Below are 55,297 nucleotides of genomic sequence, written 5' to 3'. Positions count from 1 at the left end.
GCTTTGGCGACCAGGGACGACAGGCTCGGGCCGGTCAGCTTGTTGCCGTCGACGCGGGTGTACTCGCCCAGGTAGACGTTGCGGATGCCTTTGGCGTCATAGAAGTGCGAGTAGTGGGTGTTGTCGCTGAAGCAGTCCTGCTCGTCTTCCGGCGAGTTGGCCTCCAGGGAGACCTTCATGCGTTCGCCGGCCAGCTCGCCAAGCGACAGGCTGCCCATGCCGAACAACATCTTGCGCAGGCCGTCGGTAGCCGGTTCCGACTCCAGGGTGGCGCGGTAGTTGTCTTCGACGTTGGGCTTCCAGTTGCCGACCATTTCCTGCAGGTCGCTGACCAGCAGTTGGGTCACGGCACGCAGGTAGGTGCGACGACGCTCGTTATGGCCGCCGGTTGCACCGTCACCGGTCATGTAGTCCGAGGCTGGACGGTTGCCCGCGCCTGGGCCGGTGCCGTTGAGGTCCTGGCCCCAGAGCAGGAATTCGATGGCGTGATAGCCGGTGGCGACGTTCGCTTCGGAGCCGCCCAGCTCATTGAGGCTGGCGAGTTTTTCCGGGGTGATCTCCTTGACGTCGACCTTGTCTTCGCCGACCTGGATTTCGTTGTTGGCGATGATATTGGCGCTGGCGCCCGGGTTACCCAGTGCGTGCTCGTAGGACTTGTCGACGTAGTCGATCAGCCCCTCGTCCAGGGGCCAGGCGTTCACCTGGCCTTCCCAGTCGTCGATGATGGTGTTGCCGAAGCGGAACACTTCACTCTGCAGGTAAGGCACGCGCGCGGCGATCCAGGCGGTACGGGCTGCCTTGAGCGTGTCGTCGTTGGGGTTGGCCAGGAAGGTGTCGATGGCGGTCTGCAGGGTTTTCGCGGTGGACTCGGCGTCGCTGTACACCGCAAACACCATGTCGGCGTAATGCGCGACCACGGCCTTGGCGGCCGCTTCGTCGACCTGGCCTGCAGGCGTGGCAGCCGCTGGAGCGGTAGTGCTGGCAGCGGCAGGCGCCTGAGGCGCGGCGGCCTTGTCTTTACCTTCGCCGCAACCGGCGAGAGAAATAGCAATGGCCAGCAGACTGGCGGTGGCCAGGGGCATACGAATCATGGCGAACATCCTGCTTCGGTTGTTGATAGGGCGCGCGGGGGCGCAAAAGCTGCGACATAATGCGAAAGATTTGCATTTTGTGTAAAGGCTTATACGCGGGAAATATTTGGTATCGTTCTGCCCGCTCAAAGAATCGCCGCGTTATCGCGTTCCGATTGCTTCAGGAAAGCCGCCAACTCCCGGGCCTGCAGCGGTTTGCTGTAGTGGTAGCCCTGGCCTTCATGGCAACCCTCGGAGATGATGTAGGCCTCTTGCTCGGCGGTCTCTACGCCCTCGGCAATCACCTGCATGCCCAGGCTTTTGCCCAGTTGGATGATCGCTCGCACGATGGTCGCGTCGTCGTCATCGTCCAGCAGATCCTGGACGAAGCTCTTGTCGATCTTGATCTTGTCCAGCGGCAGGCTTTTGAGGTAGCTCAGGGATGAGTAACCGGTGCCGAAGTCATCGATGGCGATCAGCGCCCCCGAACGGCGCAGGCTCAACAGGTGCTGGGCGGCGGTGCTGATGTCTTCCATCAGTCCGGTTTCGGTGACTTCCAGCTCCAGGCTGCGCGGCGGCAGGCGGTAAATCTGCATCAGGTTGTTGACCACGCGCGGCAACTCGGTGTGGTGCAGTTGCACCGTGGACAGGTTGACCGCCATGCGCAGTTCGGTGAAGCCCAGGTCATGCCATTCGCGCAGTTGGCGGCACGCCTGATCCAGCACCCATTCACCGATGGGAATGATGGTGCCGTTCTGTTCCGCCAACGGGATGAACAGGTCCGGTGGAACCAGGCCGTGTTCCGGGTGCTGCCAGCGAATCAGCGCTTCGACACCGACCACGCGGTGATCGCGGTAACTGATCTGCGGTTGATACACCAGGTGAAACTGGTCACGGCTCAGGGCATCGCGCAGGTCTTTCTCCAGCTCGCGGCGCCGACGCATTTCGCTGTCGACGCTGGCGATGTAGAACTGGTAGCGATTGCGCGAGCGGCTTTTGGCCAGGGTCATGGTCTGTTCGGCTTTTTGCAGCAGTTTCTCCGTGCTGTCGCCATCTTCCGGGAACAGGGTGATGCCGATGGTGGCGCGCAGGCGAATCTGGTCCTGATCCAGGGCAAACTCCGCTTCCAGGTCATCCAGGATACTTTGCGCCAGTTCCGCCGCTTCGTAGGGCTGGTCGATATCGGCTTGCACCAGGGCGAACTGGTCGCCCCCCAGGCGGGCGAGCGCGCCCAGGCGCCCACTGTGGGCGCGCAAACGATCGGCCAGGGCCAGCAGCAACTTATCGCCATTCTGATAGGTGAACTGCTCGTTGACGCTCTTGAAGTCATCCAGCCCCACGCACAACACCGCTACGCGACGCTGGCGCCGGCCGGCATCGGTGAGGATCCGGTCCAATTGCTCCTGCAACTTCTGGCGGTTCGGCAGGCCGGTGAGAAAATCATACTGGGCCATGCGCAACAGGCTGGACTCGGCCTCGTGGCGCAGGTGGGTATTGCGTTCGATGGATTCGAGCAACTGGTTGGCGGTGTTTATCCACAGCCCCAACTCGTCGCGCTCGTGGCCCTTGATCTGCGGGATCTTGTGCTCGCTGGGCCGGTCCGGGTTGATCGACGTCAAGTGCCCGATAATCCGCGAAAGCGGTTTGGTCAGCAGCCAGTGATACACCAGGTACAGCACCAGCCCCATGGCCAGGGCGCGCAGCACCCCGGAAATAAAGATGATCACCGAACTGACCAGGAAGCCTTCGCCGTAGGTGGCGGTGTCGAGGGTAATGCTCAGGTCGCCGTAATACTCGCTGTAGGGGCCCTTGCCTACCAGTGGAGTGGTAAAGGTGCGTTCCTGCCCAAGAATCAGGTCGGTCAACCAGCGGCTGGAAGAAGGCTGCAAGGTGCGGCTTTTTTCCGCGAGCATGGTCTCGTTGGGGTGGCCGATGGATGCGACGCGTACGGCGTCATCCTGAAACAGGCCTTCGATCACCTGCATGCCCATTTCGCGGTCCAGGCTGTAGACGGCCTGGGTCGAGGGGTCGCGAAACATGTCGAGGATACGTTGGGCATCGCCCGCTACGGCCTGGCGCGTCTTATAGGCATCGAAAACGATCTGCGCCACGCTCAGCGCCACGCCCACGATCAGTGCCGAGAGCAAGACAACCCGTAGCAACTTCACCGACAAGCTGTTTTTGAGTTCCAGCTTCAAAGGGGCATTCCTTGTCTCATGCGGGTGGCCTTCAATATGCCATGAGTATTGGCAATCTGGGGAGGGCAGTCAAAGGAACATTGGAGCAGCAGGCACCTTCAAGGCTGGAGGGGAGAAAAAACCAAAAAAAACGGCGGATGTGCTCCGCCGTCTGACTGTTCGACCAGGATGCCGCATGCCAACGTGGCTGGCATCGCGGGCGCAGTTGTCAACTCACTGAAAAGTCGATCTTTGGCGGCGCCGGTGGCATGTTGTCCTCGCCGGGGCGTTCTGGTGCTTTCGCGCCACCGTCATCACCGCCGCCGCCTGCACCACCGGCAAGACCTTTCATGAGGCCGCTGATGAGTTGCATCGCCATCTGCCCGCCTGCTTTTCCGATTTCTTCCATCTTTTTTCTCCAGAAGAGCGCGAGAGGGTTATTCCTCTCACTCACTGCGTGGCATATTCCCTTCTGCGAGTTCCACCACTGCCGGTAGCTGGCTGCTGGTGAGCGCCCATGAAAAAGCCCGGCAATGGCCGGGCTTTTTCTACTGCAAGCGTTGCTTAGGCAGTGAAGGTCTTGCCTTCGAACTGCTCAGCCACGAACTTCCAGTTGACCAGGTTCCAGAACGCTTCCACATACTTTGGACGCACGTTGCGGTAGTCGATGTAGTAGGCGTGTTCCCATACATCGCAGGTCAACAGCGGGGTGTCGCCGTTGGTCAGCGGGTTGCCGGCGCCGATGGTGCTGGCCAGGGCCAGGGAACCGTCAGCCTTTTTCACCAGCCAGCCCCAGCCGGAACCGAAGGTGCCGACCGACGTCTTGGTGAACTCTTCCTTGAACTTGTCGAACGAACCGAACGCAGCGTTGATGGCTTCAGCCAGAGCGCCGGTAGGTTGGCCGCCGGCGTTTGGCGCCAGGCAGTTCCAGTAGAAGGTGTGGTTCCAGACCTGAGCGGCGTTGTTGAAGATACCGCCTGAAGAAGACTTGACGATTTCTTCCAGGGTCTTGCCTTCGAACTCGGTGCCTGGCACCAGGTTGTTCAGGTTCACGACATAGGTGTTGTGGTGCTTGTCGTGGTGATACTCCAGGGTTTCCTTGGAGATGTGCGGCTGCAGGGCATCGTGTGCGTAGGGCAGCGGCGGCAATTCGAAAGCCATGATGATTCTCCTAATCAGGTCAGTTGCGGTGAGCGCAAGGCCGATCACGGGCGGCCAAACAAGCGCCGGCGAGTCTGTACTCTTTGCGGCGCAAGTCCGGGATCATAGCACCGGGGGTGCGGCAAAACCACGCAACAACTGTGTGGGATAGAGGTTCCAGAGCCTTTTGGAATAAGTTCATGGCGCGCTGATTAATTGGTAGGCCACGCTGAACATCATCACGGCCACCAGCAGGTCGAGCAGACGCCAGGTAGCCGGGCGCGCCAGCCACGGCGCCAACCACGCTGCGCCAAGGGCGAGGGTGGTAAACCACAGGAACGACGCACTGGCCGCGCCGGCCACGTAGGCCCCGGGCTCCGTCTGTTGTGCGCCCAGTGAGCCGATCAGCAGCACGGTGTCCAGATAGACATGGGGATTGAGCAGGGTCACCGCCAGCGCGCTCAACAGCACGGCGCGCAATGAGCGGGTCTTGAGGCTGGCGTCCTGATCCAGACGTTGCGTCGAACAGGCCCTGCGCAGCGCGCACGCGCCGTACCACAGCAGAAACGCCGCGCCGCCCCAGCGCGCCACCCCAAGCAGTATCGGGCTCTGCGCCAGCACGGTGGCCAAGCCGAATACCCCGGCCGCCACCAGCAGCGCATCGCAGATCACACACAGGGCGGCGACCGGCAAGTGATGTTCGCGGCGCAGGCTTTGCGCCAGGACGAACGCATTCTGCGTGCCGATTGCCATGATCAGTCCCAGGGCCACCAGCAACCCGTTCATATAGCTTTGCCACATAGCGCCAATCCTCAAGTCATGCTCAAACGATGCTGGCTAGGGTGGCGGTCGAGCCTGTATAAGAAAAACCAATATTGCTGATCGCTCATTAGGAAAACTGATGTTCGACTATAAATTGCTTTCCGCTTTGGCGGCCGTGGTGGAGCAGGCCGGCTTCGAGCGCGGCGCACAGGTACTGGGGCTGTCGCAGTCGGCCGTGTCCCAGCGCATCAAGTTGCTGGAGGCGCGCGTCGGCCAGCCGGTACTGGTGCGGGCGACCCCGCCGACCCCCACCGATATTGGCCGGCGCCTGCTCAACCATGTGCAGCAGGTGCGCCTGCTGGAGCGCGACCTGCAAAGCCAGGTGCCGGCGTTGGACGAAGAAGGCATGCCCGAGCGCCTGCGCATTGCGCTGAATGCCGACAGCCTCGCCACCTGGTGGGCGCTGGCGGTCAGCGATTTCTGCAGCGAACAGCACCTGCTGCTGGACCTGGTGGTGGAAGACCAGACCGTGGGCCTCAAACGCATGCGTGCCGGTGAAGTGGCGGCCTGTATCTGCGCCAGCGAGCGCCCGGTTGCCGGCGCCCGCAGCCTGGCCCTTGGCGCCATGCGTTACCGCGCATTGGCCAGCCCCGCGTTTATAACGCGGCACTTCCCGGCCGGGGTACAGGCCGACCAACTGGCCGGTACGCCGGCGCTGGTGTTCGGCCCGGATGATTTCCTGCAACACCGTTACCTGGCTTCGCTGGGAGTGACCGGCGGTTTCGAGCACCATTTATGCCCGTCATCCGAAGGCTTTATCCGCCTGATGGAAGCCGGCCTCGGCTGGGGCCTGGTGCCTGAATTGCAGGTGCGCGACGCGCTGGAAAAAGGCCTGCTGGTCGAATTACTGCCAGATAAGCCCATCGATGTGCCGCTGTACTGGCATCATTGGCGCAGTGGCGGGCACCTGTTGGGCCTGTTGACCGAGCATCTGGCCCGGGTCTGTGGGCAATGGTTGGTGCCGTTGAAGTGATGGCGTGCGTCAAGGCAACAGCGATGAAAAACGAAAGAACATGGGGTAGTGCATGAAAATTCTGGTCACCGGCGCAAGCGGCTTCATCGGCGGGCGCTTTGCGCGTTTCGCCCTGGAGCAGGGCCTGGACGTGCGGGTCAACGGGCGACGGGCCGAGGGTGTCGAGCACCTGGTACGACGCGGTGCCGAGTTTATCCAGGGTGATCTGAACGATGCCGACCTGGTGCGCACCTTGTGCCGTGACGTCGAAGCTGTGGTGCACTGTGCCGGTGCGGTCGGGCTGTGGGGCAAGTATCAGGATTTCCATCAAGGCAATGTGCTGGTCACCGAGAACGTCGTCGAAGCGTGCCTCAAGCAGCGGGTCGGGCGGTTGGTGCATCTGTCCTCGCCCTCCATCTACTTCGATGGGCGCGACCACCTGGGGCTGACCGAAGAGCAAGTCCCCAAGCGCTTCAGGCATCCCTATGCCGCGACCAAATACCTGGCGGAGCAGAAGGTGTTCGGCGCCCAGGAATTCGGCCTCGAGGTGCTGGCCCTGCGCCCGCGTTTCGTCACCGGCGCCGGTGACATGAGCATCTTCCCGCGCCTGTTGAAGATGCAGCGCAAGAACCGCCTGGCCATCGTCGGTGACGGCCTGAACAAGGTCGACTTCACCAGCGTGCACAACCTCAACGAGGCGCTGCTCAGCAGCTTGCTGGCTCCCGGTTCGGCACTGGGCAGGGCCTACAACATCAGCAACGGCACGCCGGTACCGGTGTGGGACGTGGTCAACTATGTGATGCGACAAATGGACATGCCTCAGGTCACGCGCTACCGCTCCTATGGCTTGTCCTACAGTGTGGCGGCCTTGAACGAGGCGTTCTGTGCGCTGTGGCCGGGGCGGCCGGAACCGTCGTTGACGCGCCTGGGCATGCAGGTCATGAACAAGGATTTCACCCTCGACATCAGCCGGGCGCGGCATTATCTCGATTACGAGCCCAAGGTCAGTCTGTGGAGCGCCCTCGACGAGTTCTGCCTGTGGTGGAAAGCCCAGGCTCCGGGCCACTCATAAGCCACAACCTGCAACATATCGGGAACCGAGTGGCGCAGCGCTTGTTGACCCATGCACCGGGAGCACGGTTTATACTCCCGCCGCTCGGCCCCTCGGTCGGCCATCTTATTGATTCAGGATAGATTCATGCGTAACGATGCTAAAGACGATTTCGACAACGTTCCCAGCCTGCGGGCCGATACCGGGGACGATGATGATTTCGTGCCGACAGCCGCCACCTCGGTGCGCTCGCGCACGACGCCTGTGGTCAAGGTGAAAAGGGCCAGCAACGGTCCGTTGTGGGCGTTGGTCGGCGCGTTGCTGATCGCCTTTGCGGGCCTCGCCTGGTGGAGCTTCCAGCAGATTTCCCTGATGGGCCAGCAACTGGTCGCCACCCAGGAAAGCTTTGCGCGTATCAGCGAAGAAGCGGCGGGGCGCCTGCAGGATATTTCCGGCAAGGTCGTGGCCAGCGAGGCCAATGTGAACAACGGCAGCGAAGCCCTGAAAGTGCAGATCAAACAGCTGGAAACCCAGTTGCTTGAGCAGGGCAGACAACAAGTGGGTGTGGCCGGCCAGGCCACCGAGCTGGACCAGCGCCTGGCGCAGATGAGCGCCAGCACCGCCGAACTGACGAGCGCCAATGCCAAGTTGCAGGGCCAGGTTCAGGCGCTGACCGATGCCGTTGCCACGCTCAAGGCGGCCCAAGGCGAGATCAAGGATCTGGCCAATGAGGTAGCGACCTTGAAGAAACAAGGCAATCCGGCTGCCGCCATCGCCCGACTCGAGCAGGACGTGCTGGTGCTCAAGAGTGCACAGGAAAACCAGCCCGCCAACACCGATGCGCCGACCAATAAAGAGTTCGACGTATTCCGCATCCAGACCACGCGCAATATCACCACATTGCAGAGCCAGGTGCAGAATTTGAACCAGCGCCTCAACGCGCCGGCGGCGGCCACGCCACTGGGTCAATGACTCGTTCTGTGGACTGTGAATGCAATCAAACTGTGGGAGGGGGCAAGCCCCCTCCCACATTTGAACCCGTATTAGTCAGGTAAGTCGCTGTTGCTCGAAGCTTTGTCACCGCCTGGTGACATTTCTTGTCCCCTTCGTTACTTGCCACTCCCGCGCCCTTGTTTAGACTCCGGTCACCCCACAAAAAACAATAAGGGCCCCCCATGACCATGCAACCACTGCCTCCCAGCAGTTGGCTGAACGCGCCTGCCCATCACGCCTGGCTCGCGGCCGAAGGCCAGCGCCTGTTGACCTTTGCCAAGGCGTCGCGCCTGCCGGACGGCTTCGGCAATCTGGATGACACTGGCCAACTGCCGGCCGGCGCCCGCGCCGAAACCATGAACACCGCCCGCATGACCCACAGCTTCGCCATGGCCCACGCTATGGGGTTGCCCGGCTACGCCGATTTGGTGGCGCACGGCGTGGCGGCCCTGAGCGGCCCGTTGCACGATAGCGAACACGGTGGCTGGTTTGCCGCGGCCGATGCCCTGGATGGCAATACCGGCAAGGCCGCTTACCTGCATGCCTTCGTGGCCCTGGCCGCCAGCTCTGCCGTAGTGGCCGGTGCACCCGGCGCGCAGACCCTGTTGAACGATGCGGTGCATATCATCGACCAGTTCTTCTGGAGCGAAGAGGAGGGCGCCATGCTCGAATCCTTCGCCCGGGACTGGAGCGGCGTCGAAGCCTATCGCGGTGCCAACAGCAACATGCACGCTACCGAAGCCTTTCTGGCCCTCGCCGATGTCACGGGCGACACGCGCTGGCTGGACCGCGCGTTGCGGATCGTCGAACGTGTCATCCATGCCCACGCCGCCGGTAACCGCTTCATGGTGATCGAGCACTTCGATACCCAGTGGAACCCGCTGCTCGGTTACAACGAAGACAACCCCGCCGACGGTTTCCGTCCCTACGGCATCACCCCCGGCCACGGCTTCGAATGGGCGCGGCTGGTGTTGCACCTGGAAGCGGCGCGGCTGGCCGCCGGGTTGGTCACGCCGCAGTGGTTGCTGACCGATGCCCAAGGGCTGTTTGCCAGTGCCTGCGAGTATGCCTGGGCGGTGGATGGCGCGCCGGGCATTGTCTACACCCTGGACTGGAACCAGCGCCCGGTCGTTCGCGAACGCCTGCACTGGACCCATGCCGAAGCCAGCGCGGCTGCCCAGGCGCTGCTCAAGCGCACTGGCCAATTGCATTACGAGACCTGGTACCGGCGGTTCTGGGAGTTTTGCGAAACCCACTTCATCGACCGGCTCCAGGGCAGCTGGCACCACGAACTCAACCCACACAACCAACCCAGCAGCAAAATCTGGGGCGGCAAGCCGGACCTGTACCATGCCTGGCAAGCGGTTGTGCTACCGGCATTACCCTTGGCACCCAGCCTGGCCAGTGCATTGGGCAGCGGATGCTATGTCACCAGCTGGTGACATTTGTGCGTCCCTTTGTTACCTGCGCCGGGAAAATCCCTGTTTAAACTCCGTGCAGCGCAAGCTCTAGACTTGCATGCATAACAACAAGAAAAGGTACTCAGATGAATGCGATTAATCGCCTCGCCGTTGCTATTTCCATGTCCTCGTTGTTTCCCCTCAGTGCATTTGCCGCCGACTCCAAAGGCACGATTGAAGTAGTGCATTGGTGGACGTCGGGCGGTGAAAAGGCGGCAGTGGATGTCCTGAAGGCCCAAGTTGAGAAAGACGGCTTCACCTGGAAAGACGGTGCAGTCGCAGGTGGCGGTGGCGCCACGGCCATGACCGTGCTGAAAAGCCGCGCGGTAGCCGGCAACCCGCCAGGCGTTGCCCAGATCAAGGGCCCCGACATCCAGGAATGGGCGTCCACCGGCCTGCTCGACACCGACGCGCTCAAAGACGTCGCCAAAGAAGAAAAGTGGGACTCCCTGCTCGACAAGAAAGTCTCCGACACCGTCAAGTACGAAGGTGACTACGTGGCCGTTCCGGTCAACATCCACCGCGTGAACTGGCTGTGGATCAACCCGGAAGTCTTCAAGAAAGCCGGCATCACCAAGAACCCGACCACCCTCGAAGAATTCTATGCCGCCGGCGACAAGCTGAAAGCAGCGGGTTTCATCGCGCTTGCTCACGGCGGCCAGCCTTGGCAGGACAGCACCGTGTTCGAAGCGGTGGTGCTCTCGGTCATGGGCGCCGATGGCTACAAGAAAGCCCTGGTCGACCTGGATAACGCTGCGCTGACCGGCCCGGAAATGGTCAAGTCGCTGACTGAGCTGAAAAAGGTCGCGACCTATATGGACGTCGACGGCAAAGGTCAGGACTGGAACCTGGAGGCCGGTAAAGTCATCAACGGCAAGGCCGGCATGCAGATCATGGGTGACTGGGCCAAGTCCGAATGGACCGCCGCCAAGAAAGTCGCCGGCAAGGACTACGAGTGCGTAGCCTTCCCGGGCACCGACAAGGCCTTCACCTACAACATCGACTCCCTGGCTGTGTTCAAGCAGAAAGACAAAGGCACCGCTGCCGGTCAGCAGGACATTGCCAAAGTCGCGCTGGGTGAAAACTTCCAGAAAATCTTCAGCATCAACAAGGGCTCGATCCCGGTGCGCACTGACATGCTCACTCAAATGGACAAACTGGGCTTCGACTCCTGCGCCCAGGCCGCCGCCAAGGACTTCCTGGCCGACGCCAAGACCGGCGGACTGCAGCCAAGCATGGCGCACAGCATGGCCACCAACCTGGCGGTGCAAGGCGCGTTCTTTGACGTGGTGACCAACTACATCAACGACCCGAAAGCCGACCCGGCCGACACCGCCAAGAAGCTGGGCGCTGCGATCAAGTCGGCCAAGTAACGCTGCTGCTATCTGTAGGAGCGAGCTCGCTCGCGAAAAACTCAAGGTCAACGCGTTCATCCTGTATGCACGCGCTATCGTTGAAGTCCTTCGCGAACACGCTCGCTCCTGCAGGGTTCGGTTCACCTGTCAGTCCTTTTTCCCTGTACTGGATTTTCCCATGAGTTCTGTTGCTGTGTTCAGCAAGGCCTCGCCGTTCGATGCATTGCAGCGCTGGCTCCCCAAACTGGTGCTGGCGCCGAGCATGTTCATCGTGCTGGTGGGCTTCTACGGCTACATCCTGTGGACGTTCGTGTTGTCGTTCACCACCTCCACGTTTCTGCCCAACTACAAGTGGGCGGGCCTGGCGCAATACGAGCGCTTGTTCGACAACGACCGTTGGTGGGTGGCGAGCAAGAACCTGGCCGTGTTCGGCGGGATGTTCATCGGCATCACCCTGGTGATCGGTGTGACGCTGGCGATTTTCCTCGACCAGAAAATCCGCCGCGAAGGTTTCATTCGCACGATCTACCTGTACCCGATGGCGCTCTCGATGATCGTCACCGGTACGGCGTGGAAATGGCTGCTCAACCCGGGCATGGGCCTGGACAAATTATTGCGCGACTGGGGCTGGGAAGGCTTCCGTCTCGACTGGCTGATCGACCCCGACCGCGTGGTCTACTGCCTGGTGATCGCCGCTGTGTGGCAAGCCTCGGGCTTTATCATGGCGATGTTTCTGGCGGGCCTGCGTGGCGTTGATCAGTCAATCATCCGCGCCGCGCAGATCGACGGCGCGAGCCTGCCGCGCATCTACTGGAGCGTGGTGCTGCCAAGCCTGCGTCCGGTGTTCTTCAGTGCGGTGATGATCCTGGCGCACATTGCGATCAAGAGCTTCGACCTGGTGGCGGCGATGACGGCCGGCGGCCCGGGCTATTCCTCCGACCTGCCTGCCATGTTCATGTACTCGTTTACCTTCAGCCGCGGCCAGATGGGCATGGGCTCGGCCAGTGCAATCCTGATGCTCGGTGCGATCCTCGCGATCATTGTGCCGTACCTGTATTCCGAGCTGAGGACCAAGCGTAATGACTAGTCTCGCCGCTAAACCTGCCATCAGCCTGAGTCGTATCGCGATCTACGCGGTGCTGATCCTCGCGGTGCTGCTGTACCTGGTGCCGCTGGTGGTGATGCTGCTCACCAGCTTCAAGACCCCGGAAGACATCAGCACCGGTAACCTGCTGAGCTGGCCCACCGTGGTCAGTGGCATCGGCTGGGTCAAGGCCTGGGGCACCGTGGATGGCTACTTCTGGAACTCGATCAAGATCACCGTGCCGGCTGTGCTGATCTCCACGGCCATCGGCGCGTTGAACGGCTACGTACTGTCGTTCTGGCGCTTCCGGGGTTCGCAGTTGTTCTTCGGCCTGTTGCTGTTCGGCTGCTTCCTGCCGTTCCAGACGGTGCTGCTGCCGGCCTCGTTCACCCTCGGCAAGATGGGCATGGCCAATACCACCACCGGCCTGGTGTTTGTGCATGTGGTCTACGGCCTGGCGTTTACCACGCTGTTCTTTCGTAACTACTACGTGAGCATTCCGGATGCGCTGATCAAGGCGGCCCGCCTGGACGGTGCCGGTTTCTTCACCATCTTCCGTCAGATCATTCTGCCGATGTCGACGCCGATCATCATGGTCTGCCTGATCTGGCAGTTCACCCAGATCTGGAACGACTTCCTGTTCGGCGTGGTGTTTTCCAGCGGCGACTCCCAGCCCATCACGGTGGCGCTGAACAACCTGGTCAACACCAGCACCGGGGCCAAGGAATATAACGTGGATATGGCGGCGGCGATGATCGCCGGGCTGCCGACCCTGCTGGTCTATGTGATCGCAGGCAAGTATTTCGTGCGCGGCCTCACAGCCGGCGCGGTCAAGGGGTAATCATGGCTACGCTTGAACTTCGCAATGTAAACAAGACCTATGGTGCCGGCCTGCCCGACACCTTGAAGAACATCGAACTGTCGATCAAGGAAGGCGAATTCCTGATCCTGGTCGGCCCTTCGGGTTGCGGCAAGTCCACCTTGATGAACTGCATCGCGGGCCTTGAGACCATCTCCGGCGGCGCGATCATGATCGGTGATCAGGATGTGAGCGGCATGAGCCCCAAGGACCGTGACATCGCCATGGTGTTCCAGTCCTACGCGCTGTACCCGACCATGAGCGTGCGCGAGAACATCGAGTTCGGCCTGAAGATTCGCAAGATGCCCCAGGCCGACATCGACACCGAAGTGGCGCGCGTGGCCAAGCTGCTGCAGATCGAGCACCTGCTCAACCGCAAGCCGGGCCAACTCTCCGGTGGTCAGCAACAGCGCGTGGCCATGGGCCGGGCGTTGGCGCGCCGGCCGAAGATCTACCTGTTCGACGAGCCGCTGTCGAACCTCGACGCCAAGCTGCGCGTCGAGATGCGTACCGAAATGAAGCTGATGCACCAGCGCCTGAAAACCACCACTGTCTACGTGACCCACGACCAGATCGAAGCGATGACCCTGGGCGACAAAGTGGCGGTGATGAAGGACGGAATCATCCAGCAATTCGGTACGCCGAAGGAAATTTACAACGACCCTGCTAACCTGTTTGTGGCAAGCTTTATCGGTTCACCACCAATGAACTTCGTTCCCATGCGCCTAAAACGCCAGGACGGTGTTCTGGTGGCGGTGCTCGACAGCGGCCAGGCCCGTTGCGAGTTGGCGTTGAACATGAATGACGCAGGTCTGGAAGATCGCGATGTGATCCTGGGCCTGCGCCCGGAGCAGATCGTGCTGGCGGCGGGCGAGGGCAATGGCGCGTCGAGCATTCGCGCCGAAGTCCAGGTAACCGAGCCGACCGGCCCGGACACCCTGGTGTTCGTGCAGCTCAACGACACCAAAGTCTGCTGCCGTCTGGCGCCGGACGTGGCACCGCAGGTAGGCGAGACCCTGACCCTGCAGTTCGACCCGGCCAAGGTGTTGCTGTTCGACGCCAAGACCGGGGAGCGATTGGACACTGCTGCTTCATTGCCGGCACAGGGGCATGCCGGCAACGTGACCCAGTTCAAGGGCCGTTGAAGCATTTGTAGGCGCGAGCTTGCTCGCGAAGGTCGTTAACGATGACGCAGCGCTCCTGGTTTAGCGTGGCGCTCTCGGGTTTTTCGCGAGCAAGCTCGCTCCTACAGTACTGTGGTTAATGGTTAACTTGTTGTTTTAGCTAAAAAAAGTAAACCGCGTTAGATAAAAACAGTTTAATAACAATAAAGACGAGGATGTAGGGATGAAAAAGCAACACAACAACACTCGGCTGTTCTGCCAACTGTCAGCAGCAGCAGCCCTTGTATTGTCCGCCAATGCGATGGCGGCCGATGCGTTCAGCGCCGATTCCAAGTGGATGACCGGCGATTGGGGCGGCGAGCGTACCAAGCTGATCGAGCAAGGTATCGACATCAAGGCCGATTACGTAGGGGAAATGGGCTACAACGCCCACGGTGGCTACAACGACGACAAGACCGGTCGTTACTCCGACCAGTTCGGTCTGGGCGTAGCGCTGGACCTGCAAAAGCTGTGGGGCTGGGATAATACCCAGGCCAAGATCCAGCTCACCAACCGTAATGGCCAGAACATCTCCAACGACCGCATCGGCGACCCGCGTGCCGGCACGCTCAGTTCGTCGATGGAAGTCTATGGCCGTGGCCACATGGTGCGCCTGACCCAGTTCTGGATCCAGCACCAGATGTTCGACAACAAGCTGGACGTGAAACTCGGCTACTTCGGTGAAGGCGAGGACTTCAACACCTTCCCGTGCGACTTCCAGAACCTGTCGTTCTGTGGCTCCCAGGTCGGTAACTATGTAAACACCTGGTACAACTGGCCGGTCAGCCAGCCGGCCATCCGCGTGAAGTACAACATCACGCCTGAGTTGTATGCACAGATCGGTGCCTACAGCCAGAACCCGTCGCAGCTGGAGCACGGCAACGGCTTCAAACTCAGCGGCAGCGGTACCAAAGGTACTGTGATTCCGGTGGAATTGGTCTGGTCGCCGAAAGTCAACAACCTGCCGGGCGAATACCGCGTGGGTTACTACAAGAGCGCGGCCGATGCTCCGGATGTACGTGAAGACGTCAACGGCAACGATGCGGTCCTCACTGGCGCAAACTTGCGCACCCGCAGCAGCAAGAAAGGCTACTGGTTCGTTGCCCAACAGCAACTCACCACGCACAACGGCGACGCTACCCGTGGCCTGAACATTGCGGCCAACGCGACCTTCCACGACAAGGAAACCAACCTGGTCGACAACTACCAGTCGTTGATGCTGGTGTACAAGGGCCCATTCGACGCACGTCCAAAAGATGACGTCGGCATTGGCGTCGCGCGTCTGCATGTCAACGATGACGTGAAGAAGAACTCGCAGTTGCTCAATGCCGCCAATGGCATCAGCGACTACGACAATCCGCTTTACACGCCGATTCGCGAGACCGAGTACAACGTCGAATTGAACTACGGCTTCCACGTTACCAACTGGCTGACCGTGCGTCCTAACTTGCAGTACGTTGTCCAGCCGGGCGGCGTGGACAAAGTCGACAACGCGCTGGTAGCGGGCCTGAAGATTCAGTCTACGTTCTAACGCGGTTGCGATAAGCTCCTTCTCTCTGTGCGCATTTTGCGGGTAGCCATGGCTATCCGCTTTTTTTTGGGTGGCACTGTGATATTCGGAACCTGTGCACATGCATGAGCAACCGCTGCAACGCTTTTTCAAGTCCCTGCGCGAGCGTCCGGTGTTCGCCTGGGAGCGCTTTCAGATGCGCGATGTGTTGGTGATCGACCACCCGCTGTGCCAGGCGGTGTTCAGTCGCCAGGGCGCGCAACTGCTGCACTTTCAGCCCACCGGCCAGAAACCCTGGCTGTGGTGTGCGGCCAAATGGCCGCAAGTCGGCGCGATCCGCGGCGGCGTGCCGGTCTGCTGGCCGTGGTATGGCCGTCATCCCAGCGAAAACGCCTGGCCGTCCCACGGCTGGGCGCGCTTGATCGACTGGAAACTGCTCGACAGCAGCACCGATGACGATGGCGTGCGCCTGCATTGGCAGTTGCAGTTATGTGACTGGCAGGTGGACCTGCACGCGCAATTGGGCGAAACCCTCGAACTGCGCCTGAGCACCGAGCATCAGGACGAGCTGCCGTGCCAGTTGAGCCATGCTTTGCATGCTTATTGGCGTATTGGTCACGTTGACGAGGTAGCGCTGTCTGGGCTCGATGGCGCGCAGGGTTATGACCAGCTCAATCGCCAGGTTTGCCAGCAGGAAGGTGAGTTGCGCGTTGATGGCGGGTGCCAGCGGGTGTTCCAGCACGAGGGCGAATTGCAGCTCAAGGACCATGCCTGGCAGCGTGAACTGTGCATCGATACCGGCGACAGCGCCGACACGGTGGTGTGGCACCCCGGTAGCCGGCCGCTATTGGGCGTGAGTTTTAACGAAGCGTCAGGATTTGTGTGCGTGGAGTCGGCGATGGCCGGGGCGAGCCTGGCGCCCGGGGAGCGGGCGCATTTGAGTCTGCAGGCCAGGGCAGGGGTCTAGTGGTGTGGCTGATGGCCTCATCGGGGGCAAGCCCCCTCCCACTTTTGAATGGGTTCACAAATCAAATGTGGGAGGGGGCTTGCCCCCGATGAGGCCAGTAAAGCCAACACAGATGCCGGCTTAGTTGAACTCATCCCCCACCGGATACCGGCTGTCATTCAAGCTCTCTTTGATCTTGCGCAAGTGCGGCTGGAAATCCACGCCACGGCGCAACGTCATGCCGGTCGCCAGCACATCCAGTACCGTCAACTGAATGATTCGCGACGTCATCGGCATGTAGATGTCGGTGTCTTCCGGCAACGGAATGTTCAGGCTCACGGTACTGGCCTTGGCCAGTGGTGAGTTCTCGGCCGTCACCCCCAGCACCGACGCGCCGTTTTCCCGCGCGATACGCGCCACTTCCACCAACTCGCGGGTACGCCCGGTGTAGGAAATGATCACGAACAACTCACCCGTGTGGGCGACCGAGGCGATCATGCGTTGCATCAGCACGTCGGCGTGGGCGGTCACCGCCAGGTTGAAACGGAAGAATTTGTGCAGCGCGTCCATCGCCACCGGTGCCGAGGCGCCGAGGCCGAAAAAGTGGATCTGCCGCGCCTGGATCAACAAGTCCACGGCCTTGCTGATCAGGGCCGGGTCCAGGGCCTGGCAGGCGCTGTCCAGGGAGGCGATGGCGCTGCCAAAGATCTTCTGGGTGTAGGCCTCGGGGTTATCATCGGCTTCCACGGCGCGGCTGACATAGGCCGCGCCGCTGGCCAGACTTTGCGCCAGCTGCAATTTAAGTTCAGGGTAACCGCTGACGCCGAACGAACGGCAGAAACGGTTGACCGTCGGTTCACTGACCGAGGCGGCCTGGGCGAGGGCGGCGATCGAGAAGCGGGTGGCCTGCTGCGGGTTGAGCAGGATGACCTCGGCGACTTTTTTCTCGGCCTTGTTCAATTCTTCGAGGCGGTTCCGGATCTGTTCCAGAAGATTTCGCACGCGGTCCATTCAGTCTTTCCTTCGGGCGACGATGCAAATAAAAAGGCGGTAACCAATCGATGAGTGGCTTCTCGCGGTGGCCTATCCTACTGAGGGTAGCGGAACACCACCACTCGCAATACGTATTGGCGGAAAATGTTGTGGTTATTACTACATTTTTCCTTGAGTGATGCCTTGAAAAAAGGTATTTGTAGCTTAACTTGATAAAAGAACAAACATCATGCCTTCGATAACCGTAGAACCCTGCACCTTTGCCCTGTTTGGCGCCTTGGGTGATCTGGCGCTGCGCAAGTTATTTCCTGCTCTCTATCAACTCGATGGCGCCGGCCTGCTGCACGATGACACGCGCATCCTGGCCCTGGCCCGCGAAGCCGGGTCCGAGCAGCAGCACATGGCCCACATCGAACAAGAACTGCGCAAATACGTCGGCAAGGAACTCGACGAAGCCGTGGCCCAGCGTTTCCTGGCGCGCCTGGCGTATGTGCATGTCGACTTCATGAAGGCTGACGACTACGTCGGCCTTGCCGAAAAGGTCGGTAGCGAACAGCGCCTCATCGCCTACTTCGCCACTCCGGCTGCCGTCTATGGCGCGATCTGCGAGAACCTGTCCAAGGTCGGCCTGGCGGAAAACACCCGTGTGGTGCTGGAAAAACCGATTGGTTCTGACCTGGAATCCTCGCGCAAGGTCAACGACGCCGTCGCGCAGTTTTTCCCGGAAAACCGCACCTATCGCATCGACCACTACCTGGGTAAAGAGACGGTACAGAACCTGATCGCCCTGCGTTTCGCCAACAGCCTGTTCGAAACCCAGTGGAACCAGAACTACATTTCCCACGTGGAAATCACCGTGGCCGAGCAGGTCGGCATCGAAGGCCGTTGGGGCTACTTCGACAAGGCCGGCCAACTGCGCGACATGATCCAGAACCACCTGCTGCAGTTGCTCTGCCTGATCGCCATGGACCCGCCGGCCGACCTGTCCGCCGACAGCATCCGTGACGAGAAGGTCAAGGTGCTCAAGGCCCTGGCGCCGATCAGCCCGGAAGGCCTGACCACCCAGGTGGTGCGCGGCCAGTACATCGCCGGCTACAGCGCCGGTAAAGCCGTGCCGGGCTACCTGGAAGAAGAGAATTCCAACACCCAGAGCGACACCGAGACCTTCGTTGCCCTGCGCGCCGATATCCGTAACTGGCGTTGGGCCGGGGTGCCGTTCTACCTGCGCACCGGCAAGCGCATGCCGCAAAAGCTGTCGCAGATTGTCATCCACTTCAAGGAACCGTCCCACTATATTTTCGCCCCCGAGCAGCGCTTGCAGATCAGCAACAAGCTGATCATCCGCCTGCAGCCGGACGAAGGTATTTCCTTGCGTGTGATGACCAAGGAGCAGGGCCTGGACAAGGGCATGCAACTGCGCAGCGGTCCGCTGCAACTGAATTTTTCCGACACCTATCGCAGCGCACGCATCCCCGATGCCTACGAGCGTTTGCTGTTGGAAGTGATGCGCGGCAATCAGAACCTGTTTGTTCGCAAAGATGAAATCGAAGCCGCGTGGAAGTGGTGTGACCAGTTGATCGCCGGGTGGAAAAAATCCGGTGATGCGCCCAAGCCGTACGCGGCGGGTTCCTGGGGGCCGATGAGCTCGATTGCACTGATCACGCGGGATGGGAGGTCGTGGTATGGCGATATCTGAATTGAAACTGCCTCAGGGCGTCACTGCCCATGAGTACCGCACGCCCGTGTTGTTGGCGGACGGACTGGCCACTGACGTGGCCGAGCAACTGCGCGCGGCCATCAGCGCGCGCGGCGCGGCGACGTTGGTCGTGTCCGGCGGCCGCAGCCCCGTGGCGTTCTTCCAGAACCTGGCCAGGCAGGTGCTGGACTGGTCCAGGGTCACCATCACCCTGGCCGACGAGCGCTGGGTGCCGGTGGAACACGCCGACAGCAACGCCGGCCTGTTAAAGCAGCACCTGTTGCAAGGCCCGGCGGCCGAGGCCCGGTTCCTCAGCCTGTACAGCGCTGCCGCCAACCTGGAAGACGCTGCCGAGCAGGCCGATCGCCTGCTGGCCGAGTTGCCGGCGATCGATGTGCTGGTGCTGGGCATGGGCGATGACGGCCACACCGCTTCGCTGTTTCCCGACAGCCCGAACCTTGCCCAGGCCTTGCAGGCCGACGGTACCCGCCGTTGCTGGCCGATGCTGGCGCCGACCGTGCCGCACCAGCGCCTGACCATGAGTCGCGCGTTGCTGGCGACGGCCCACTACACCGTACTGTCGATTTCCGGCAGTTCGAAGTTGACCACCTTGAGCGCCGCGCTGGCCGGTGACGATGTCGCCGCCATGCCGATTCGCGCGTTTTTGCAACCTACATTAGAGATTTACTGGTGCCCATGAGCCAAGGATCAGCCGCTATGAAAAGCCCTCAACCGACCGTGTCCATGGCGGATAAAGTTGCCCTGATCGACAGCCTATGCGCCAAGGCGCGGATCCTGCCGGTGATCACCATCGCCCGTGAACAGGACATCCTGCCGCTGGCCGATGCCCTGGCCGCCGGTGGCCTGACCGCATTGGAAGTGACCCTGCGTTCCGAGTTCGGGCTCAAGGCTATCCAGGTGCTGCGCGAGCAGCGCCCTGAACTGTGCACCGGTGCCGGCACTGTGCTGGACCGTCATATGCTCGAAGCGGCAGAAGTGGCCGGCTCGCAGTTTATCGTCACCCCCGGCATCACCCGCGACCTGCTGGAAGCCTCGGTACACAGCCCGATCCCGCTGCTGCCCGGCATCAGCAACGCTTCCGGCATCATGGAAGGCTATAGCCTGGGTTATCGCCGCTTCAAGCTGTTCCCGGCCGAGGTCAGCGGCGGTGTGGCGGCGATCAAGGCCTTGGGTGGCCCGTTCGTTGAAGTGAAATTCTGCCCGACCGGCGGCGTCGGCCCGGCCAACATCAAAAACTACATGGCGTTGAAAAACGTGATGTGCGTGGGCGGTAGCTGGATGCTTGATCCCGAGTGGGTCAGGAACGGCGACTGGGCGCGCATCCAGGAAGTCACCGCCGAGGCGCTGGCGCTGCTGGATTGATCTGATTTATCGAATCGTTGTTGCTGTGCTTAACGGCATTTTTGCGGTGCACTTGGTCGGTGTACCGCTTTTTTTTGCCTGTAGATCCAGGCCACCACACATTCCAATGTGGGAGGGGGCTTGCCCCCGATGACGGCCTCAGGGCCGACCAGGATGTTGTGTCGATCCTGACCCAAATGTGGGAGGGGGCTTGCCCCCGATGGCGGCCTCAGGGCCGACCAGGATGTTGTGTCGATCCTGACTCAAATGTGGGAGGGGGCTTGCCCCCGATGGCGGCCTCTGGGCCGACACAGGATGTTGGATCAGATCGAGTACATATCCGTTTCTGCGGTAACGGCCACTTAGGGTTCCGCCCTGACGGCGGCTCACTTTTGAAAAGCGCAAAAGTAAGCAAAACGCTCTTGCCCCACCACTCGGCACCTCGCTCAGGCTCGGTGTGCCCTCTCTCCGGCTTGAATCCGTGGGCCGCCGCAATGGGCCATCCATGGCCCAGTGCGGCTAACCCGGCGTCCTGCCGGGTTGCCCACGGATTCAAGCCTGCGTTCGGCCAGCGTGGTTTAACGGGGCGCCTGAGATCAAGATCAAGAGCGACTCGCTTCGCATCGTGGTTACCGGCTCGCTTCGCATCGTGGTTACGGTTGGCGCTACAGAGTTGTGTGGATACCTATGGCCATCGGGGGCAAGCCCCCTCCCACATTTTAATCTGCGTTTAGTTGGGTAATTGAGTGGACCAACACATCGATGTCCGCAGTGGTAGTCACCAACCCCGGCGTCACTCGAATACAGGTGCCAAACGCCGCGCCTGAGCGGGTCGTGGTGAACACGTCATGCTCCTTGAGCATGCGGTCAACCATCACCTGCTGATCGCGCCCAATGAACTTGAATGCGGTAATCGCGCAATACAGCCTCGGATCATCCGGGGTCAGCACCTCAATGCCCGGCAACTCGCGCACCTGGCTCACCCACATGTCCCGCAGATGGTTGACCCGGGCACCCTTGGCCGCCGCGCCGCCCAGTTCCCGATGTTCTTCAAGCACCAGTGGCAAGCTCATCAGTGCCGGAAAGTTCGGTGTGCTGTAGGACGTACGTGCCCGCACATCCGTGGCGGGGTAGTGGAATTCGCCCATGTCCGCGTCGATATCCGGCAGGCGTTCGGGGGCAATGTAGAGAAAGCCCAGGGTCAGCGGCGCTCCGATCCATTTGTGCAGGTTGAAGCCGGCGAACTGAATGCCCAGTTCGCCAAGGTCGAAATCGATCTGGCCCAGGGCGTGGGCGCCGTCGAGGATCACGTCGACCCCCTGATCACGTGCAGCCCTGGAAATCGCCGCCACCGGCATCACCAGGCCGGTACGGTGGGTGACATGGGTCAGCGCCATCAGCTTGAGGCGCGGGTGTTGATCGAAGGCGTCGCGATACGTCTGCACCAGGCTGTCGAAGCTGGCCGGGTGGGGGTGGGAAATTTCGATCACTTCAACACCGCGCACGCCCGCCAGCCAGCGCATCGCGCCTTTGACTGTGTCGTACTCCAGATCACTGATCAGCACCTGATCGCCCGGTTGCAGGCGGTTGTAGTTGCGGATCAGCGACTGCAAGGCTTCGGTGGCGTTGCGGGTGAAGGCCACCGAGTCGGGGTCGGCATTGATCAACGCGGCCAGTTGGCGGCGAATCTGGTTATTTTCCCCTTGCTCGAAGCGCTGACGCACATACACCGAGTTGCTGCGGTTGATAAACGCCACGTGCTCCAGGTACTGCGCCTGGACTGCACGGCTCATGCGCCCGAAGTAACCGTTTTCCAGATTGATCGGGCCCGGTTCCAGCGCATAGCGCTGGGCGATGGCCTGCCAGTGAGGTTCGTTGTTTGCATTCCTTGGCATGGTGTGGCGCTCAATTAATTAATGGCGAGGGGCGGGCTTACCGTGTTTAACGCGCAACGGTTCGAGCAATTCGGCCAGGCCGTTGTGGTCGATTTCCTGCATCAGTGCCAGCAAGCCGCCCAGTTCTCCGTAGGGAAATCCCTCGCGAGCGAACCAGTTCAGGTAGGGGCCGGGCAGGTCGGCGATGATCCGGCCCTTGTATTTGCCAAACGGCATTTGGCGGGTGATCAGCAATTCGAGTTTTTCGGGGTTCATGGTGTTAAGCAGTGAAGGCGGGGTCTTCGAAAATACAGGCATTCTGCATGAAGGCCAAATGACAGATCATGCAAATAACATACATACAGATGGTTCAATTATTCGTAACTTATTGAATTTATTAACAAAAGTAATTTTTCAAAACCTGGCACGGGCGCTGCAATCATTAAGGCAACCTTCATCAATCCACACAAGGAATTGAAAAATGACTGACATCAACAAAGAATCGATCTCTGTACTCAACGACCTGATCGAGACCAGCATCGATGGTCAGAAAGGTTTCAAAGAGTGCGCAGAAGACATCAAGCACCCTGAACTCAAAGCGCTGTTCGCCAAGCGCTCCGTTGATTGCGGCACTGCTGCCGCTGAGCTGAAAACCGCCGTACGTGCCCTGGGTGGCGATCCGGAAGACTCCGGCAGCGTGGCCGGTGCCCTGCATCGCGGTTGGGTTGACGTGAAGTCCATGGTGACCGGCAAGGACGAAGAGTCCGTGCTGAACGAAGCCGAGCGCGGTGAAGACCACGCACTGAAGGCTTATAAGGAAGCGATCGAGAAGATCAACAAGCACAACCTGCTGGGCATTCGTGACCTGGTTGAGCGTCAGTATCACGGCGTGCAACGTAACCACGACCAAGTCAAAGCCTTGCGTAACCAGGCTCGCGCCCAGTCGTAAGCCCTGTGCTGTAAGGCTGTAAAATGTGGGAGGGGGCTTGCCCCCGATAGCGGTGGATCAGTCGATAGCTCTATGACTGACACACTGCAATCGGGAGCAGGTCCCCTCCCGCATTGCTTTCGTCTACCTGTCAGCCGATGCTGATCGGCGGCAGTTCGGTCAGCGTCACAACCTGCTGCTTACGCGGCGCAAGGATCTCCGCTTCGCCATCCACGACCAGTTCATCACGCTGGTTGAACACGCGAGTGGCAATGCGTACCCGGAACTTGGGCAGTTTTTCCAGAATTTCCAGGCGCACCGTCAGGGTGTCGCCGATTTTGACCGGCTTCTGAAAGCTCATCTGCTGGCCGATATAAATCGTGCCCGGCCCAGGCAGTTCGCAGGCAACCGCCGCACTGATCAGCGCGCCGCTGAACATGCCGTGGGCGATACGCTCCTTGAACATGGTTGCCTTGGCATATTCGGCATCCAGGTGCACCGGGTTGTGATCGCCGGACATGGCGGCGAACAGCTGGATATCGCGTTCTTCGACGGTCTTGCTGAAGCTGGCGGTCTGGCCGACTTCAAGGGCCTCGTAGGGGGTGTTGGTTACCTGGGTCATCTAAACGTGCATCCTGTGGCTAATCGATAATTTAATCGGCTGATTTTAAACGCAAAGTCATTCGCAGCGGGTGGGCCTGCGCAATGCCTGGGTGTGCTTGAGCCACGTCAGGACATCCGCGGTGACGTCGTCGCGGTTGGTTTCGTTGAACACCTCATGACGCGCCTGCGGGTAGAGTGTCAATTGCAGGTGCTGGCAGCCGGCCTCACGCAGGGCGCGGGCCAGGCTCTTGAGACGCTTGCCTTCACTCACCGGATCACATTCACCGCCGATCAGCAGCATCGGCAGGCCCGGATCGATCTGCGCGAGATTGGACGCTTTGCTGATGTGCTGCAAGCCGCCGAGCAGGTCGACCCACAGTTGATTGGTGCAGCGAAAACCGCACAGCGGGTCATGGATGTACTTGTCGACTTCAACCGGGTCGCGGCTGAGCCAGTCGAAGGCGGTGCGATTGGGTTTGAACGCCTTGTTGAATGAACCGAATGACAGAAAATCAATCAACCCACTGCGCCCGCGCAGGCCCTGGCGCGCGCGCTCGATACGTGCAATCAGCCGCGCTGCGCGATACAGCGCCACCGGCTGGAAATTCGAACCGCTCAGAATGGCGCCGTGCAAGCTGGCGCTGTGGTGCAGCAGGTACGCCTGGGCGATATAGCTGCCCATGCTGTGGCCCAGCAAGATGATCGGCAGCCCCGGATGCTGCTGGCCGATGTGCTGGTTGAGGCTGGCCAGGTCTCCCACCACCTTGTTCCAGCCATCGTTCTCGGCATACAGCCCCAGGGTGCCCTCGTCGGCGGTGCGGCCATGCCCGCGTTGGTCCAGCGCATATAAACCGTAGCCGGCGCCACAAAACGCCTGGGCCAGGCGTGCATAGCGGCCGCTGTGCTCGGCCATGCCGTGGGACAGCATCACCACGGCCTTGGGGAGCGCGTCAGGCATCCATTGATTGACGAACAGCCGGCTGTGGTCATTCGCGGTCAGCCAGAAAGTGCTGTGGTTCATGGCGGTTCCTTTGCTCAGGGTCGTTGCAGTGTATAGCTCATCTGCCCGGGGGCGGGGTATCTGCCTGCGCCTTAGCGACAAGATTCATACAATCAATGACACAGTTCAGCGTATTTGCCTGTTTGGCCATTACTGCTAACGTCCTCAAAGCTCCGCTCTTTGTAGCTGCATAGAAAAGCGGCCGGACCTGTTCAGGTAAAGAGGACAAGAATAATGCAACCTGATTTCTGGAATGACAAACGCGCCGCGGGCGTTCCCAATGACATTGATCTGACCAGCTACACATCGGTGATCGAAGTTTTCGAGCGCTCCTGCAAGACCTTTGCCGACCGTCCAGCGTTCAGCAACATGGGCATTACCCTGACCTACGCCGAGCTTGAGCGCCACAGCGCGGCGTTCGCCGGTTACCTGCAACAGCACACCGACCTCAAGCCCGGCGAGCGCATCGCGGTGCAGATGCCCAATGTGTTGCATTACCCGATTGCCGTTTTTGGCGCACTGCGCGCCGGGCTGATCGTGGTCAATACGAACCCCTTGTACACCCCGCGTGAAATGCGCCACCAGTTCAAGGACGCCGGCGTGCGCGCGCTGGTCTACCTCAATCTGTTCGGTTCGCGGGTTCAGGAGGTGTGTGCCGACACCGAGATCGACTACCTGATCGAAGCCCGGATGGGCGACTTCATGCCCGCCGCCAAGGGCTGGCTGGTCAACACAGTGGTCGATAAGGTGAAGAAGATGGTCCCGGCCTACCACCTGCCGCGTGCGCTGTCGTTCAAGCGCGCCCTGCGCATGGGCGGTGGCCTGGGCGTGACCCGCCATCCGGTGACCCTCGACGACATCGCTGTGCTGCAATACACCGGTGGCACCACGGGCCTGGCCAAGGGCGCGATGCTCACCCACGGCAACCTGGTGGCGAACATGCAGCAGGTGCGGGCGTGCATGTCCCAGACCGGCGACGATGGTCACCCGCTGGTCAAGGAAGGGCAGGAGGTGATGATTGCGCCGCTGCCGCTGTACCACATCTATGCATTCACCGCGAACTGCATGTGCATGATGGTATCCGGCAACCATAACGTGCTGATCACCAACCCGCGGGACATTGGCGGCTTCATCAAAGAGCTGAAGAAGTGGCGTTTCACCGGGTTGCTGGGGCTCAACACGTTGTTTGTGGCGCTGATGGACCATCCGGACTTCAAGCACCTGGACTTTTCCCATCTCAAGCTGACCAACTCCGGCGGCACGGCGTTGATCAAGGCCACCGCCGAGCGCTGGCAGCACATCACCGGTTGTGCGATCGGCGAGGGCTACGGCCTGACCGAAACCTCGCCGGTGGCCAGCACCAACCCGTATGGCAATAAGTCGCGACTGGGCACCGTCGGCATTCCGGTGCCGGCCACGGCCATGAAAGTGATCGATGACGAGGGCACCGAGCTGCCGCTGGGCGAGCGCGGTGAGCTGTGCATCAAGGGCCCGCAGGTGATGAAGGGCTATTGGCAGCAACCGCAGGCCACCGCCGAAGCGCTGGACGCCGAAGGCTGGTTCAAGACCGGCGATATCGCGGTGATCGATGCCGACGGTTTTATCCGGATTGTGGACCGTAAGAAAGACCTGATTATCGTGTCGGGCTTCAACGTGTACCCCAACGAAATCGAGGACGTGGTGATGGCGCATCCGGCCGTGGCCAACTGTGCGGTGATCGGCGTGCCGGACGAGCGTACCGGGGAGGCGGTGAAGCTGTTTGTGGTGGCGCGTGCCGAGGGGGTGAGCGTTGAGGAGTTGAAGGCGTACTGCAAGACCAATTTCACCGGGTACAAGGTGCCCAAGCATATTGTGCTCAGGGATTCGCTGCCGATGACGCCGGTAGGCAAGATTCTGCGCCGGGAGCTGCGCGACATCGCCTGAACCTTGAATTGAAATGCAATTAAAAATGTGGGAGGGGGCTTGCCTCCGATAGCAGTGGTTCAGTCAACACATTGAGTGACTGACACACCGCCATCGGGGGCAAGCCCCCTCCCACATGTGTTATTTGTCGCCCGGTATGGCTCATTCCAGAGCGGATTCCAGAGGTATAGAATCTTTGCTCTAAAAATGACCACTGGATATTCTTGAGTCATGTTTATGACTGTAGGGCCCTCTTTTGGCTCTAGGCGGGCCTTGGCAAAGCTGCTACTCTCGGCGCGCTTTGTGACGTCTAGGCCTGCTTGAAAGCGCCAGATTCACCTTAAAACACACACCAATAATAATCGCATCAAATGCGATGATGAATTCGCGTCGCTGAGGAGTGGGCTTCCATGAACGAAGACTTTTGGAAGGATAAGTACCCCGCCGGGATTGCTGCACAAATCAATCCAGACGAGTATCCGAATATTCAGGCGGTATTGAAGCAGTCCTGCCAGCGCTTCGCCAACAAACCGGCTTTCAGCAACCTGGGCAAGACCATCACCTACGGTCAACTGTACGAATTGTCCGGCGCATTTGCCGCCTACCTGCAACAGCATACCGACTTGAAGCCCGGCGATCGAATTGCCGTGCAACTGCCCAACGTCCTGCAGTACCCGGTCGCCGTATTCGGCGCCATCCGTGCCGGGCTGATCGTGGTCAACACCAACCCGCTGTACACCGCGCGGGAAATGGAACATCAATTCAACGACTCCGGGGCCAAGGCCCTGGTCTGCCTGGCCAACATGGCGCACCTGGCTGAAAAAGTCGTGCCCAAGACCGCCGTCAAGCACGTGATCGTGACCGAAGTGGCCGACCTGTTGTCGCCGTTCAAGCGCCTGTTGATCAACAGCGTGATCAAGTACGTGAAGAAAATGGTCCCGGCGTATCACTTGCCGCAAGCGATCAAGTTCAATGACGTGCTGGCCAAGGGGCACGGCCAGGCGGTCAGCGATGCCAACCCGGCCAGCGGCGATGTGGCTGTTCTGCAATACACCGGCGGCACCACCGGGGTGGCCAAGGGCGCGATGCTGACTCACCGCAACCTGGTCGCCAACATGCTGCAATGCAAGGCGCTGATGGGCTCCAACCTCAATGAGGGGTGCGAAATCCTGATCACGCCGCTGCCGCTGTATCACATCTATGCGTTCACCTTTCATTGCATGGCGATGATGCTGATCGGCAACCACAACATCCTGATCAGCAACCCGCGCGACCTGCCGGCGATGGTCAAGGAACTGTCGAAGTGGAAGTTCAGCGGCTTTGTCGGCCTTAACACCCTGTTCGTGGCGCTGTGCAATAACGAAGGTTTCCGCAAGCTGGATTTCTCCGCGCTGAAGGTCACCCTGTCCGGCGGCATGGCGCTGCAACTGGCGGCGGCCGAACGCTGGAAGGCCGTGACCGGTTGTGCCATCTGCGAGGGTTACGGCATGACCGAAACCAGCCCGGTGGCCACCGTCAACCCGATCCAGCATATCCAGATCGGCACCATCGGCATTCCGGTGCCTTCCACCGTGTGCAAGGTGATTGCAGACGATGGCACCGAGCTGGCGCTGGGCGAAACCGGCGAGCTGTGCGTCAAGGGCCCGCAAGTGATGAAGGGCTACTGGCAGCGTGAAGACGCCACCGCCGAGATGCTCGACAGCGAAGGCTGGCTGAAGACCGGTGACATCGCGATCATTCAGCCCGATGGCTACATGCGTATTGTCGACCGCAAGAAGGACATGATCCTGGTCTCGGGCTTCAACGTGTACCCCAACGAACTGGAAGACGTGCTGGCGGGCCTGCCGGGTGTGTTGCAGTGCGCAGCCATCGGCGTACCGGATGAGAAGTCCGGGGAGCACATCAAGCTGTTCATTGTGGTCAAGCCGGGGGCCACCCTGACCAAGGAGCAGGTGATGGAGCACATGCGCGCCAATGTCACCGGCTACAAAGTACCCAGGGCAGTTGAGTTCCGCGATGCATTGCCGACCACCAACGTGGGCAAGATCCTGCGGCGTGAATTGCGTGATGAAGAACTGAAGAAGCTCGGTCTTAAAAAGTAACTTAAACCAAATGTGGGAGGGGGCTTGCCCCCGATAGCAGTGGTTCAGTCAACACATTGAGTGACTGACACACCGCCATCGGGGGCAAGTCGAATCGTCGCACCGCCCCTCCCACATTTTTGATCGCGTTCTTACAGAGCGAACTGGGCGAAGCCGATTCCTGCACCGGCCGGCCGCACGTCCTTGAGGAACGAGTCCTTGTCGGCGCTCAGTTCCAGGGTGATCTCCGGCTTGCGTTTGCCGGCATTGCGCACCACCAGCCCTTCGAGGTTTTCGCGCAGGAACAGGGTCGGCACCTTCAGGTGCAGCAACTGGTCGGTGTCGGCGTTGTGCATCAACAGGTGGATCCACTCGTACTGGCCCACGCCGATCCGCACCACGGGCAGGTCGAACCACCAGATGTTGCGTTTGCGGTCCAGGTCGGTGAAATGACAGTTGTTGACGCCGAGTACGGCACCTCCCAGTTCCTGGTTTCTGCGGGCGATGGCCTGTGCTTTATCGAGTTTCATAACCTTCCTACGGGATCTGTTATTCAGCGTGTGAGCCTGAATGTGCCGGGCATTCTCGTGGGTTGGCCACAAAACATAAAGGCAAACCTGCCCCTTTCGATGAAATGCCCGCTGAAAATAATTGAAACTCTGGCGCATGGCGTCGAGTCAACCGCAGCGTAGTGACCAAAAACCATTTGATTGTTATCAGGAGTAATACCATGGGCAGCACTTCCGATAAGGTAAAAGGCATGGCTAACGAAGCCGTCGGTAACGTCAAGCAAGGCGTCGGCAAGGTTACCGATAATGACAAACTGCGTGCTGAAGGCGTGATCCAGGAAAAGAAAGGCGAAGCGCAGCAGGCCGTTGGCAAGACCAAGGATGCGGTGAAAAAAGCCACCGAGTAACACGGCTTGGCTGGCTCCTGTCCAGCAGCCCGACGGCCATCCACGGATGGCCGTTTTTGCAGGTACTGGCGCAACTAAACTTCAGAAATTGTTTCAAAGTCGCCAAATGGGCTACTTTGATGTAGAAAACGGCCCCTGAGTCGCCCACGACTTCAACTCTTTGCGGCGAAAGGAGACGCTAATGATTTTTCCGGTACTTGATGGTCTCAAGCTGCACAAGGTGCTGGTGCGCACCGTCACCGAATTCGTCGACGACGAGATGCCCACCTATGCCTCGGCACTGGCGTACCAGATGCTGTTTTCGCTGTTTCCCTTCCTGCTGTTCCTGATTGCTTTGATCGGTTTCCTGCACCTGCCGGACTTTTTCACCTGGCTGCGCCTGCAGTCGGAGCTGGTATTGCCGCCCCAGGCCCTGGAGCAGGTCAACCCGGTGATCGATCAACTGCAGCAATCCAAGGGTGGGCTGCTGTCGGTAGGTATCGTGATCGCCCTGTGGACCGCCTCCGCCGGTGTGCGCTTGATGATGAGTGCGATGAACGCGGCGTATGACGTGGTGGAGGGGCGGCCGATCTGGAAGCGTTTTCCGCTGTCGATTTTCTACACCGTCGGCATCGCCGGCATGCTGCTGGCCGCCGCCGCGCTGATGGTGCTCGGCCCGCAAGTGATGGAGTGGCTGGCGGGGCAGATCGGCATGCAGGAGTTCGTCGTCACCCTGTGGACGATCCTGCGCTGGCCGCTGATCGTGATCCTGCTGATGTTTGCCGTGGCCCTCATGTACTACGTGATGCCGGACGTGGAACAGGAGTTTCGCTTTATCACCCCCGGTTCCGTGCTCGCGGTGGTGGTGTGGATCGTCGCTTCCCTCGGCTTTGGCTACTACGTCAAGACCTTCGCCGACTACAACGCTATGTATGGCAGTATCGGTGCGATCATCGTCCTGCTGCTGTACTTCTATATTTCCGCCGCCGTGTTGTTGCTCGGTGCGGAGATGAATGCCGTGATCGAACACATGTCCGCCGAGGGCAAGGACCCCGGCGAGAAGGAAATCGACGAACCGGGTCATACCTCTGAAAAACAGCATGTCTCAGGCCTAGGCCGGGACCACTCCAAGCCCCTCGCCGAGCCTGAACAATGATCCGTGACATCCTCAAAATGGGCGATGAACGCCTGCTGCGCATCGCCCCGCCGGTACCGCCGGAAATGTTCGACAGCCCCGAGTTGTGGCAACTGATTGATGACATGTTCCAGACCATGGAACATGTGGGCGGCGTCGGCCTGGCCGCGCCGCAGATCGGCGTCGACCTGCAACTGGTGATCTTCGGTTTCGAGGCCAGCGAGCGCTACCCTGACGCGCCGCCGGTACCGCAGACCATCCTGATCAATCCACTGATCACCCCGCTAAGCCCGGTACTGGAAGAGGGCTATGAGGGTTGCCTGTCCGTCCCCGGCCTGCGCGGCGCCGTGGACCGTTACCAGCAGATTCGCTACGAAGGTTTCGACCCCAAGGGCGAGCCGATCGTACGCTTCGCCGACGGCTTCCATGCACGGGTGGTGCAGCATGAATGCGACCACCTGATTGGTCGCTTGTACCCGTCGCGGATTACCGACTTCAGCAAATTCGGGTTTATCGAAGTGATGTTCCCGGAAATGGACCCAACCGCCGACGAGTGACCTGCAGGCCCTCTGTAGGAGCGGGCTTGCTCGCGAAAAACGTCAACGATAACGCGTGCTTCCTGAATGAACGCGGTGCCTGTGAATTTTTCGCGAGCAAGCTCGCTCCTACCTACCGCTATCGGGGGCAAGCCTTCCAAGTGATTGAAGTCCCATCGCGATCATCGGCTTGTTGCGCTTGTAACGCACCAGCCGCTCACTGAGCGATTGCGGCAGCACGGTGTCCTGTGAAAACCCCATACGCCGGTACAACCCTTCAAGGTCCGGATGGCACAACAGCCAGACCGTGCCGTCCACACTCGCCACCGCCTGGTGGATCAATCGCGCCGCCAGCCCCTGGCCGCGATAGGCCGGGTCAACGAACACCCCCGTCAGCCACTGCCCACCCACCACAGGTGTCAGGCACAACCCGGCCACAATCTCAGCGTCTCTGGCCACCCACAACTGCCCGCCCTTGAGCGCCTTCATCGACGAGTTGTGGTTGCGGTAAAACTTGTTCAGCAACGGCCATAGCGGCGCTGCCAGCCGTTCGATGTGCATGGTCAAACCAAATGAAAAGGGCAAGGCGCGCATTGTAACCGGTGCCGGCGGAGCACCGACAATGGCTGCGCTGATCGTGCATAAAGTTATAAGTAGATGACTTTTAAATATTATTAAAGAATAAGAGGGCTTGTTAGGATCGCTCCCAACCTGCACCCGCCGCCAAGGCCAAGGAAGCGCTCTTATGCTGAAAATAATTGTTGTCGCCGTTCTTTCGCTGTTCGCTGCCAACGTGCTGGCCGCCGATCCTCCCACCCTGCGCATTGGCTATCAGAAAAGCTCGGTGAGCATGGTGCTCGCCCGTGAGCACAAGCTCTTCGAAGCCGCGCTGCCCGGCACCCAGGTGCAGTGGACCGAGTTCCTCGGTGGCCCGCCGCTGATCGAGGCGCTGAACGCCGGCAGCCTGGACATCGGCAATATCGGTGACATCCCGCCCATTTTCGCCCAGGCCGCCGGCATCGAGTTGCAGTACATCGCCGTCGAGCCCAATGACGGCAAGACCGAAGCCGTGCTCGTGCCCAAAGCCAGTACGATTCAGAGCGTGGCCGAACTCAAGGGCAAGCGTGTGGCCTTGCTCAAGGGGTCCAGCGCGCACAACCTGTTCCTCAAGAGCCTGCTGCGCGCCGGCTTGCAGTGGAAGGATGTGAACGTGGTGTACCTGTCGCCGTCCGACGGCCGCGCCGCATTCGAGCAGGGCAAGGTGGACGCCTGGGTCGTGTGGGACCCGTATTACTCGGCCGCCGTGGTCGACGGTGCCGCCCGTGTGTTGGGCACCGGCGAAGGCCTCAATCCGGCCGGCAGCTTCTTCGTGACCAGCGGCGCGTTTGCCCGGCAAAACCCCCAGGCCATCGCCACCATCATCCAGACCCTCGGCAAGGCGCAGCGTCTGTCGCTGGCCCAGCCCGAGGACAGCATCGCGCTGATGGCCAAGACCCTGGGCCTGCAACCGGCCGTGGTCAAAAGCTACTTCGAGCACCGCTCGCCGGCGCCGATCCGGCCGCTGCAGGGGGGCGACATCGCCACTCAGCAAGGCACCGCCGACCTGTTTTTCGCCAATGGCCTGATCCCGAAAAAGATCGAGGTGCAGCAGGTTGTGTTCAAAGGTCCATAAGCCCACGGTGAGTTCAAAGTGTGGCTTAGATGGCTGCCAGGGTGTCTTTCAGTGCCTGGGTTTGTGGAGCAGCCGTCTTCGCCGCTACCTGCTGCTGTTGCTGCTCCTTCAAACGCTCTGCCACTTGGCTGGCAATGGCGTCTTGCCTTTCCTGCGGCAGGGCCTGCACTTGTTCCTCGGTCATCCCCTGCTCCTTGAGCAACTGTTCGCGGATGCGTTCGGCCGGGGATTTGCTCATGTATTCGGTGAATTCAGCCCGCGCCCCCGAGGTCGGTGCTGTGGTCTGCAGTTGCACGCGAGTCTTGGCGAACGCCTCGTCGATGCGGTCGCCCGCCTTGTCCAGCTCCTTCTGCGCGGCCGGCATCGCCGTACCTGGCTGCGCACCCTGCAGGGCGCCGCTGTACAACGCGCTGGCGGCGGCATTGGCCGGGTCCATGTCGGGCCGCTTGATCTGTTGAACCGTCGAAACGGCTTGGGTGTTGGTGTTAACCAGCATGATCGTTCACCTGTGCAAATATGCGGTGTGACAGCTGGAGCAATTAGCATGCCGGGCGCAGGGGGCGCGTTTTTACTGGGGTAGAGGCCGCCGTCGCGGCAAACACTGTCCCGCCGACGGCCAACTGTTGCCGTCAGTGGGCGATATGCTCCAGCGCCAGGTTACGCGTGCGCGGCCCGAACCAGCTGATGGTAATCATCACGATCAACATGCTGCTGGCGATAAACGCCAGCACGCCCGGCGTGCCCAGGTGCTCGAGGATAAAGCCGATCAGCAGGCTGCTGAATACCGTGGACAAACGGCTGAACGAATAACAGAACCCAACCGCCCGCGCGCGGATATTGGTGGGGAACAACTCGCTCTGATACGAGTGATAGCTGAAGCTCAGCCAGGCATTGCAGAAAGTGATCATCACCCCGCAGAAAATCAGCCCTACCGCTGTGGTTTGCAGGGCGAACAGGCTGCCGAAGATCACCGCGCCCATGGCCGAGCCGACGATCTGCCATTTGTTTTCAAAACGGTTGGCGACCTTGACGAACAGCAACGGGCCCAGCGGGTAGGCGAGGGTGATGATAAAGGCATAGAGCAGACTGTGGGTCACACTGACGCCCTGGCCCGACAGCAAGGCCGGCAGCCAGTTGCCAAAGCCGAAGAAACCAATCGCCTGGAACACGTGGAACACGATCAGCATCAAGGCGCGGCGACGGTAGGGCGGCTGCCAGATATCGGCGAAACGGCCGCTGCCCTGCACGCTGACAGCCTCCGGCTCCGGCGCGTCCAGAGGTTTGCCGTGATCCTTCAGGCAGCGCGCCTCCAGGTTGTCCATGATCGCGCCGGCTTCCTCGAAACGACCTTTCTGTGCCAGCCAGCGCGGTGACTCCGGCAGGCGCTTGCGCAGTTGCCAGATAAACAGCGCAAACACCGCACTGCTGAGCACCACCCAGCGCCAACCGGAGATGCCGAACGGCGCCTGGGGCACCAGCCACCACGACATCAGCGCCACCGCCGGTACCGACAGGAACTGGATGAAAAACGCAAAGGCAAACGCCGAACTGCGCATGCGCTTGGGCACCAGTTCCGACAGGTAGGCGTCAATGGTCACCAGCTCGATTCCCAGGCCAATGCCCACCAGAAAGCGCATGCAGATAATACCCACGGCCGACGTCTGGATGCCCATCAACACCGTGGCGACGGTGTACCAGATCAACGCAAAGGTGAAGATCGCCCGGCGTCCGAAACGGTCGGCGAAGGGGCTGAGCAGGCTGGCACCGAGGAACAGGCCGAGGAACGTGGCCGAGGCGAATGCGGCCTGGTCAGAGAAGCCAAACGCGCCCGCGCTGCCGGTGTGGAATATCCCGTCGCTGATCAGGCCTGGGCTGATATAGGCCGTTTGGAACAGGTCATACAGCTCGAAGAAACCGCCGATCGACAGCAATGCCACCAGGCGCCAGATGCTGGCGACTGCGGGCAGGCGGTCGATGCGCGCGCTGATGTGGGCGGCGCGGGTCGGGTTGATGCCGTCGGTGGCAGCGGCGCTGAGGTTGGGCATGGGAGAAGTTCCAGAAGCAGTGAGCTGGAATCTTAACCTGCAACTGACAGTGAGCAATTGTGCAATGTAGGGCGAAAGCCGCTGTTTTGGCGATTTATTGCGTGCGGGTTTCATCGACGACCAATAATGGCCGTCGATTGGGCTCATGCACAGTAAAACAGCGGACCTTGAGTCACGCTTTCTTAGGAGGAAGAGGCTGCCCGCACATGCTTGAAGTTCTCTACCGTAAAAGCGCCAGATGAGAAGCTCATTTGCTGCACGCGGCGACCTCTCGTTTCAGCCTCGAAGTGAAATTTTGCAGTCAGGACACCGTCCTGTAATTGCAAGACGGTGAATTCTCCCCGGCTTGCAAAATAAGTACCCTGATTACCCGCGCGCGTATCATCAAATTCCAGCCTTACCTTGTGATCGGTATCCGTTGCACCAATCGCGTAGGTCTCGCCTGAGCGAATATCCTGGTCAATGCTGATTTTGAGCAATGCGTGGTCCGTCATGATTCCGACGGTCGAATTAAAGCCGGCCTCTCCATTTAAATGAGCGACAAAGCTCGTCTGAAAGGGGACAGACCATCCGGAAACAGTTCCCGAGATTTTATCGTTTGGGCCCAGTATGTTAGTCATTTGTTTTTTCCGTATTCAAAGGGGAGCAATGGGTTGTCAGTGCCGCCCGATATGAATAAGCGAAGAGAAAAACCAGATCTACTGTCAAATCTGACAGGTATAGCGCGTTTCCGACTAACGGGTCGGCTAGTTCAATAAGTTATCGGTATCCCAAACTGTGCGAATGCATCGTCCATCGGTTGGTAGTCAAGCACACGCACTGTCTCGCTCAGGTCCAGGCGTTTGAAACGGTTATTGGAGATGCCATGGGCGATCAAGTGTTTCACGCCTTCGGCCTCAACCGAACGCTGTAATAATTGCACGGCATCGCGGGGGCTGAGCCAGGCGCTGAGGTCGCGGGCGTTGTTCAGGTCGTGGGTTTCGGGAAATTCAAACGCGCCGATGCGCACGGCGATGGTCGACAGCGCTGTCTTGGCGGCATAGTAGCCACATAGCGCCTCGCCGTAGCATTTGCTCACGCCATACAGGTTGGCGGGCATCACCGGCATGCCTGGCGTGATCTGGCGATCCACCGGGTAGCCTTCGATGGTTTGCGCGCTGCTGGCGAATACCAGGCGCTGCACGCCGGCGTTCACGGCGGCTTCGAACAGGTAGGTGGTGGCGAGGATGTTGTTGGGCAGCAGTTCGTCGAACGAGGCGCTGGCATGGGGGATGCCCGACAGGTGCACGATCACATCGATGCCTTCGAGCAAGGTTGCGAGGCTGGATTTATCACTGAGCTCGGCGTGTATGAAGCGGTGTCCAGCCAAATCGAACTCCGGCGCGATGCGGTCAGTGAGGGTGAAACGGTAGCGATCTTTCGACGCCTGGAAAAATGTCTTGCCGATTCTGCCGCAGGCGCCGGTGAGGAGTACGTTGAGTCCGTTCAAGAGGGTGTCCCTGTATTCAGTTGTGGCCGTCGAGGGCGAAGGTGTTGAAACCGGCATGTTGGCTGAGCCGCTGGTAGTAGGCGGCAATAGCCGGGTAGGGCGGACGCTCCATGGGCGTCACCTGCCAGCGGTGCACCGAGAGGCCGATCAGGATATCGGCGAGGGTGAACTCGTCGCCGGCTACGTAAGCGCCGGTCCTGGTCAACTGTTGTTCGAGGATGCCCATCTTGTCGTTCCAGACCTGCACAGCGGCGGCAATCTGTGCCGCGTCCAGCCCATCGGGATTGTTACGCACCAGCGCGGTGAATGCGTCGCCCCAGGCACGGTTGAGTTCGGTGGCTTGCCAGTCGATCCATTGTTCAACGCGGGCCCGTGGCGCGGGCTCGAAGGGCAGCAGGTCAGTGCGTTGATACAGGCCGACGAGGTAGCGGCAGATGGTATTGGACTCCCATAGCACGCCGTGGTCATCGACCAAGACGGGGATTTGGGCGTTGGGGTTCAGGGCGAGGAACTCAGTGGATTGGGTGGGCTTGAAGCCGATGCCCCAGTCCTCGCGCACATAGTCGATGCCCAGTTCCTGGCAGGTCCAGAGTACTTTTCGCACGTTGATGGAAGAGGTGCGACCCAAGATTTTCAGTGAGTGTCCCATGGTGCTTCCCTGGCTTGGAGAGTGGTTAATCTAGCAGGGGCTAAGTGGGCACGGTTAAAAAATGTGGGAGGGGCGGTGCGACGATTCGACTTGCCCCCGATAGCGGAGTGTCAGTCACTGTATCTGGCGACTGAACCACCGCTATCGGGGGCAAGCCCCCTCCCACATTTTGATCGAGTAGGACTTAAGCGCGTGGTGTGTACTGGTCCATGGCTTTGCCCACCAGCAGGACGCTCAGCTCGCTCAGTTGATGAATGGCGAGTGCTATATCGCGCTGCTTGCCGGTGAGGTCGTCGGACAGGTCGAGCAGCAAGGTACTGACGGAGCATACGGTTTCGTAGCTGTTGATCAGCAGGGTTTCGGTGGAAACATCGGGGACGAGGGTGAAGAGGGTGGTTGGCGGCGTATCGAGTTTTTTGATCATGAGAGCATCCTGGAATGGGCTGCCGCCGTATCGCTACTAAACGAGGGTGGCAGCTGTACGCAGGTTAGTAGACCGGTGGACACTCAAAGCCGGCGCACTCGAAAGTGCCCTACGCACAGCCGCCATTAACGCGGGCAGACTTATGCACCTGGAGTGACCAAACTCAGGCTACTAAACCCGATCACCGAGAAATTCAGCGACCGGCAAACCTTAAAGACCGCCACCCAGGCACACAAGCCGGCCGATTCTGACGTAAGCGTAGGTAGCGGAGCAAGGCGCTTGCCTTAATGTCAGCCGCTTCCTACAGCCGTCCTACGTACTCTCCCGCACCTGCAACTCGAACCCCATATCCACCACCGGCTTGGCGATCCGGTTGCCCGCCATGATGGTCAGCAAGTGCTCCGCCGCACGCCGGCCAATGGCTTCCCGTGGCGTGCTGATGCTGCTCAGGCGCGGCACCATGAACGACGAGGCGGGCAGGTCGTTGAAACCCAGCACGGCCACACGCTCTGGCACTTTGATGCCGTGGCGCATGGCTTCGAGCAAGGCGCCCTGGGCCAGGTCGTCGTTGCCGAAGAAAATGGCATCCACGTCCGGATGCGCCGCCAGCAATTGCAGGAACAGTTCGCCGCCCAGGCCCACGGAGGAGGGGCGAGGTGTCAAAAGCTCCAGCGCCGGGTCGTACAGGCCCGCTTGCTGCAAGGCCCGGCGGAAGCCTTCACCGCGCAGCAAGGTGCGCTGGTCCAACTGCGCGCCGATGTAGGCCAGGCGCTTGCGCCCACGGGACAGCAAATGCGCCGCCGCTGTTTCGCCTGCGGCCAGCTGTGAAAAGCCCACGCAGTTCACCCCGGCATTAGGGTCCAGATCCATCATGTATACGCACGGTACATTGCTGGCCTCGACCATCCGTCGCGCGCTTTCGGTGCGGTCGAACCCGGTCAGCAGCAAGCCGCGAGGCTGGTAGGCCATGTAGTTGCGCAGCAGGTTTTCTTCTTCGTCGCGGCAGTAGTGGGAGTTGCCGATCAGCACTTCAAAGCCCTTGGGCCGCAGCACCTGGTGGATGGCTTCGAGGGTTTCGATAAACAGCAGGTTGGACAATGACGGCACCAGGACCACCACCGAATGGCTCTGGGCCGACGCCAGGGCGCGGGCGGCGGGGTTGACCACGTAGCTGAGTTCGGCGGCGGCCTTCTGCACTTTCTCCACCAGTTCGGTGGCGACCGTGCTGATGCCACGCAGGGCGCGGGAGGCGGTGATCGGGCTGACGCCGGCCAGACGGGCAACTTCATTCAAGGTGGGGCGACCGGTGGTGCGGGTATTTTTATCGTTCTTGGAGGTCATCAGGCGGCTTGCCAAACAAAAATCGAGGCACTAAGGTAGCGCTGTCTCCAAACGGCTGCAAATGCTTGAACGTTGGGTTGCCTGATCCCGTTCGAATGATTGGAGCGGATGCACGCGTCACTCCATAAAAAAAGACAAGACGGCGCGGGAAAAGCCTGTTTTTGCACTAGCCTTAGGCTGTGCAAAGGTAGCGCTATCTGCGTCCTGAGGTGTTTCATGAGTCAACCTGTTACCGCCCTGGTCATCATGGGTGTTTCCGGCTGTGGCAAGTCCAGCGTCAGCGAGGCCTTGTGCCGCCTGAACGGTGCCACCGCCATTGAAGGCGACAGCTTTCACCCCGCCGCGAACATAGAAAAGATGAGCGCCGGCCACCCCCTCAACGACGACGACCGCGCCGGCTGGCTCGACATCCTCTGCGATGAATTGCGCCGCTCGCTCAAGGCCGGTGAACATCCAGTGCTCACCTGTTCGGCGCTGAAAAGGAAATACCGTGACCACCTGCGCGAAGCCGCACCGGGCCTGGGCTTTGTATTCCTGGAGCTGACCCGTGAAGTGGCCGCCGACCGCGTGTCCCATCGCCCCGGCCATTTCATGCCGGCAAGCCTGATCGACAGCCAGTTCGCCACCCTCGAGTCGCCCAGGGGCGAGCCGCTGACCCTGGCCCTCAATGCCAGCGAAGACAGCGTCGAGGCATTGGCCGAGCAGACCAATGCCTGGTGGCGCGAGCACGGCTTTGAACCTACCCATTAATTTTTTGCCGGAAAGATAGCGCTATCCCCGGCAGGAAGTTCAACACCCGCTTTAATAACAACAACAAACAGGAGAGATCCCCATGTTTGGCATGTCCCACGAGTCGTATCTGCTGCTGGATGCAGTCGTCACTATCATTGGCCTGATCGTTCTGATCACCAAGTTCAAGGTGCACCCGTTCATCGCACTGATCATCGCGGCCGGCTTCCTCGGCCTGACCTCGGGCATGCCCGTGGAGAAGATCATCAAGGCGTTCCAGGACGGCTTCGGCGGCGTGCTCGGTTTTGTCGGCATCATCCTCGCGCTGGGGACCATGCTCGGCAAGATGATGGCCGAGTCCGGCGGTGCCGATCAGATCGCCCAGACCCTGATCCGCGCCTTCGGCAAGGAAAAGGTCCAGTGGGCCATGATGTTCGCCGCGTTCCTGGTGGGCATCCCGCTGTTCTTCGAGATCGGCTTTGTGCTGCTGATCCCGCTGGTGTTCATCGTGGCGCGGCGTACCGGTGTGTCGCTGATCAAGATCGGCATCCCGTTGCTGGCCGGCTTGTCGGCCGTACACGGTCTGGTACCCCCGCACCCGGGCCCGCTGCTGGCCATCGGCGTGTTTGGCGCGGACATCGGCAAGACCATCCTGTATGGCCTGATCGTCGCTTTGCCGACCGCCATCATTGCGGGCCCGATCTTCGGTACGTTCATCGCCAAGTACATCCCGGGCAACCCGTCCCAGGAACTGGTCGACCAACTGGCCCGCGAGACCGATAACAAGGCGCTGCCCAGCTTCGCCATCACCCTGGTCACCGTGCTGCTGCCGGTGTTCCTGATGCTGCTCAAAACCTTCGCCGACATCGCCTTTGCCGAAGGCAACGTGGTGCGCAACTGGATGGACATGATCGGTCACCCGATCACCGCGCTGTTGCTGGCATTGCTGCTGTCGCTGTACACCTTCGGCCATCGCCAGGGCATCCATTCCAAGCAGATCCTCAAACTGCTCGACGCCAGCCTTGCGCCGACCGCCGCGATCATCCTGATCATCGGTGCCGGTGGTGGCTTCAAGCAGATGCTGGTGACCAGCGGCGTGGGTGACGTCATCGGCCACATGGCGGTGAACGCCCAGATCAACCCGATCCTGCTGGCATGGCTGGTGGCGGCGGTGATTCGCGTGGCAACCGGTTCGGCCACCGTGGCGACGATTACCGGCGCGGGCATCGTGGTGCCGGTGGTGGGCATGATTCCAGGGGTTAACCGTGAATTGCTGGTGCTGGCGACGGGGGCGGGATCGTTGATCCTGTCTCACGTCAACGATGCGGGGTTCTGGCTGGTCAAGCAGTACTTCAACATGACCGTGGCCGAGACCTTCAAGACCTGGACGGCGATGGAAACCATTCTGTCGGTGGTGGCGCTGATCTTCATCATGTTGCTGTCGTTGGTGGTGTAGGCCTCAACCACCTGTCGCAACCGGTAGTTTTCACAGTATCGAGGGATCACGAAGACTTCTAAAACGACTCCGAAGCTCGTCATTTTTGACGAGCATTGGAGGAAAAATCATGGAAAACGACAGTTATAAGCCAGAAAGTGACTCAAAAGTCTTAGTGCCGACGCCTATTATTCAAAACCTGAAGGAGGGGGACAGGGTCGCTGCAGATTTCGTGATAAGAGGGTGGGCTTCTCCTGGCGGAGCGGCAGTTGTGGTGAACAATAGCAACTCGCCCTATCAACAATTTGGTACTGCGCAGGTTACGTTTCCGACTGAGTGGGAGTTTTCCTTGAGCAAGCATTCCATGGGGCCGGGGTCTTACAAGATCAGTGCTTATACGCATTCTGGACCGCAGATTTCCGATCCAACGAACCCCCTGTCATTTGAAGTGATTTGAACGGGCGTTCATACGGCGACTCTTTAATCTGTCAGGCCCGCGCCAGTAAGGGCCTGACAGAACCCTCATTGCGTCGCTTACCCGCCTGTTTTTTTAACTAACCCATCGACCCTGAACATCCCGCGAATCCCTCGCACTGCCTGGCGAATTCAGGCCCAGCCATACATCGACGCTTTGGGATTCTCCACCACTGTCGTTGGTGGTGTAGGCCGCACCGCAGCATTCCATGTGGTCACCCAGTCAAATGTGGGAGGGGGCTTGCCCCCGATAGCGGAGTGTCAGTCACTGTATCTGGTGACTGAACCACTGCCATCGGGGGCAAGCCCCCTCCCACATGTTGACCGAGTCAGACGCTGGCTTTCGGTGCTATTCCATCGGCCCTGAACATCCCGCGAATCCCTCGCACCGCCTGGCGAATCCGGTCCTGGTTTTCGATCAGCGCAAAGCGCACGTGATCATCCCCATACTCGCCAAACCCGATCCCCGGCGACACACACACCTTGGCTTCCAGCAGCAGCTTCTTGGCGAATTCCAGCGAACCCATGGCGGCATATTGCTCGGGAATTTTGGCCCAGACATACATTGATGCCTTCGGATTTTCCACCATCCAACCCAGCTCATGCAGGCCCTTGACCAACACATTACGGCGCTGGCGATACTGCTCGGCGATGTCTTTCACGCACTGTTGATCGCCTTCCAGCGCCGCAATTGCCGCCACCTGCAGCGGGGTGAAGGTGCCGTAGTCGTGGTAACTCTTGATCCGCGCCAGGGCGTTGACCAGTTCCGGGTTGCCCACCATGAAGCCAATGCGCCAGCCCGCCATGTTGTAGCTCTTGGACAGGGTGAAAAACTCCACCGCAATGTCCTTGGCGCCCGGCACCTGCATGATCGATGGCGCTTTCCAGCCGTCGTAGACGATGTCGGCGTAGGCTAGGTCGTGCACCACCAGTACGTCGTACTGCTTGGCCAGGGCGATCACGCGCTCGAAGAAGTCCAACTCCACGCACTGCGCGGTCGGGTTGGACGGAAAGCCCAGGATCATCATCTTCGGCTTGGGGATCGAACCGCGAATCGCCCGCTCCAGTTCGGCGAAGAAGTCCACGCCGGGCACCAGCGGCACCGAGCGCACCTGGGCGCCGGCAATCACGGCACCGTAGATGTGAATCGGGTAGCTCGGGTTCGGCACCAGTACGGTGTCGCCCTGGTCGAGGGTGGCCAGCATCAAGTGCGCGAGGCCTTCCTTGGAACCGATGGTGACGATGGCCTCGGTTTCGGGGTCGATATCCACTTCATAACGGTCCTTGTACCAGCGCGAAATCGCCCGGCGCAGGCGCGGAATGCCTTTGGAGGTGGAGTAGCCGTGGGTGTCTTCGCGCTGGGCGACGGTGACCATTTTCTCGACGATGTGCGGTGGCGTGGCGCCGTCGGGGTTACCCATGCTCAAGTCGATGATGTCTTCGCCGCGCCGACGCGCAGCCATCTTCAGCTCGGCAGTGATATTGAACACGTAAGGGGGGAGTCGATCTATGCGCGCAAAGCGGCGCGGCGAACCTTGGTCTGCCATTGTTGCCTCGAGGTACGTAAGCGCCCGGAACCGTCCGAGCGACGTCGGCCACTGCGGTGGCCTGCGGGGCAGACAATACGGTCGATGATGGCAAGTTGTCCATATGCGTAGGAAAAATTTCTGCATGGAGTACGGCGCGGATATGCCCCTATACTCGTTGCGGGTTTGTTCCCTCATAAGAAGGAGACTGTTCGTATGGATCAGCAGACAAGACAACCGTTGGAACCACGCATGGAAGCCGGCAAGGCCCTGGTGATCGCAGGCGTCCAGGGGCGTTATTCGAAAGCCACCGTGGGGGACATTCCGCGGCTACGGGAATTGTTCGACAGCTGTATCAAGGACATCAAAAAGCGTGTCGGCGGCGTGACCTACGGGGTTTGCCATAATCCCAGGCATGGCGAATTCGACTACATGGCCGGTGTTGAAGTCCCTACCAAAAGCGATGTACCGGGCAATTTCCAGTTCATTGAAATTCCACCACTGAACTATGCCGTGTTCCCTCATCACGGGGCGGTGCAGGCGCTTGAGCAAACCTACGAGCGCATCATGTTCGAGTGGCTGCCGCACTCGGGCTACAAGGTGATGGGGGCGGATTTCGAGCGCTATAGCGCGGATTTTGATGCGAGGAAGGGCACCGGGACGGTGGAGATCTGGTTGCCGGTTGGGCAAAAGGTCTGATCGGAACAGGGGCCGATGGAGTGGCCCCTGTCAGTGCCTGGTCGGGCAGTGAGACGGGCTCTACACACTCAGCACGCGCCCAATGAACGATCCCCCGGACACATCGCCGGAAATCTGCAGCTTGCCGTGGCCCGAAACCCATTCAAGCTTGTCCACGAAGGCGGTCAGGGGACGGCCTTGCGGGACTCTATAGGCCTCGGCGACGCCGCCGATACCGAACAGGGTGTCCCAGTATCCGCCCAGCGTATGCCTGACCAGATTGACGTAGCTGCCCCTTGCGTAGTCCCTGGCCAGGGCAACCATTTTTCCATCGTCTTGAAATATCAGACTTGTGTAAGCACCCGTATTATTGTCATCGGTGACCTTCGGGGAGCCGTTGTTGAATTCCTGGCTGAATGAGCCATTGGGCTGGAGTTTCGTGATGAAATTCTGCTCATCGGGGGGGAAGCGACTCGCCCCTACGACCCCAATAGAGCCTTGAGGGCCGAGAGCCAGAGCCGAGACAGTGAGGTTTTGCCCCAGGGTTTTCTCGCCTCTTTCACCAAATTCGACATCAGGCTCACCACTTGCGTCATAGCCCAGAAGCATGGCTTGGCCTGCCCTGTCACCGCCTACTACGAATCCCGTGGAGCTGATTATCAAGGACGTGGCGGCCGTTCCATCCAGTTTGACAGGCCCTGGTTTTCCAAAGTTGGTCGCCGTGCCGTTGCTATTCAATTCATGGATATAGCTTTCTTGCGTACTGGTGTGAGCGACCAGGATGGCCCCATCGTGCCTGACGGCAAGGCCACTTCTGGGCAGCAGACCGGCGTGGATTCGGATATTGAGCGAGCTTGTACCTTCAACACCAAACTCGGTATCCAGGGTTCCATCCTTATTGAACCGGGCCACCATCGCTATTGCAGCGTCGCCCAAAGAGAAGAGAAGCAGGGGCTTACCGTCCGGTTGGATGATCAGGTTGAATAGTCTGGCGAAACCAGTGGTTGGAATAAACATGGGTGAATGCTCGGGGTCGAGCTCACCGTCGGCGTTATGGATGAACACGGCGATGTAGGGCAGGTTTTCAAAATAGCAAATGCCTGCCGTGATAATTGAACCATCGTCTCGTAATGCAGAAATGCCGGTGATCTGCGAAAAAAAGCTCTCGCCTGTTTTAGGAAGGGTATTACCGAAGCTCAGATCCTTGCTGCCTGCGGAATTGGCATCGATGTTCGAGCGTCTGGCTGGAATGCTCATGAGTCTGCTCCTTGAGGGGGTAGAGGTTTCCATACCTGCTTGATAACCGCTCAACGCGACGACGATGGAGTCCTATTGAACAACGGGTGGGCCCTCATGCGCAGCTGGCAACTATCACAGTAGACAAGTCGAGGGATCTTCGGGTTGGATCGCCACTCACCTTGCAAACTCCCAGCTCAGCCTGCGCTCATACCCGACCCGCCCTTTGTATGCCTCACCGCTGTCCACCCAACCAGCCCCCAGATACAACCCCATCGCCGCCACATTGTCCGCATCCACCGACAATTCCAGCGCCTTGATCTGCGGCCATGCCTGTAGCGCCGCTGCAGGCAGCATCTGCAGACAGATTTTGCCGTAGCCGCGCCCTTGCTGATGCCGATCCACCTGCAATGCATGCAAGGTGGCGCTGTGTTCATCTGCCCAATGGGGCAGGCACGGTGGGCGTTTGAGCAGCAGGAACGCCACGGGCACGTCGCCCGCGAGCAGGGCGAAGCCTTTGACGCTGTCGGGGTTGGGATTGACCAGCAGGCTGTTCAGGGCGCAATAGATATCACCGGAGTACGCCAGTTGCTCGGGGTGCACCGTCAGGCCGTCCAGTTGCTGTTTTTGCAGAACGTTCAGCGTTTCGTAGGGGGCGAGGCGGTTTTGCATGGGCGGCATATCCAAAATTCCTACGAAGGGGCGGGAATTCTACCTCATCCGCTTATAGCGCTCGTGCCCCTTGCATACGCCGGTCCTCATGGCTCACTCGAGCATTTTTGCCAACAACCAACTCCCCGCCGGGCCCGGCGGTTGTTGTCGCGACCACAGCGCATCCACCGCCACCGAGCGTGGCCAACCGCGCACCTTGAGCTCGACCAGCCGGTTGTCGCCGAAGCGCTCCACCAACCAGCGCGGTATGGGGGCCCAGCCAAAGCCCAGTTGCGCCATCTCCATCAGCATCAGGTAGCTCGGTGCCGACCACACGCGTTGGGCGCCACGGTTTTCGTCAGGGTTGATGACGCTTGCCAGGCGCAGTTCCCGATGTGCTTGCAGGGTATGCGGATCAAGACCGGCCTGGCTCGCCAGCGGGTGTCTGGGCGAGACGAATAGGGCGATCTCGGTGCTGTCCTCAATCGTCGAGCAACTGAGGTCCGGGGGGTAGACCTGCTGCTGCTCGATAAACGCGATGTGCGCCCGGCCACTTTGCACCAGGGCAATCAGGTCTTCGCATTCGGCGATCAGGCATTCCAACTCAAGGTCCGGGTAGCGTTGTTCAAAAGCGCTGAGAGCGACTTCGAAACGGTCGGACTGGTAGGTATCTGACATGGCGATACTCAGCTTCGGCTCCAGCCCCCGGGCCAATTGACTGGCCGCCAGTTCCAGCCGGCTGCTGGCTTCCAGCACCTGTTCGGCACGCTGCAACAACACCTGGCCGGCCGGGGTCAGCGTCGGCTTGCGGCTGCCGCGATCGAACAACACCACATCCAGGTCGATTTCCAGGCTGGCCACCGCTGCGCTGATGGTGGACTGGCTCTTGCCCAGCTTGCGGGCCGCGGCGGAAAACGAACCCTGGGTGGCGGCCTGGACAAACGCCTGGAGCACTTCATGGGAGGCCATGACTATCGCCTTGATCGATGGTTATTGGTTATGAAGTATCGGCCTGGGACGTGATCATGGCAACCATCGTCACTCACGGAGCCGGGTCATGCACCCTACCAAGTCGATTACTGAACGTGTTTTCCAGGCCTTGGGGTTTGAAGGTTTGGCCTTATTGATCTGTACACCTTTGCTGGTCTGGGTGACCGGTCGACCGGCCTTGGAAATGGGCACGGTGACCTTGGGCGTCAGCTTGCTGGCGCTGAGCTGGAACGTCATGTTCAACAGCCTGTTCGACCGCCTTAAAGTGCGCCTGCACCTGTCCAACGGTGGCCGCACGCGAGTGTTGCACGCGCTGCTGTTCGAAGGCGGGTTGATCCTGCTGGCGGTGCCGTTGATTGCCGCATTGATGAAGACCAGCCTGTTGGAGGCGTTCATCCTCGACATTGGCGTGCTGCTGTTCTTCCTGCCGTACACCTATGTGTACCACTGGGCGTATGACGTGATTCGGGAACGAGTCACCCGCAAAACGCCAATCGCCCTGTAGTCGCCAGGCGCTTACAGAAACATGCCGCCCGAGGCCTCGATCCGCTGGCCGGTGATCCATTGGCCGCCATCGGCCAGCAGCAGCGCGACGGCCCCGCCAATATCGTCGGGCAAACCGGCGCGGCCCAGGGCGGTGTTGTTGGCGACCATGGCATTGAGGTTGGCGTTATCGCGTACCGCTCCGCCGCCGAAGTCGGTTTCAATCGCGCCAGGGGCGAGGATATTCACGCTGATGCCACGCGCGCCGAGCTCCTTGGCCTGGTAGCGGGTCAGCACTTCCATCGCGCCCTTCATCGCCGCGTAGGCCGCGTAGCCCGGCAGGCTGAAGCGCGCCAGGCCGCTGGACACATTGAGAATGCGCCCACCGTCGCGAATCAACGGCAACAGCTTCTGGGTCAGAAAAAACGGCCCCTTGAATTGGATAGCGACCAGTTGGTCGAACTGGGCTTCGGTGGTTTCGGCAAAGCTTGCGTGAATACCGATACCGGCGTTGTTGACCAGAAAATCAAACTGATCCTGTGCGAACACATCCTTGAGCGCGTCAGTCACTTGATCGGCAAAGCCTGCAAACGTCGCGCTCTGGCTCACATCCAGTTGCAACATCGCCGCGCGGCCGCCCAGTTGTTCGATTTGCGTCACTAACGCCTGCGCCTCATCGGCCCTGCTGTGGTAAGTGCCGAGGATATCCACACCCTGGGCGGCAAGGTGCAGTGCAGCGCTTTTGCCCAGGCCGCGGCTGGCGCCGGTGATCAGTGCGATTTTACGTGGGGTCATGGTGCAGTCCTCTTGGGTGATGGTGGGACTGAGTGTATTTGTCCGCCCATAACGTGATAAACAGTGCCGTACCGGAATCACTGGTCGGACAGGGCGAACAATCCCATGAATAAACTTGAGCTGCTGCGCACGTTTGTGCGCGTGACCGAGCTGTCGAGCTTTACCCAGGCCGGTGAAAGCCTTGGCTTGCCGCGCTCCACCGTGTCCGAACAGGTGCGCACCCTCGAAGAACTGCTCGGTGCACGCCTGTTGCAACGCACCACGCGCAAGGTGCAGGCCACCCAGGACGGCCAGGTGTTGTATGAGCGCAGCAAGGATTTGCTGGCGCACATGGAGGAACTGGAGGGTTTGTTTCGACAGGACGAAACCCAGTTGGCCGGGCGCATACGGGTGGACATGCCCAACGTGATAGCGCGCACGCTGATCGTGCCCAACTTGCCCCCGTTCATGGAGCGCCACCCCCTGATCGAGATGCAAATCGGCAGCTCGGATCGCCAGGTCGACCTGATTGCCGAAGGCTTCGACTGCGTCGTGCGCGTGGGCGCCCAGCCCGATCAGAGCGTGGTGGCGCGGCGGGTGTGCAGCATGCCGATGGTCAATTGTGTGAGCGCGGGGTACGTGCAGCGCCACGGCATTCCGCGCACCCTGGCTGACCTGCAACATCATCAGTTGGTGCATTACGTGCGGCCGCTGGGCGCACGCTCGGCGGGGTTCGAGTACGTGCAAGGCAACAAGGTGCTGCGGCTGCCAATGGCCGGGCGGGTGACCGTCAACAGCACCGATGCGTACCAGGCGGCGTGCCTGGGCGGCTTTGGCATTATCCAAGTGCCCCGGCTGGGCATTCGCGACTTGCTGGCCAGTGGCGAATTGGTCGCGGTGCTGGCCGATTACCCGGCACCGCCTTTGGACGTGTCATTGCTTTACGCCGGCCAGCGGCATTTGCCGTTGCGCGTGCGGGTGTTCATGGAGTGGTTGGCGGCCACCCTGCAAGCCCATCTTTAACTTGCGCCGCCAACAATGTGGGAAAGAGCTTGCCCTATCACGCTTTCTGTAGGAGCGAGGGGGGCGCCTAGCTCTTGCTCGCGAAAAACGTCAACGATAACGCGTGCTTTCTGAATGAGCGCGGTGCTTGTAAGTTTTTCGCGAGCAAGCTCGCTCCTACATTCGATTGAGGGTGGGTCAGAACAGTTGGGTGAACAGCCAGTAAAGGCTGCCCGACAACACAATCGCCGCCGGCAACGTCAGTACCCAGGCCATCAGCAAATTGCGGATGGTGCGCATCTGCAGGCCGCCGCCGTTGGCCACCATGGTCCCGGCCACGCCCGATGACAACACATGGGTGGTCGATACCGGCAAACCGAACATGTCCGCCGCGCCAATGGTCAGCATCGCCACGGTCTCGGCCGAGGCGCCCTGGGCGTACGTCAGGTGGGTCTTGCCGATCTTCTCGCCCACCGTCACCACGATGCGCTTCCAGCCGACCATGGTGCCAAGCCCCAGGGCGATGGCCACTGCGATCTTGACCCACAGCGGGATAAAGCGCGTGGCGCTGTCGATCTGTTGCTTGAACAGTTGCAGCTTGCCCTGGGTGTCGGCGTCGAAATTGCCGACCTTGCCCTTGTCCATCAGGCGAATGGTTTCGCTGGTCAGGTACATGTCGTTACGCACGTTGCCCACCGCTTCAGCCGGTACCGCGGCAAGGGAGCCATAGCCTTTGACTTCGGCGCCGATGTGCCCGGTGATGGCGGCAAGGGCGGGCACCAGTTCCGGGGTGGCTTCTTTGGTGCGCACGTAAGTGGATAAGGTTGCTCGTGAATCGCCGGGAGCCGGCTGCGGTGCGGATTTCACCAATGCGGCCTGGGTGACTTCCGCCACCGCTGCAAATTGCAGTGACTGATCGGCCGGCATGGTGCGGTTCAGCGCGTAGGCCATCGGCAACGTGCCCACCAGAATCAGCATGATCAGGCCCATGCCTTTTTGCCCATCGTTGGAGCCGTGGGCGAACGACACACCGGTGCACGTGACGATCAGCATGCCGCGAATCCACCACGGCGGCGGGGTGTCGCCCTTGGGCGCTTTGTACAGCGCGCGGTTCTTCACGAAGGCGCGCAGCGCCAGCAACAGCAAGGCGGCAAACGCAAAGCCGATCAGCGGCGACAACAGCAGCGCGTAACCGATCTTGGCCGCCTGGCTCCAATCCACGCCACTGGTGCCATCGCGGCCATGCATCAACGCATTCGCCACGCCGACACCAATGATCGAGCCGATCAGCGTGTGGGACGACGACGCCGGCAAACCCAGCCACCAGGTGCCGAGGTTCCACAGGATCGCGGCGATCAGCAGGGCGAAGATCATGGCGAAGCCGGCCGAAGAGCCCACCTGCAGAATCAACTCCACCGGCAGCAGGGCAATGATGCCGAACGCCACCGCGCCGCTGGACAGCAGCACGCCGAGAAAATTGAAAAAGCCCGACCACACCACCGCGAAATGCGGCGGCAGCGAGTTGGTGTAGATCACCGTGGCCACCGCATTGGCGGTGTCGTGAAAGCCGTTGACGAACTCAAAGCCCAGGGCGATCAGCAGCGCCACGCCGAGCAACAGGAACGGCGTCCAGGTGGTGAGCTGGGCGCCCATTTCGTGCATGTCGTGCATCAGGCTGTAAGCGGTGAACAGCAGGCCCATGGCGAGCACGGCGAAGAACATGATCACCGTGACCAGGCCGGGCTTGGTGTCCAGGCGCGGTTTGGGGGCGGAGGGTGAGGCTGTCAGGGAAGGGGTGGCCATGCCGGAGCATCCAGTGTGAGGAGGATGGCGTTCATGATCATTGCAAATTGTTACAGAGATGCTGCGGCAGGTCAGTGTTCAGGTGGGGGAGGGCCTTTCAGTTCATTAAATCCTTACGCTTTCTGAATGCCCAGCGCCCGGCAATCAGGGTGAAGGTCGCCACCAGCGCGACCAATATCCAAAAGCCTTCCGGGTCCTGGGACAGCGGCACCCCACCCACATTCATGCCGAAAAAGCCGGCGATGATATTGATCGGCAGCGCCAGCACCGTCACCACCGTGAGGGTGAACAGCGTGCGGTTGCTCTGCTCGTTGAGGTTGGCGGCGATCTCTTCCTGCAACAGCTTGATGCGTTCGCCCAGGGCCGTCAGGTCGTTGATGATCAGCGCAAACTCTTCGGTGGATTTGCGCAACTCCTTCACGTCTTCCTTTTGCAGCCATTGCGGCGGCCGGTTGAGCAGGCGCAACAGCGAACCCGGTTCCAGCGCCAGCAGGCGTTGCAAGCGCACCAGCACGCGGCGCGCGGCACCGAGTTCGGCGCGGTTGGTGGACAGGCGCGAGGACAGCAACTGGTCTTCGATATGATCGACGCTGAGGCTGGTCTTGCGCACGATCTGGGTCAGCACTTCGCCCTGGTCGCGCAGCAAATGCACCAGCAACTCCAGCGGCGAGCGAAAACGTTCACCGGCCTTCACCGACGAGCGCAACTTATCCACCGAGTGCAGCGGTTGCAGGCGCGCACTGATCAGCAGGCGACTGCGCGCACACACCCACAAGGTGGATATATCCGAGGAAACCATGCTGCTGAAGTTGAACACCACATCGTTGACTACCGCCAGCAGGGCCGAATCGACATGCTCGATGCGCGTGGAGCGCGAACCTTCGTGCAGCGCTTCGAAGAACTCCTCGGGCAGTTCCAAGTGCGCTTGCATCCAGCGTTCACAGGCGGCATGGGCCAGGTTCAGGTGCAGCCAGAGAAATTCCTGCGGGTCACCGGGTTGTTGCAGGCATTGCAGGGCGGTAGCGGAATCAATCTGCTGGCCTTTTTCGCCGGGCAGAAAGCGGAAACCGTAAAGCAGGCCAAACAGGTCGGGATCCTGGTGGGCGTGGTCAATGCTGTGGTTCATGGGGGCTCGCACAGAAAAAGCCTGTAGGACATTTCACAGGTCGCGTGGCCCATCATTACAGACAAATCTGACGTTTTTATGACGGCTTACCCAGGCGCGGGCGTTGTTCAGGGTGGCGCGACTGGATGCTGGCTCACGCCACTGGCAGGCGGAAGGTGAACACCGTGCCCTGCAGTTCACTGCTGCAAACGCTCAGTTCGCCGCCATGGGCGTCGGCAATCTGTTTGACGATATACAGTCCCAGGCCAAGGCCGGCCTGCGGGCCTTCGGTGGCGGGGCGTGCGTAGGGTTCAAACAGCCTCGGCAGCGCCTGCCGGTTGATCTGCCCGGCGTTTTTCACCACCAGTTCGAAGTGCGCCTGTTCAACTGTCGCACTCACTTCGATGGGACCGTCAGGGGCACCGTGGCTGACAGCATTGGCCACCAGATTAGACAGCAATTGTGCCAATCGGTCACGGTCACCCCTGATGCCTTCGACCATTCCGATCTGCGCACGGATGTCACGCTCGGGATGCACAATCTGCAATTCCGCCACCACCTGCTGCAGGGCGGTTTGCAAGTCTTCGCAGTTGCCCAACTGCAATGGAATACCGCCGCCCAGCCGCCCGCGCGCAAAATCCAGAACATCTTCTACCAACTGCGCTGCACGGCGCCCGCTGGCCAGGATATGGCGCACGATGTCGTCCGTAGCAGGGTGGGGGTGCTTACGCAGCAGGCGTTCGGCGCCAACGTTGATGGCGAACAGCGGGTTGCGCAGATCGTGACCCAGTACCGCGATGAATTGTTCGCGCAGCTGCGCCGTGTTGCGTTCTTCGCGCAGGGTGTCTTCGGTGCTCTGCTGGTTTTCCTCGGCTTCGATTTGCAGCGATAAGACCCGTGCGAACGATTCCATGGTGGACTGGATGGTGCTGCTGCGCAGCTGCGCGGGGTTCGGATCGAGGGCGCAGATGGTGCCGAAAAAACTGCCGTTGGTACGGAACACGGGGACTGAGATGTAGCTTTCGAACCTGTACATCAGTGGGGTGTGATGTGTCCGGTACAGCGGGTCTTCACTGGCATTGTCGATCACCACGGACACATGGGAGCCGCGGATTTCATGGCAAATGGTGGTGGTCAGGTCCAGTTCGCCCCCCACGTCCAGGCCGAAGGCCAGTTGGTCGAGCACGGCGCAGGCGGTCCAGGTGTTGTCGGTCACTCGGGCGACGGCGACAAAGCGCAGGCCGGTCATGTCACTGATGACGCGAAGCATCGCGGGCACGGCACTGATTCGGCCGATGGTGGCGATGTCGGCGGTTTTCTGCCCCATGGACGTTCTCATATTGGCGATGACGGCAGCGTAGTGCTCGGTCGATGTCGCTGAGTTTAACGACCTTGCATGGTGTAGGGCGAATTTGATCTTTGGCAGGGCAAAAAAAGCGCCACCCGAAGGTGGCGCGTTTTTTTTGGATTGAACTCAGGTATCGAGTTTGTCTTCCAGCACAGCGCCGGTCTTGGCGTCGAGCTTCACTTCGTAGTTCTTGCCGGCGGTGTCGGTCAGGTCAACTTCATAGACCAGTACGCCGCTGTTGTTGTGGTCCAACTCGGTGTCGTTGATCGTTGCGCCAGCGTGTTTGGCCACGGCCGCAGCGTTCAGTTTTTCGAATGGCATCACGGCACCGGACTTGAGCAGGCCTTCAATCTGGTCCGGACGAATATCCGCCTGGGCCAGGCCCGCAGTCAGTGTCAGGGCAGTGGCGGCGAACAAAGCGGTCAGGGTTTTCATGGTGTGTGTCCTTCTGGTTGAGCTGTTTAAGTGGCGCCAGATTAACCGGCGCAACTTAACTCATCCTTAATGGCTCACTGACACCAACGCCTCAGTATTTATGATCGCTCAACAGGTCCTGCACGCTGGACGACGGCCAGCGCTTGTAGAACTTCAACAGTTCGGCGGCACGGTTGGTGAAGATGCCATCGACGCCGGCCTTCATCACCTTGTCGAAGTCGACCGGCTCGTCGACGGTGTAAACGTGCACCAACAGGCCCTTGTCGTGGGTCAGCTTGTTCATCTCAGGCTTGACCAGGTCGGTGTAGCTCTGGTCGCCATGGTCGGTCAGCTCTGCCGAAGGGCCGGTGCCGATGGCGCCGAGGCTTTTGGCCTGGTCGACCCATTTTTCGAATTCGGCCGCGTCTTTCGGTTCCTGCTTGGCGTAATAGGCGGCTTTGGTCGCCTCGCCGGATTCGGCGAACGTCACCTTGGACTTGGGTTCGATACTGCCTTCACCGACCCACAACAGCAGGATCTTCGGCGTGTTGGGCATTTCTTTTTGCAGTTCTTTCAGGCTGGCCACCTCAAAGGTTTGCAGCACCACACGGCCCTTGCCCTGGCCGACGCCGGTGTTGCTCTTGCCCAGCTTGGAGCCGGCGGAGCTCAACCAGCCCTTGTCGAGCAACTTGTTTTTCAGGTCGGCTTCGATGCCTGGGAATTGCTTGGGCTCCTTGGTCTCGATGTACAGGCCCGGCTTATGTTGCGGATTGCCTTCGGCGATCTTGATGATGTCATCCAGGCTCTGGATTTTCAGGCCGACGAAACCCGGGCGTGCACGGTCCGGGTAGGCGGCGTTGAACCAGCTGCCGGCGTCCAGGCTTTGCAGTTCTTTCCAGGTGAATTCGTTGGCCGGTGCGTCTTTGCGCTCGGGGAACTTGGTCGCCACGTCGGTGGTGCGCTGCAGGTTGTTGTCGTGCAGGGCGAACAATACGCCGTCCTTGCTGCGCTGCAGGTCCAGTTCCAGGTAGTCGGCGCCCAGGTCGCGCGCGACCTTGTAAGCGGCGGCGGTGGACTCGGGGGCGTCATAGGACGCGCCACGGTGGGCGATCACCGCAGGGTAGGGGATGCCTTCGTTTGTCGCCAATTCAGCCGGGCTGATCGGGTCGGCAGCCTGTGCGGGAGCAAGGCCGAGCATCAGCGCCAGCAGCACGGCACTCCCTATCGTGGTGCGCACCAGGCCGTTGGTTAACGTGACAGGCATATGGGAAGTCCTTTCGTGGAGGTAACTTTGAGAAGGCGTCCTTTTTAACAATTGATTGCGAAAGGCGCTATCACCAAACCGACATTAACCTGCGCGCGGACCAACTTTTAGGGTTTTTCTGTGATGTATTGCAGTACTCTTGGCCGCAACTGCCCCGTCAGAGGGCGGTATTTTTTGC

General features: G+C 60.3%; 55 protein-coding genes (1 of these 55 running past the window's edge). 26 read left to right on the top strand and 29 right to left on the bottom strand.

The window, feature by feature from the left end; translation table 11 throughout:
• The 5 genes from J1G34_RS16175 to J1G34_RS16155 all read right to left on the bottom strand — a co-directional run.
• A protein-coding gene (locus J1G34_RS16175) for an imelysin family protein (protein ID WP_065887655.1) crosses the window boundary here: on the bottom strand, positions 1 to 1,091 show its 5' portion. 250 nt of this gene lie to the left of the window's left edge; the window shows 1,091 of its 1,341 coding nt (coding positions 1–1,091); the start codon lies at positions 1,089 to 1,091; its stop codon lies off the left edge, out of view.
• Between the two features lie 125 nt (positions 1,092 to 1,216).
• A complete protein-coding gene (locus tag J1G34_RS16170) occupies positions 1,217 to 3,268 on the bottom strand; it encodes a putative bifunctional diguanylate cyclase/phosphodiesterase (protein ID WP_065895048.1) in 2,052 nt (683 codons plus the stop codon).
• Between the two features lie 208 nt (positions 3,269 to 3,476).
• A complete protein-coding gene (locus J1G34_RS16165) occupies positions 3,477 to 3,656 on the bottom strand; it encodes a hypothetical protein (protein WP_065895047.1) in 180 nt (59 codons plus the stop codon).
• A 155-nt stretch (positions 3,657 to 3,811) separates the two neighbouring features.
• On the bottom strand, positions 3,812 to 4,408 hold the full coding sequence (locus tag J1G34_RS16160; RefSeq protein WP_003175739.1) for a superoxide dismutase: 597 nt from the start codon (positions 4,406 to 4,408) through the stop codon (positions 3,812 to 3,814).
• Positions 4,409 to 4,585: 177 nt separating this feature from the next.
• Positions 4,586 to 5,188, bottom strand: a complete 603-nt coding sequence (locus J1G34_RS16155) for a LysE/ArgO family amino acid transporter (protein WP_065895046.1) — start codon at positions 5,186 to 5,188, stop codon at positions 4,586 to 4,588.
• A gap of 100 nt (positions 5,189 to 5,288) precedes the next feature.
• Between J1G34_RS16155 and J1G34_RS16150 the strand changes: the two genes are divergently transcribed.
• From J1G34_RS16150 to J1G34_RS16105, 10 genes are all read left to right on the top strand, one after another.
• Positions 5,289 to 6,182 carry a LysR family transcriptional regulator ArgP gene (locus tag J1G34_RS16150; RefSeq protein ID WP_065895045.1) on the top strand — a complete coding sequence of 298 codons (894 nt, stop codon included), beginning with the start codon at positions 5,289 to 5,291 and terminating at the stop codon, positions 6,180 to 6,182.
• Positions 6,183 to 6,234: 52 nt separating this feature from the next.
• The gene (locus tag J1G34_RS16145) at positions 6,235 to 7,233 is read left to right on the top strand and encodes an NAD-dependent epimerase/dehydratase family protein (RefSeq protein ID WP_065896420.1); all 999 of its coding nucleotides are present in this window, start codon (positions 6,235 to 6,237) and stop codon (positions 7,231 to 7,233) included.
• Between the two features lie 126 nt (positions 7,234 to 7,359).
• On the top strand, positions 7,360 to 8,184 hold the full coding sequence (locus J1G34_RS16140) for an ATPase (protein WP_065895043.1): 825 nt from the start codon (positions 7,360 to 7,362) through the stop codon (positions 8,182 to 8,184).
• Between the two features lie 203 nt (positions 8,185 to 8,387).
• Positions 8,388 to 9,647: a D-mannose isomerase gene (locus J1G34_RS16135; RefSeq protein ID WP_122560985.1), complete on the top strand. Its 1,260-nt coding sequence runs from the start codon at positions 8,388 to 8,390 to the stop codon at positions 9,645 to 9,647.
• 104 nt (positions 9,648 to 9,751) lie between these two features.
• Positions 9,752 to 11,038, top strand: a complete 1,287-nt coding sequence (locus tag J1G34_RS16130; RefSeq protein WP_222994329.1) for an ABC transporter substrate-binding protein — start codon at positions 9,752 to 9,754, stop codon at positions 11,036 to 11,038.
• Positions 11,039 to 11,198: 160 nt separating this feature from the next.
• Positions 11,199 to 12,107 (top strand): carbohydrate ABC transporter permease, encoded by a 909-nt coding sequence (locus tag J1G34_RS16125; RefSeq protein WP_065887673.1) that lies wholly within the window; start codon positions 11,199 to 11,201, stop codon positions 12,105 to 12,107.
• Positions 12,100 to 12,945 (top strand): carbohydrate ABC transporter permease, encoded by an 846-nt coding sequence (locus J1G34_RS16120; RefSeq protein WP_065887675.1) that lies wholly within the window; start codon positions 12,100 to 12,102, stop codon positions 12,943 to 12,945. Before J1G34_RS16125 ends, J1G34_RS16120 begins: the two co-directional genes overlap by 8 nt.
• Positions 12,946 to 12,947: 2 nt before the next feature.
• Positions 12,948 to 14,108, top strand: a complete 1,161-nt coding sequence (locus J1G34_RS16115; protein ID WP_222994328.1) for an ABC transporter ATP-binding protein — start codon at positions 12,948 to 12,950, stop codon at positions 14,106 to 14,108.
• A 202-nt stretch (positions 14,109 to 14,310) separates the two neighbouring features.
• Entirely contained in the window at positions 14,311 to 15,657 is a 1,347-nt protein-coding gene (locus J1G34_RS16110; protein ID WP_065895039.1) for a carbohydrate porin, read from the top strand.
• A 100-nt stretch (positions 15,658 to 15,757) separates the two neighbouring features.
• Positions 15,758 to 16,603 (top strand): D-hexose-6-phosphate mutarotase, encoded by an 846-nt coding sequence (locus tag J1G34_RS16105; RefSeq protein ID WP_065936842.1) that lies wholly within the window; start codon positions 15,758 to 15,760, stop codon positions 16,601 to 16,603.
• 120 nt (positions 16,604 to 16,723) lie between these two features.
• On the opposite strand, the gene J1G34_RS16100 is transcribed toward J1G34_RS16105, so the two are convergent.
• Positions 16,724 to 17,584 carry a MurR/RpiR family transcriptional regulator gene (locus J1G34_RS16100; protein WP_170039859.1) on the bottom strand — a complete coding sequence of 287 codons (861 nt, stop codon included), beginning with the start codon at positions 17,582 to 17,584 and terminating at the stop codon, positions 16,724 to 16,726.
• A 220-nt stretch (positions 17,585 to 17,804) separates the two neighbouring features.
• Here J1G34_RS16100 and zwf point away from each other — a divergent pair, with 220 nt between their 5' ends.
• The 3 genes from zwf to J1G34_RS16085 are packed head-to-tail and all read left to right on the top strand — an operon-like array spanning position 17,805 to position 20,654.
• A complete protein-coding gene (gene zwf / locus J1G34_RS16095; protein ID WP_065887684.1) occupies positions 17,805 to 19,271 on the top strand; it encodes a glucose-6-phosphate dehydrogenase in 1,467 nt (488 codons plus the stop codon).
• Positions 19,258 to 19,971 carry a 6-phosphogluconolactonase gene (pgl, locus tag J1G34_RS16090; RefSeq protein ID WP_065895037.1) on the top strand — a complete coding sequence of 238 codons (714 nt, stop codon included), beginning with the start codon at positions 19,258 to 19,260 and terminating at the stop codon, positions 19,969 to 19,971. Before zwf ends, pgl begins: the two co-directional genes overlap by 14 nt.
• Positions 19,972 to 19,988: 17 nt before the next feature.
• A complete protein-coding gene (locus tag J1G34_RS16085) occupies positions 19,989 to 20,654 on the top strand; it encodes a bifunctional 4-hydroxy-2-oxoglutarate aldolase/2-dehydro-3-deoxy-phosphogluconate aldolase (RefSeq protein ID WP_065887687.1) in 666 nt (221 codons plus the stop codon).
• A gap of 698 nt (positions 20,655 to 21,352) precedes the next feature.
• On the opposite strand, the gene J1G34_RS16080 is transcribed toward J1G34_RS16085, so the two are convergent.
• Positions 21,353 to 22,528 (bottom strand): aminotransferase class V-fold PLP-dependent enzyme, encoded by a 1,176-nt coding sequence (locus tag J1G34_RS16080; RefSeq protein WP_222994327.1) that lies wholly within the window; start codon positions 22,526 to 22,528, stop codon positions 21,353 to 21,355.
• An 18-nt stretch (positions 22,529 to 22,546) separates the two neighbouring features.
• On the bottom strand, positions 22,547 to 22,783 hold the full coding sequence (locus J1G34_RS16075; RefSeq protein WP_065895142.1) for a DUF3820 family protein: 237 nt from the start codon (positions 22,781 to 22,783) through the stop codon (positions 22,547 to 22,549).
• A 205-nt stretch (positions 22,784 to 22,988) separates the two neighbouring features.
• On the opposite strand from J1G34_RS16075, the gene J1G34_RS16070 reads away from it, so the two are divergent.
• Entirely contained in the window at positions 22,989 to 23,456 is a 468-nt protein-coding gene (locus tag J1G34_RS16070) for a ferritin-like domain-containing protein (RefSeq protein WP_065895035.1), read from the top strand.
• 130 nt (positions 23,457 to 23,586) lie between these two features.
• Here J1G34_RS16070 and J1G34_RS16065 read toward each other — a convergent pair whose 3' ends face one another.
• The gene (locus J1G34_RS16065; protein WP_034115694.1) at positions 23,587 to 24,057 is read right to left on the bottom strand and encodes a MaoC family dehydratase; all 471 of its coding nucleotides are present in this window, start codon (positions 24,055 to 24,057) and stop codon (positions 23,587 to 23,589) included.
• Positions 24,058 to 24,114: 57 nt separating this feature from the next.
• Complete coding sequence (locus J1G34_RS16060) at positions 24,115 to 25,059, bottom strand: alpha/beta hydrolase (protein WP_222994326.1); 945 nt, start codon at positions 25,057 to 25,059, stop codon at positions 24,115 to 24,117.
• A gap of 213 nt (positions 25,060 to 25,272) precedes the next feature.
• Here J1G34_RS16060 and fadD2 point away from each other — a divergent pair, with 213 nt between their 5' ends.
• The gene (gene fadD2, locus J1G34_RS16055; RefSeq protein ID WP_065895033.1) at positions 25,273 to 26,961 is read left to right on the top strand and encodes a long-chain-fatty-acid--CoA ligase FadD2; all 1,689 of its coding nucleotides are present in this window, start codon (positions 25,273 to 25,275) and stop codon (positions 26,959 to 26,961) included.
• 389 nt (positions 26,962 to 27,350) lie between these two features.
• Positions 27,351 to 29,042, top strand: a complete 1,692-nt coding sequence (gene fadD1, locus J1G34_RS16050) for a long-chain-fatty-acid--CoA ligase FadD1 (protein ID WP_065887701.1) — start codon at positions 27,351 to 27,353, stop codon at positions 29,040 to 29,042.
• Positions 29,043 to 29,173: 131 nt separating this feature from the next.
• Here the strand turns inward: fadD1 and J1G34_RS16045 are convergent, their stop codons facing one another.
• On the bottom strand, positions 29,174 to 29,551 hold the full coding sequence (locus J1G34_RS16045; protein ID WP_065895032.1) for a hypothetical protein: 378 nt from the start codon (positions 29,549 to 29,551) through the stop codon (positions 29,174 to 29,176).
• 200 nt (positions 29,552 to 29,751) lie between these two features.
• Between J1G34_RS16045 and J1G34_RS16040 the strand changes: the two genes are divergently transcribed.
• The 3 genes from J1G34_RS16040 (at position 29,752) to def (ending at position 31,608) form a co-directional block, all read left to right on the top strand.
• Positions 29,752 to 29,937, top strand: coding sequence for a CsbD family protein (locus tag J1G34_RS16040; RefSeq protein ID WP_065895031.1), 186 nt, complete (start codon positions 29,752 to 29,754; stop codon positions 29,935 to 29,937).
• 181 nt (positions 29,938 to 30,118) lie between these two features.
• The gene (locus J1G34_RS16035) at positions 30,119 to 31,072 is read left to right on the top strand and encodes a YihY/virulence factor BrkB family protein (RefSeq protein ID WP_065895030.1); all 954 of its coding nucleotides are present in this window, start codon (positions 30,119 to 30,121) and stop codon (positions 31,070 to 31,072) included.
• Positions 31,069 to 31,608, top strand: coding sequence for a peptide deformylase (gene def, locus J1G34_RS16030; RefSeq protein WP_065935201.1), 540 nt, complete (start codon positions 31,069 to 31,071; stop codon positions 31,606 to 31,608). Before J1G34_RS16035 ends, def begins: the two co-directional genes overlap by 4 nt.
• 108 nt (positions 31,609 to 31,716) lie before the next feature.
• On the opposite strand, the gene J1G34_RS16025 is transcribed toward def, so the two are convergent.
• Positions 31,717 to 32,148 carry a GNAT family N-acetyltransferase gene (locus J1G34_RS16025; protein ID WP_128876178.1) on the bottom strand — a complete coding sequence of 144 codons (432 nt, stop codon included), beginning with the start codon at positions 32,146 to 32,148 and terminating at the stop codon, positions 31,717 to 31,719.
• A 184-nt stretch (positions 32,149 to 32,332) separates the two neighbouring features.
• On the opposite strand from J1G34_RS16025, the gene J1G34_RS16020 reads away from it, so the two are divergent.
• Positions 32,333 to 33,259 carry an aliphatic sulfonate ABC transporter substrate-binding protein gene (locus J1G34_RS16020; protein ID WP_222994325.1) on the top strand — a complete coding sequence of 309 codons (927 nt, stop codon included), beginning with the start codon at positions 32,333 to 32,335 and terminating at the stop codon, positions 33,257 to 33,259.
• A 25-nt stretch (positions 33,260 to 33,284) separates the two neighbouring features.
• Here the strand turns inward: J1G34_RS16020 and J1G34_RS16015 are convergent, their stop codons facing one another.
• The 7 genes from J1G34_RS16015 to gntR all read right to left on the bottom strand — a co-directional run bounded on the left by J1G34_RS16015 (position 33,285) and on the right by gntR (position 39,210).
• Complete coding sequence (locus tag J1G34_RS16015; RefSeq protein ID WP_065887711.1) at positions 33,285 to 33,755, bottom strand: hypothetical protein; 471 nt, start codon at positions 33,753 to 33,755, stop codon at positions 33,285 to 33,287.
• 133 nt (positions 33,756 to 33,888) lie between these two features.
• Complete coding sequence (locus J1G34_RS16010; RefSeq protein WP_065896428.1) at positions 33,889 to 35,304, bottom strand: MFS transporter; 1,416 nt, start codon at positions 35,302 to 35,304, stop codon at positions 33,889 to 33,891.
• Between the two features lie 182 nt (positions 35,305 to 35,486).
• A complete protein-coding gene (locus J1G34_RS16005) occupies positions 35,487 to 35,924 on the bottom strand; it encodes a hypothetical protein (protein ID WP_065895026.1) in 438 nt (145 codons plus the stop codon).
• A 131-nt stretch (positions 35,925 to 36,055) separates the two neighbouring features.
• Positions 36,056 to 36,793, bottom strand: a complete 738-nt coding sequence (locus J1G34_RS16000; RefSeq protein ID WP_222994324.1) for an NAD-dependent epimerase/dehydratase family protein — start codon at positions 36,791 to 36,793, stop codon at positions 36,056 to 36,058.
• 16 nt (positions 36,794 to 36,809) lie between these two features.
• Complete coding sequence (locus J1G34_RS15995; protein WP_222994323.1) at positions 36,810 to 37,442, bottom strand: glutathione S-transferase family protein; 633 nt, start codon at positions 37,440 to 37,442, stop codon at positions 36,810 to 36,812.
• Between the two features lie 184 nt (positions 37,443 to 37,626).
• The gene (locus J1G34_RS15990) at positions 37,627 to 37,866 is read right to left on the bottom strand and encodes a DUF6124 family protein (protein WP_222994322.1); all 240 of its coding nucleotides are present in this window, start codon (positions 37,864 to 37,866) and stop codon (positions 37,627 to 37,629) included.
• Positions 37,867 to 38,178: 312 nt separating this feature from the next.
• Positions 38,179 to 39,210 carry an HTH-type transcriptional regulator GntR gene (gene gntR, locus J1G34_RS15985; RefSeq protein ID WP_163003364.1) on the bottom strand — a complete coding sequence of 344 codons (1,032 nt, stop codon included), beginning with the start codon at positions 39,208 to 39,210 and terminating at the stop codon, positions 38,179 to 38,181.
• Between the two features lie 213 nt (positions 39,211 to 39,423).
• Between gntR and J1G34_RS15980 the strand changes: the two genes are divergently transcribed.
• The 3 genes from J1G34_RS15980 to J1G34_RS15970 all read left to right on the top strand — a co-directional run bounded on the left by J1G34_RS15980 (position 39,424) and on the right by J1G34_RS15970 (position 41,828).
• A complete protein-coding gene (locus tag J1G34_RS15980) occupies positions 39,424 to 39,957 on the top strand; it encodes a gluconokinase (protein ID WP_065895021.1) in 534 nt (177 codons plus the stop codon).
• 82 nt (positions 39,958 to 40,039) lie between these two features.
• Positions 40,040 to 41,392 (top strand): GntP family permease, encoded by a 1,353-nt coding sequence (locus J1G34_RS15975; protein WP_065887726.1) that lies wholly within the window; start codon positions 40,040 to 40,042, stop codon positions 41,390 to 41,392.
• 109 nt (positions 41,393 to 41,501) lie between these two features.
• Positions 41,502 to 41,828 (top strand): hypothetical protein, encoded by a 327-nt coding sequence (locus J1G34_RS15970; protein ID WP_128876180.1) that lies wholly within the window; start codon positions 41,502 to 41,504, stop codon positions 41,826 to 41,828.
• A gap of 346 nt (positions 41,829 to 42,174) precedes the next feature.
• Here J1G34_RS15970 and alaC read toward each other — a convergent pair whose 3' ends face one another.
• The gene (gene alaC / locus J1G34_RS15965) at positions 42,175 to 43,392 is read right to left on the bottom strand and encodes an alanine transaminase (RefSeq protein WP_065895020.1); all 1,218 of its coding nucleotides are present in this window, start codon (positions 43,390 to 43,392) and stop codon (positions 42,175 to 42,177) included.
• 195 nt (positions 43,393 to 43,587) lie between these two features.
• Here alaC and J1G34_RS15960 point away from each other — a divergent pair, with 195 nt between their 5' ends.
• Entirely contained in the window at positions 43,588 to 44,070 is a 483-nt protein-coding gene (locus J1G34_RS15960; RefSeq protein ID WP_065895019.1) for a GyrI-like domain-containing protein, read from the top strand.
• 60 nt (positions 44,071 to 44,130) lie between these two features.
• On the opposite strand, the gene J1G34_RS15955 is transcribed toward J1G34_RS15960, so the two are convergent.
• The 3 genes from J1G34_RS15955 to J1G34_RS15945 form a co-directional block, all read right to left on the bottom strand.
• On the bottom strand, positions 44,131 to 45,306 hold the full coding sequence (locus J1G34_RS15955) for an NHL repeat-containing protein (protein WP_065896433.1): 1,176 nt from the start codon (positions 45,304 to 45,306) through the stop codon (positions 44,131 to 44,133).
• 156 nt (positions 45,307 to 45,462) lie between these two features.
• Positions 45,463 to 45,957: a GNAT family N-acetyltransferase gene (locus J1G34_RS15950; protein WP_222994332.1), complete on the bottom strand. Its 495-nt coding sequence runs from the start codon at positions 45,955 to 45,957 to the stop codon at positions 45,463 to 45,465.
• A gap of 93 nt (positions 45,958 to 46,050) precedes the next feature.
• A complete protein-coding gene (locus J1G34_RS15945) occupies positions 46,051 to 46,905 on the bottom strand; it encodes a LysR family transcriptional regulator (protein WP_130138334.1) in 855 nt (284 codons plus the stop codon).
• Between the two features lie 88 nt (positions 46,906 to 46,993).
• Between J1G34_RS15945 and J1G34_RS15940 the strand changes: the two genes are divergently transcribed.
• Complete coding sequence (locus J1G34_RS15940; RefSeq protein ID WP_065936222.1) at positions 46,994 to 47,431, top strand: multidrug/biocide efflux PACE transporter; 438 nt, start codon at positions 46,994 to 46,996, stop codon at positions 47,429 to 47,431.
• Positions 47,432 to 47,442: 11 nt separating this feature from the next.
• Here J1G34_RS15940 and J1G34_RS15935 read toward each other — a convergent pair whose 3' ends face one another.
• Positions 47,443 to 48,204 (bottom strand): SDR family NAD(P)-dependent oxidoreductase, encoded by a 762-nt coding sequence (locus tag J1G34_RS15935; protein WP_065895014.1) that lies wholly within the window; start codon positions 48,202 to 48,204, stop codon positions 47,443 to 47,445.
• Positions 48,205 to 48,309: 105 nt separating this feature from the next.
• On the opposite strand from J1G34_RS15935, the gene J1G34_RS15930 reads away from it, so the two are divergent.
• Positions 48,310 to 49,206: a LysR family transcriptional regulator gene (locus J1G34_RS15930; protein WP_222994321.1), complete on the top strand. Its 897-nt coding sequence runs from the start codon at positions 48,310 to 48,312 to the stop codon at positions 49,204 to 49,206.
• Positions 49,207 to 49,383: 177 nt separating this feature from the next.
• Here J1G34_RS15930 and J1G34_RS15925 read toward each other — a convergent pair whose 3' ends face one another.
• The 5 genes from J1G34_RS15925 to J1G34_RS15905 all read right to left on the bottom strand — a co-directional run bounded on the left by J1G34_RS15925 (position 49,384) and on the right by J1G34_RS15905 (position 55,119).
• Positions 49,384 to 50,988, bottom strand: a complete 1,605-nt coding sequence (locus J1G34_RS15925) for an inorganic phosphate transporter (protein WP_065895012.1) — start codon at positions 50,986 to 50,988, stop codon at positions 49,384 to 49,386.
• 97 nt (positions 50,989 to 51,085) lie between these two features.
• Positions 51,086 to 52,114: a transporter gene (locus tag J1G34_RS15920; RefSeq protein ID WP_065887744.1), complete on the bottom strand. Its 1,029-nt coding sequence runs from the start codon at positions 52,112 to 52,114 to the stop codon at positions 51,086 to 51,088.
• 133 nt (positions 52,115 to 52,247) lie between these two features.
• Positions 52,248 to 53,420 (bottom strand): sensor histidine kinase, encoded by a 1,173-nt coding sequence (locus J1G34_RS15915; protein WP_222994320.1) that lies wholly within the window; start codon positions 53,418 to 53,420, stop codon positions 52,248 to 52,250.
• A 147-nt stretch (positions 53,421 to 53,567) separates the two neighbouring features.
• Positions 53,568 to 53,876 carry a PepSY domain-containing protein gene (locus tag J1G34_RS15910; RefSeq protein WP_065887745.1) on the bottom strand — a complete coding sequence of 103 codons (309 nt, stop codon included), beginning with the start codon at positions 53,874 to 53,876 and terminating at the stop codon, positions 53,568 to 53,570.
• Positions 53,877 to 53,967: 91 nt separating this feature from the next.
• Positions 53,968 to 55,119 carry a glycerophosphodiester phosphodiesterase family protein gene (locus J1G34_RS15905; protein WP_065887746.1) on the bottom strand — a complete coding sequence of 384 codons (1,152 nt, stop codon included), beginning with the start codon at positions 55,117 to 55,119 and terminating at the stop codon, positions 53,968 to 53,970.
• Between the last annotated feature and the right edge of the window lie 178 nt (positions 55,120 to 55,297).

The organism is Pseudomonas sp. Wu6 (genome assembly GCF_019891515.1).
GTDB lineage: Bacteria > Pseudomonadota > Gammaproteobacteria > Pseudomonadales > Pseudomonadaceae > Aquipseudomonas > Aquipseudomonas orientalis_A.
The sequence above is the reverse complement of the archived record's forward strand: the minus strand, read 5'-3'. Positions and strand labels throughout refer to the sequence as shown.

Excerpts from the sequence above, each read along its gene's own strand:
- J1G34_RS16115 (WP_222994328.1), top strand. The coding sequence starts at position 12,948 with ATGGCTACGCTTGAACTTCGCAATGTAAACAAGACCTATGGTGCCGGC.
- J1G34_RS15910 (WP_065887745.1), bottom strand. The coding sequence starts at position 53,876 with ATGAAAACCCTGACCGCTTTGTTCGCCGCCACTGCCCTGACACTGACT.
- J1G34_RS16075 (WP_065895142.1), bottom strand. The coding sequence starts at position 22,783 with ATGAACCCCGAAAAACTCGAATTGCTGATCACCCGCCAAATGCCGTTT.
- J1G34_RS16085 (WP_065887687.1), top strand. The coding sequence starts at position 19,989 with ATGAAAAGCCCTCAACCGACCGTGTCCATGGCGGATAAAGTTGCCCTG.
- pgl (WP_065895037.1), top strand. The coding sequence starts at position 19,258 with ATGGCGATATCTGAATTGAAACTGCCTCAGGGCGTCACTGCCCATGAG.
- J1G34_RS16155 (WP_065895046.1), bottom strand. The coding sequence starts at position 5,188 with ATGTGGCAAAGCTATATGAACGGGTTGCTGGTGGCCCTGGGACTGATC.
- def (WP_065935201.1), top strand. The coding sequence starts at position 31,069 with ATGATCCGTGACATCCTCAAAATGGGCGATGAACGCCTGCTGCGCATC.
- J1G34_RS16035 (WP_065895030.1), top strand. The coding sequence starts at position 30,119 with ATGATTTTTCCGGTACTTGATGGTCTCAAGCTGCACAAGGTGCTGGTG.
- J1G34_RS15935 (WP_065895014.1), bottom strand. The coding sequence starts at position 48,204 with ATGACCCCACGTAAAATCGCACTGATCACCGGCGCCAGCCGCGGCCTG.
- J1G34_RS16080 (WP_222994327.1), bottom strand. The coding sequence starts at position 22,528 with ATGCCAAGGAATGCAAACAACGAACCTCACTGGCAGGCCATCGCCCAG.
- J1G34_RS16015 (WP_065887711.1), bottom strand. The coding sequence starts at position 33,755 with ATGCTGGTTAACACCAACACCCAAGCCGTTTCGACGGTTCAACAGATC.
- J1G34_RS15925 (WP_065895012.1), bottom strand. The coding sequence starts at position 50,988 with ATGGCCACCCCTTCCCTGACAGCCTCACCCTCCGCCCCCAAACCGCGC.
- J1G34_RS16005 (WP_065895026.1), bottom strand. The coding sequence starts at position 35,924 with ATGACTAACATACTGGGCCCAAACGATAAAATCTCGGGAACTGTTTCC.
- J1G34_RS16110 (WP_065895039.1), top strand. The coding sequence starts at position 14,311 with ATGAAAAAGCAACACAACAACACTCGGCTGTTCTGCCAACTGTCAGCA.
- J1G34_RS16165 (WP_065895047.1), bottom strand. The coding sequence starts at position 3,656 with ATGGAAGAAATCGGAAAAGCAGGCGGGCAGATGGCGATGCAACTCATC.
- J1G34_RS15920 (WP_065887744.1), bottom strand. The coding sequence starts at position 52,114 with ATGAACCACAGCATTGACCACGCCCACCAGGATCCCGACCTGTTTGGC.
- J1G34_RS16150 (WP_065895045.1), top strand. The coding sequence starts at position 5,289 with ATGTTCGACTATAAATTGCTTTCCGCTTTGGCGGCCGTGGTGGAGCAG.
- zwf (WP_065887684.1), top strand. The coding sequence starts at position 17,805 with ATGCCTTCGATAACCGTAGAACCCTGCACCTTTGCCCTGTTTGGCGCC.
- J1G34_RS16145 (WP_065896420.1), top strand. The coding sequence starts at position 6,235 with ATGAAAATTCTGGTCACCGGCGCAAGCGGCTTCATCGGCGGGCGCTTT.
- J1G34_RS15975 (WP_065887726.1), top strand. The coding sequence starts at position 40,040 with ATGTTTGGCATGTCCCACGAGTCGTATCTGCTGCTGGATGCAGTCGTC.
- J1G34_RS15905 (WP_065887746.1), bottom strand. The coding sequence starts at position 55,119 with ATGCCTGTCACGTTAACCAACGGCCTGGTGCGCACCACGATAGGGAGT.
- J1G34_RS16020 (WP_222994325.1), top strand. The coding sequence starts at position 32,333 with ATGCTGAAAATAATTGTTGTCGCCGTTCTTTCGCTGTTCGCTGCCAAC.
- J1G34_RS16160 (WP_003175739.1), bottom strand. The coding sequence starts at position 4,408 with ATGGCTTTCGAATTGCCGCCGCTGCCCTACGCACACGATGCCCTGCAG.
- J1G34_RS15950 (WP_222994332.1), bottom strand. The coding sequence starts at position 45,957 with ATGCAAAACCGCCTCGCCCCCTACGAAACGCTGAACGTTCTGCAAAAA.
- J1G34_RS15940 (WP_065936222.1), top strand. The coding sequence starts at position 46,994 with ATGCACCCTACCAAGTCGATTACTGAACGTGTTTTCCAGGCCTTGGGG.
- fadD2 (WP_065895033.1), top strand. The coding sequence starts at position 25,273 with ATGCAACCTGATTTCTGGAATGACAAACGCGCCGCGGGCGTTCCCAAT.
- J1G34_RS16060 (WP_222994326.1), bottom strand. The coding sequence starts at position 25,059 with ATGAACCACAGCACTTTCTGGCTGACCGCGAATGACCACAGCCGGCTG.
- alaC (WP_065895020.1), bottom strand. The coding sequence starts at position 43,392 with ATGGCAGACCAAGGTTCGCCGCGCCGCTTTGCGCGCATAGATCGACTC.
- J1G34_RS16135 (WP_122560985.1), top strand. The coding sequence starts at position 8,388 with ATGACCATGCAACCACTGCCTCCCAGCAGTTGGCTGAACGCGCCTGCC.
- J1G34_RS16120 (WP_065887675.1), top strand. The coding sequence starts at position 12,100 with ATGACTAGTCTCGCCGCTAAACCTGCCATCAGCCTGAGTCGTATCGCG.
- J1G34_RS16045 (WP_065895032.1), bottom strand. The coding sequence starts at position 29,551 with ATGAAACTCGATAAAGCACAGGCCATCGCCCGCAGAAACCAGGAACTG.
- J1G34_RS15995 (WP_222994323.1), bottom strand. The coding sequence starts at position 37,442 with ATGGGACACTCACTGAAAATCTTGGGTCGCACCTCTTCCATCAACGTG.
- J1G34_RS16125 (WP_065887673.1), top strand. The coding sequence starts at position 11,199 with ATGAGTTCTGTTGCTGTGTTCAGCAAGGCCTCGCCGTTCGATGCATTG.
- J1G34_RS16065 (WP_034115694.1), bottom strand. The coding sequence starts at position 24,057 with ATGACCCAGGTAACCAACACCCCCTACGAGGCCCTTGAAGTCGGCCAG.
- J1G34_RS15915 (WP_222994320.1), bottom strand. The coding sequence starts at position 53,420 with ATGGGGCAGAAAACCGCCGACATCGCCACCATCGGCCGAATCAGTGCC.
- J1G34_RS15980 (WP_065895021.1), top strand. The coding sequence starts at position 39,424 with ATGAGTCAACCTGTTACCGCCCTGGTCATCATGGGTGTTTCCGGCTGT.
- J1G34_RS15945 (WP_130138334.1), bottom strand. The coding sequence starts at position 46,905 with ATGGCCTCCCATGAAGTGCTCCAGGCGTTTGTCCAGGCCGCCACCCAG.
- J1G34_RS16105 (WP_065936842.1), top strand. The coding sequence starts at position 15,758 with ATGCATGAGCAACCGCTGCAACGCTTTTTCAAGTCCCTGCGCGAGCGT.
- J1G34_RS15990 (WP_222994322.1), bottom strand. The coding sequence starts at position 37,866 with ATGATCAAAAAACTCGATACGCCGCCAACCACCCTCTTCACCCTCGTC.
- J1G34_RS16140 (WP_065895043.1), top strand. The coding sequence starts at position 7,360 with ATGCGTAACGATGCTAAAGACGATTTCGACAACGTTCCCAGCCTGCGG.
- J1G34_RS15970 (WP_128876180.1), top strand. The coding sequence starts at position 41,502 with ATGGAAAACGACAGTTATAAGCCAGAAAGTGACTCAAAAGTCTTAGTG.
- J1G34_RS15960 (WP_065895019.1), top strand. The coding sequence starts at position 43,588 with ATGGATCAGCAGACAAGACAACCGTTGGAACCACGCATGGAAGCCGGC.
- J1G34_RS16070 (WP_065895035.1), top strand. The coding sequence starts at position 22,989 with ATGACTGACATCAACAAAGAATCGATCTCTGTACTCAACGACCTGATC.
- J1G34_RS16025 (WP_128876178.1), bottom strand. The coding sequence starts at position 32,148 with ATGCACATCGAACGGCTGGCAGCGCCGCTATGGCCGTTGCTGAACAAG.
- J1G34_RS16010 (WP_065896428.1), bottom strand. The coding sequence starts at position 35,304 with ATGCCCAACCTCAGCGCCGCTGCCACCGACGGCATCAACCCGACCCGC.
- J1G34_RS15930 (WP_222994321.1), top strand. The coding sequence starts at position 48,310 with ATGAATAAACTTGAGCTGCTGCGCACGTTTGTGCGCGTGACCGAGCTG.
- J1G34_RS16040 (WP_065895031.1), top strand. The coding sequence starts at position 29,752 with ATGGGCAGCACTTCCGATAAGGTAAAAGGCATGGCTAACGAAGCCGTC.
- fadD1 (WP_065887701.1), top strand. The coding sequence starts at position 27,351 with ATGAACGAAGACTTTTGGAAGGATAAGTACCCCGCCGGGATTGCTGCA.
- J1G34_RS15955 (WP_065896433.1), bottom strand. The coding sequence starts at position 45,306 with ATGAGCATTCCAGCCAGACGCTCGAACATCGATGCCAATTCCGCAGGC.
- J1G34_RS16130 (WP_222994329.1), top strand. The coding sequence starts at position 9,752 with ATGAATGCGATTAATCGCCTCGCCGTTGCTATTTCCATGTCCTCGTTG.